This is a genomic window from Kitasatospora sp. NPDC032121, from assembly GCF_055580145.1.
Genome location: NZ_JBVILX010000005.1, coordinates 21,776 through 79,446, shown reverse-complemented (window position 1 = coordinate 79,446; position 57,671 = coordinate 21,776). Strand labels below are relative to the sequence as shown.

The following is a 57,671-nucleotide window of genomic DNA, read 5'->3' as shown; positions in this document are numbered from 1 at the left end:
AGGGGAGCCATCCCCGCGAGCGCGGGGCCGAGTCCAGGTAGCCGAGGCAGGGGTGTGACCAGCCGGAGCCATCCCCGCGAGCGCGGGGCCGAGCGCGGCTACCTGCCGACCACCGACGGCATGAGGGAGCCATCCCCGCGAGCGCGGGGCCGAGGCTGGGCAGGTACTCCCAGCTCCATGTCACGCGGAGCCATCCCCGCGAGCGCGGGGCCGAGCGGGGAGGCCTGTCCCTCGTCGGCGGGCATCAGGAGCCATCCCCGCGAGCGCGGGGCCGAGGGGGCGGAACCACCCCGCCGGCCCCGGAACACGGAGCCATCCCCGCGAGCGCGGGGCCGAGCCCGGTCTGCTCCGGCCGAAGGGCGCGCTGCCGGAGCCATCCCCGCGAGCGCGGGGCCGAGGGCCCAACCCGAGCCCGGCCCCGAACACCTGCGGAGCCATCCCCGCGAGCGCGGGGCCGAGGTCGTGGTCGACGACGGCAGCTTCGATCGGGAGGAGCCATCCCCGCGAGCGCGGGGCCGAGCTTCAAGAGTGCGCGTGCTCGGCTGTTTGGATGGAGCCATCCCCGCGAGCGCGGGGCCGAGAGCGTGATGCGGAGCTTCCACGTGCTCGCGGCGGAGCCATCCCCGCGAGCGCGGGGCCGAGGCTTCGTGACCTGCACCGATTCTCCTCAGAGGGTGCCGATTGATTCAGTTCGAATCGGTAGACGGTCCATGGCAGCACTCATGTGGTGTCGTCACCTCTTCTCACGGCCAGGCCATTGTCAATGCTGCGGCTCCCGAAGGGTACTCGCTCGTGGAGGGCGGGATGAGTGGTATTGCCTGAGGTCACGGGCGGGCTGGGTTGTGAGCGAAGTCGGCTGGGCGGGGCCGGGGTTCTGCTGATGTGCCATTGGCTCGCTGCTGCCGGTCCGTCCGGGATCTGTGTCGGCCGGGACGGCGTCGAGGGTGAGCATTCGGTCGGTCTGCAGGACGCACGCTTCGGTGTAGGCGGCCGGCCGTGCGACCGAGTTCGTGAGGAGGAGTTGGGCGCGGTCCACGTACGACCAGAAGTCGGACAGGTTCTCGTTGCGCAGGTGCCCCGCCTTGAACACCAGGCGTCCGTCTCCAAGGTCGGCGCCGACCTGGGGCGGCGCATCGAGGACGCGTTGATGGACGGCCACGGGCACGCGTCGGACGGCGCGGGCGGCCGTCGCCGCATCGAGGCAGGCGCACACAGCGCGGCGCGCGCCCCAACCGTCGTCGTGCCCGCCCCCCTGCCGCCGGTCGGCGCGTCGGCGGGAGGAGTGGGGCGGACGGGGTGTCAGAATCGGCGGGTTCATGCCCATGGCGGGGATGCGTCGGGAGTGCGGCGCCACGTCCGAAGGAGCGAGCGATGAGTGGCGGCGGGGAGCAGCCGGAGCTGGGGCAGGTGCCGGAGACGGCATTGTGGACGCTGTGGCACCGGGCGGTGGAGGCGCGGCGGCCGGACACACTGTTGCCGGATCCGGTGGCGGTGGATTTGGTGGAGCGGATCGACTATCCGTTCGCGGCGCGGTTCGGGGAGAACGCGCTGCTGAGCCAGCTCCAGGCGCTGCGGGCGGCCTGTTTCGACCGGGAGGTGGCGGACTTCCTGACCCGCTGTCCGCGTGGCACGGTGGTCGGGCTCGGGGACGGGCTGGAGACCCAGGCCTGGCGGGTCGACAACGGGCGGGCGAGCTGGCTGTCGGTGGACCTGCCGGAGGTCGCCGAGTTGCGGCGCCGGCTGCTGCCGCCGGACGAGCGGCGCCGGATCGTCGCCCGCTCGGCCACCGACCCGGGCTGGATGGACGAGGTGGATCCGGCGAACGGGGTGCTGATCAGTGCCGAGGGGCTGCTGATGTACCTGCGGCCGCAGGAGGTGCGCGCCCTGATCGCGGCCTGCGCCGAGCGCTTCCCCGGTGGGGCGATGGTGCTGGACGCGGTGCCGCGCTGGTTCAGTCGGCGGGCCGTCGAGGGCAAGCTGCGGGACCGGTACTACCAGGCGCCGCCGATGCCGTTCGGGATGGACGCGGACGAGCGTGGCCGGCTGGCTTCCGCGCACCCGCGGGTCACGGACATCCGCGAGGTCTATCCGGAGGGCGGGCGTCTGCCGCTGAGCGCCCTGCTGCCGCTCGTGCGCTGGATCAAGCAGCGCCCGTCCGTCGTCGCGCTGCGTTTTGCCGAATCTTGAAGAAACGCAGGTCAACCTGGAACCATGGTGTGGGGGCGTACGTCGTAACCACGGGTGATCGGCCGGGGGGACAGGCCGCCCGGCACGTTAGGCTCGCTCCGGGGGAGCGGCCTGGTGCCGCCATCGGATGAACTGCCGGGACGGGCACGCTGCTCCAGGGGGAGCGCGGCCGGTCCCGTCCTGCCACGGAGGGACTGGCCTTGCACATCGACGCCTGGATCGAGGGGATTCCGCCGACGGCGGTGTACGCCGTAATCGGTCTGATCATCGGGCTGGAGTCGCTGGGTATCCCCTTGCCCGGCGAGATCGCTCTGGTCACGGCGTCCCTGATGGCGGTCAAGGGTGTGGTGAGCCCGTGGGGCGTCGCGATCTGCGCGATCGCCGGCGCGATCATCGGTGACTCGATCGGTTACTCGATCGGGCGCAAGGGCGGCAAGCCGCTCTTCGAGAAGCTGGGACGCAAGTTCCCCAAGCACTTCGGGCCCTCCCACCTGGCCACCGCCGAGCGCTCCTTCCAGAAGTGGGGCATGTGGGCGGTCTTCTTCGGCCGCTTCATCGCCCTGCTGCGCATCTTCGCCGGTCCGCTCGCGGGCGCGCTGAAGATGCCGTACTGGAAGTTCCTGATCGCCAACGTGCTGGGCGGTGTCGTCTGGGCCGGTGGCACGACGCTGCTGGTCTACAAGGTCGGCAAGAGCATCGAGCCCTGGCTGGCCCGGTTCTCCTGGGCGGGCCTGGGGGCGGCCCTGCTGATCGGCCTGCTCTCGGCGTGGATCATGAAGCGCCGCACCGCCAAGACGCATGCCAAGATCGAGGCGGAAGAGGCGGCCAAGGCCGCCGCCGCGGCCAAGGAGCCGGTCGCCGACTGACCACCCCCTCCGGCCGGTCTCCCGATCGGTCGTCCGTCCGGTCTCCTGGCCGGTCCTTGCGGAGGACCGGTCACGGACGGGTCCTCCTCCGCAGCCACCGTCGTGGTGCCTCGGGCCCTCGGAGTAGCATCGGCCGGGTACTGCCGATCTTGCACTCCGGAGGGCCCGATGTCTTCGCAGCCGACCTGGGACGCCGTGGACGCTTACTTCTCCGAGCAGCTGGTCGGGCACGATCCGGTGCTGGAGGGCGCCACGGCCGCCGCCGACGAGGCCGGGCTGCCGAGGATCGCGGTGGCCCCCAACCAGGGCAAGCTGCTGCACCTGCTGGCACTGACCCAGGGCGCGAAGCGGATCCTCGAGGTCGGCACGCTCGGCGGCTACAGCGCGATCTGGCTGGCCCGGGCGCTGCCCGAGGACGGAACCCTGCTCACCCTGGAGCTGGACCCCCGGCACGCCGAGGTCGCCCGGCGCAACCTGGCGGCCGCCGGGCTGACCGGGACCGCCGAGGTGCGGGTGGGCCGGGCCGCGGACTCGCTGGCCGAGCTGGTGGAGCAGGGCGTGGACCCCTTCGACCTGGTCTTCATCGACGCCGACAAGCCGAGCAACCCGGAGTACTTCCGGCGGGCGCTCCAGCTGACCAGGCCCGGCTCGCTGATCATCGTCGACAACGTGGTGCGCGGTGGCGCGGTCGCCGACGCGGCCAGCACCGACCCGGCGGTGGTCGGCACCCGAGCGCTGCACGACCTGATCGCGGCCGAGCCGAGGGTCGACGCGACCTCGGTGCAGACGGTCGGCAGCAAGGGCTACGACGGCTTCACCCTGGCCCGCGTCCGGGGCTGACCGCGGGCCGGGTGCCGGCTTACCGCGGACCTGGCGTCGGCTGACCGCGGGCCGGGTGCCGGCTTACCGCGGGCCTGGCACCCACTCGCTCGCCTGCCACCGACTTGCCACTCACTTGCTTATCTGCGACTGACCCGCGCGCCCGCGCGTCACTCGCCCACCGGAGAACGGAGACATCGTGCGGATCGGACTGCTGGGAACCGGCCCCTGGGCGGAACGGGTGCACGCGCCCGTCCTGGCCGAGCACCCCGGGCTGGAGTTCACCGGCGTCTGGGGCCGCCGACCGGAGGCGGCCGAGGCGCTGGGCGCCGCGCACGGCGTGCCCGGGTACGCGGACCTCGACCGGCTGCTGGCCGAGGTGGACGCGGTCTCCATCGCGCTGCCCCCGACCGTGCAGTCGGGCCTCGCGGTGCGGGCCGCCGAGGCCGGGTGCCACCTGCTGCTGGACAAGCCGGTCGCGCTGACCGTGCCGGACGCCGAGGCCGTGGTCGAGGCGGTGCGCGAGCACAAGGTCGCGTCGGTGGTCTTCTTCACCGTGCGCTTCGGCGGCGAGCAGATGCCGTGGATCGAGCGGCAGGCGGAGCTCGGCGGCTGGTTCACCGGCCGCTCGGACTGGCTCGGGTCGGTGTTCGCACCCGGCAGCACCAGCCCGTACGCCGCCTCACCGTGGCGGGTGGAGAAGGGGGCGCTGTGGGACGTCGGCCCGCACGCGCTGTCCGTACTGCTGCCGGTGCTGGGTGACGCGACGCAGGTGACGGCGATGGCCGGTCCGCTGGACACCGTGCACCTGGTGGTGCGGCACGCCGGGGGAGCCTCCAGCACGCTCGCGCTCAGCCTGACCGCGCCGCTCGCGGCCGGCGGGACGGGCATGGAGCTGCGTGGCGAGCACGGCGTGGTGCAGCTGCCCCCGCGCGGCGAGGGCCCGGTCGCGGCGCTGCACCGGGCGCTGGACGCCCTGCAGGCCTCGGCGGCCTCCGGCGAGCCGCACCCCTGCGGGGCGGACTTCGGCCTGCGGGTGGTGGAGATCCTGGCCGCCGCCGAGCGCTCGCTGGCGGGCGGCGGACCGGTGGAGGTCTGAGCACCGGCGGACGCCTGAGCAGGTGACACGGCGGGGCCGGGTGCGGAGGGAGATCCGTACCCGGCCCTGCCGCGTCACCCGGCCCCGCCGTTCCACCCGCCCCACCGCGTCACCCGCCCCGCCGCGTCGCACGTGGGCGTCACCCGCGCGTCAGTCCGGTGGCAGCGGCAGCGGCGGAGGGGTGGCGGATGGACGGCGGTCGACGGGGCGGGCCGGCGGGATGACCGGGGCGCGGAAGTCGCGCGGGCCGGTCCACAGCGCCGGGACGGCGTCGCCGCGGCGGGCCAGCTCGTACGCCAGCGCCTCGTAGTTGACCCGCCAGCCGTGGAAGTGCACCCAGGCCTCCTCGACCGGGCGCTCGCGCGGGAAGCCGGCCGCGGTGATCATCGCGACGGCGCCCAGGTACTCGGCGTAGGTCAGCCGGATCGGGACGTCCGGGTCCGGGTCCGCGTCGAAGTCGAACCGCAGTGAGCGGGCGATGTCGCGCAGGGCGGTGAAGCCGGCCCGGAGCACCAGCCGGGCCTCGGGCGGGGCCGAGCGCGGGCAGAGCGCCAGGTGCAGGGCGGCGGCGTCCATCACGGCGATCAGCCCGACCACCCAGCTGCGGTTGGGCTGGGGGGAGCGGAAGGAGAGCAGCACCGGGTAGTTGGAGTGGCTCTCGCCGATGTCGGCGGCCAGCCGCTCCCAGTCCCGGTAGAGCTGGGGGAGCGCGGTCTCGGTGTCCACCAGGGACTGGCGGGCGAGCAGCTCGGGGCCCCAGGCGGGCTCGCCGGCCCGGGACTGCAGCAGCGTCACCTCGGTCTCGCGGCGCTGGTAGGCGGCGTAGAGGGTCGGCAGGTAGGAGATCTGGAGGGCGATCACCAGCGGGCCGCTGGCGGCCGCCAGGAAGTCGATCGCGGACAGGTGCAGCCGCTCGCCGCTGGCGAAGCCGAGGGTGAAGAGGCTGGACCCGGCCTCGCGCACGGCCACCGACCAGCTGAGTTCGGAGGTGCCGTGCAGCAGCAGGGTGTAGGCGATCAGCATGCAGCTGAGCCAGACGCCGAGCATGCCCAGCAGCACCAGCGGCGCCAGCCAGGTGAGCGCCCGGTCCTGCGCGTGGTAGCCGCGGGACGGCCCGGCGAACAGCCGCAGCAGCTTGCGCAGCACCCGCCAGAGCCGCATCACCAGTGCCGAGTAGAGCCCGCGCGGAACGACCAGGGTGCGCAGGATGCTGCCGACGACCAGCAGGAGCAGCAGCGCGCCGAGCGCGGTCTGGATCATCCTCATGGCGCCATTCTGGCGGTACGCCGGGACTGCCGTGGCACGCTCCGGGGCGGGTCGGCCGACCGGCGGCGGCCCGGCAGCCGGTGGCCGCACGTCCGCTGCTCGTCCGCCGTGGGCCCGCCGCCCGTCCGCCGTAGGCCTGCCGCGCGTCCGCTGCCCGTCCGCCGTGGGCCCGCTGCCCGTCCGCCGTGGGCCCGCTACCCGTCCGCCGTGGGCCCGCTACCCGTCCGCCGTGGGCCCGCCGCCCGTCCGCCGTGGGCCCGCCGCCCGTCCGCCGAGCGTCCGCTGAGTGCCCGTCCCGGGTCCGTCGCACGAAGTATGACCATGATCACACCGAATCGAGGCTTACGTACTGGCGTTCCCATCGCGTCTACGTGGACGGAGGAATCAGTCCCACGAGCGAATCGGAGACCGGACTGTGCGTGCTCAGCAAGACGGCGCCGCCGAGGAGGAGAAGCCCGGGTGCCGACGGCTCCGGAAGCGTCGCCCGTCCCCGCGGATCGACTACCCGCGCCGAGGCCGGCGCGGGGTCCGCCGCTGGCTCCCGTCCTGGCGGCAGCTGCTGTTCGTGGTCGGGACGGGGGTGACGGCGCTGACGGGCTGGCTGGTCTGGTTCTACGTCACCACCGCCGTCCCGGAGGACCTGAACGCCTTCGCCACCCAGCAGAACAACGTCTACTACTGGGCGGACGGCACCGAGATGGCGCGGATCGGCCCGACCAACCGGCAGGACGTGCCGCTCGACCAGGTTCCGGAGCCGGTGCGGTGGGCGGTGCTGGCGGCCGAGAACGAGACCTTCTACACCGACCCGGGCATCTCCGTGACCGGCATCGGCCGCGCCGTCATCCAGATGGTCAAGGGCGGCGACACCCAGGGCGGTTCCACCATCACCCAGCAGTACGTCAAGAACATCTACCTGAACCAGCGCCAGGACATGTCCCGCAAACTCAGCGAGATCGTCATCGCGATCAAGCTGGACGACCGGATGAGCAAGCAGGACATCCTGGCCGGCTACCTGAACACCAGCTGGTTCGGGCGCGGCAGTTACGGCATCGAGCGCGCCGCGGCGGCGTACTACGGCAAGGACGTCTCCCAGCTCGACCCGAGCGAAGGCGCCTTCCTGGCCGCCCTGTTGAAGGGCGCCGGGCAGTACGACCCGGCGGTCGGCCCGGAGAACCGCAAGCGGGCCGAGGAGCGCTGGTCCTGGATCCTGGACCGGATGGTGGAGGTGGGCAAGCTGTCCGCCGCCGAGCGCGCCCGGTACACGGTCTTTCCCGAGCCGAGGCCGCAGCCGAAGTCGGCGGGTCTGAGCGGCCAGATCGGCTACCTGGTCGACATGGCCCGCGCCTACGTGGAGAGTCACAGCGACATCACCCCGGCCCAGTTCGACCTCGGCGGCCACCAGATCCGCACCACCTTCGAGAAGCCGAAGGTCGACGCCCTGGTCGCCGCCGTCCAGGAGGGCAGCGCGGGGATCGACCCGGACAACCGGGAGTCCGACAAGCTCCTGAAGGTCGGCGCCGCCTCGGTCGCCCGGGACGGCCGGATCGTCGCCCTCTACGGCGGCCCCGACTACCTGAAGCAGGGCTTCAACAACGCCAACACCACGACCGTGCCGATCGGTTCGGCCTTCACCCCGGTGGTGTACGCGGCCGGGCTCGGCCAGGGAGCGCAGCGCCAGCGGGGCGGCAACCGCACCCCGGTGACGCCCGCCACCACCTACAACGGCGACGACGGGGTGAACGTGATGACCCCGGAAGGGCCGTACTGGGGGCGGGACGGGAAGATCGTCAAGACCGCCAACGACGGCAAGCGGAACTGGGGCAACGTCACCCTGCGGAATGCCGTCGAGCAGTCCGTCAACGGGCCGCTGATGCAACTCGGCATGGACGTCGGCCTGGACCGGGTGCAGAACACCGCCACCGACCTCGGCCTGCTCCCCACCAGCCTGGGCGAACTCGTCCCGGCCCTCGCCGTCGGCAACTCCACCCCCAGTGCCGTCCGCACCGCCGACGCGTACGCCACCTTCGCCGCCGGCGGCACCCACACCGACCCCTACTCGGTGCTCGGCGTCTCCCGCAACGGCGTCCAACTCCCGCTGCGCCTGCCGGCCGCCGCCCAGGCGCTCACCCCGGCGGTCGCGGGCGAGGTGGACGCGGCACTCAAGGGCTCCGTCCGCGACGGGGCCGCCAAGTCGGTCGCCGAGGCGGGCCCGAACCTGGCCGGCAAGCCCGGCACCACCGCGGACCGTACGGCAGGGTGGTTCGTCGGCTACAACGGGCAGCTGTCGACGGCGGTCACCGTGTTCCGCGCGGACCTGAAGGACATGAAGCTCCTCTCCCTCGAAGGACTGGGCGGCGCCACCCCGGACACCTCCGACGCCGCCCTGCCGACCCGGATCTGGACCGCCTACATGAAGTCCCCGGCCACCCGGTAGCCCTGTCGCCGCGGGATCCCTCCCCTCTCCGAACCGGCGGGGGCCCGCGACACTAGGCTGAAGCGGATGAAGATGACGTTCGGGGTGTTGGGCCCCCTGGCGGTCGAGGTGGACTCGGTGCCGCAGGTGCTGCCGCGGGCCACCGTGCTGCGGGGGCTGCTGGGGGCGCTGCTGCTCGCGGAGGGGGAGTGGCTGCCGGTGGGGCGGCTGCTGGACCTCGTGTGGGCTGGGCAGGCGGACCGGGTCGGCCGGGGCGCGGTGCACACCGGGATGTCGCGGCTGCGGACCTGGCTCGGGGGCTTCGGGGACGAGAGCGTGGTGCTGGCGTCCGACGCGCAGGGGTACCGGCTGGTGACCGGGCCGGACGCGGTGGACCTCGGGCGGTTCCGCAGGCTGGCCGCCGGAGGGGACCCGGTCGGGGCGATCGGGCTGCGGCGCGGCCCGGTGTTGGCCGGGCTGGAGCGGGTGAACCGGGCGGACCCGCTGGTCGCGTCCGTGGTGGACGAGGTGCGCGCCACCGTCCTGGGCCTGGCCCGGGCCGGCCTCGCCGCCGGAGCGCCGCGGCCGGCCGTGCCCGCCCTGACGGCGCTCGCCGAGGAGCACCCGTTCGACGAACCCGTGCAGGCCGCCCTGCTGGAGCTGCTGGCAGCGGACGGCCGGGCGGCCGAGGCGCTGCGCCGCTTCCAGGCGCTGCGTCGGCGGCTGTCCGAGGAGCTCGGGATCGAGCCCGGCGAACAGGTGCAGAACGTCTTCCTGGCGCTGCTGGCGCAGGACCGCGAGGGCGCCCGTACGAGCCCGGGGTGCGCCCGCGTGCCCTCCCAACTGCCGTGCGACATCCCGGACTTCACCGGACGGGACGAGCAGGTGCGGCTCGTGCTGGACGCCCTGGCGGCCGGCCGGGTCCCGGTGATCGCCGGCATGGGCGGCATCGGCAAGACGGCGCTGGCCGTCCACGCCGCCCACCGCGCCGCCGTCGACTACCCGGACGGCCGGCTGTACGCCGACCTGCGAGGGGCCGACGAGTCGCCCGCCGACCCGGCCGGCGTGCTGGCCGCCTTCCTGCGCGCCCTCGGCGCCGACCCCCGGGAGATCCCGGCCTCGCTGGAGGAGCGTTCCGCGCTCTACCGCACCCTGCTCGCCGGGCGCCGCGCCCTCGTCCTCCTCGACAACGCCGCCGGGGAGCAGCAGTTGGGCCCGCTGCTCCCCGGCACGCCGGCGGAGTGGGCCTGCGACCGGTCGCAGGACCGCCCGGCGGTCCTCGTCACCAGCCGCGCCGCGCTCACGGCCCTGCCCGGCTCCCGGCTCGTCTACCTGCACGAACTCGACGCCGCCCACGCGAGGACGCTGCTGAGCCGCATCCTCGGGGAGCAGCGGGTCGCCGCCGAGCCGGTGGCCGCCGCCCGGATCGTCGAGCTGTGCGGCGGCATGCCGTTGGCGGTCCGCATCGCCGGCGCCCGCCTGGCCGCCCGGCCGCGCTGGACCCTGGCCCGGCTCGCCCACCTGCTGCACGACGAACGGCGCCGGCTCGACGAACTGGCCGCAGGGAACCTGGCCGTACGGGCCGGCTTCGCCGTCGGCTACACCCGCCTCGCCGAGCCGACCCGCCGCACCTTCCGGCTGCTCGGGCTGCTCGACGCCCCCGACTTCGCGTCGTGGGCCGCGGCGGCGACGGCCGACATCCCGCCGGAGCAGGCCGAGCGGCAGCTGGAGGAGCTGATCGACGCCCAACTCCTCCAGGAGACCGGCACGGAGCCGCACCTGCGCTACCGCTTCCACGACCTCGTCCGGCTGTACGCGCGCGAGCACGCCGAGGCCGCGGACGAACCGGCCGCCCGCGCCGCCGCGCTCGAACGGGCCTTCGGCGCCTGGCTCTGGCTGGCCGAGCAGGCGGCCGACCAGGTGCCCGGGCCGTGCTTCGCGCCGATCCACGGCGCCGCGCCGCGCCACCCGATGCCGTCCGGCGTCGCGGCGGCGCTGCTGGACGACCCGACGGCCTGGTTCGACGCCGAGCAGCCGGCCCTCAACGCGAGCGCCCGGCAGGCCGCCGCGCTGCGCATGGTGCCGATGGCGTGGGAACTCGCCGCCTGCCAGGAGAAGTACTGCGACGTGCGCGGCCTGTACGACGAGTGGCGCACCACCCACCTGGCCGCCCTCCAGGCCTGCCGGGCGGCCGGCGACGGCCTGGGGACGGCCGTGCTCACCCGCGGCCTGATCGAGGTGATGACCTGGACCACCGCGGCCGACGGCTCCGGGGCGACCGTCGACCTGCCGGACGGCACCCAGACGATGGTCGCGCTGGACGACCGGGCGCGACACCTGCGAGGCCTGTTCGAGCAGGCCGGGGAACCGCGCGGGACCGCCGACGCCCTCGTCCTGACGGCCTGGAGCCTGGTGGCCCAGGGCCGCGAGCAGGAGGCCCTGGACGCCGCCCGGCAGGCCCTGGACCTCGCCACCGCCCACGACCACCCGGGCGGCGAGGCCCGGGCCCACCAGATCATCGCCATCGCCTACGGGGAGACGGACCTCGACCGCACGATCGAGCACCTCACCGAGGCACTGCGGCTGGCGCGGCTGATCGGCAACACCCGCTTCGAGGCGACCGCGATCCAGTTCCTCGGGGCCGCCCACGGCCGGGCCGGCCAGGTGGAGCGGGGCGGCGAGCTGCTCCTGCGCTCGCTCGCCATGGCCCGCTCGCTCAAGGACCGCTACGTGGAGGCGTTCTCGCTGCTCTACCTGGCGATGCTGTACGCGGCCACCGGCGACGACCGGGCCCGTGAGACGGCCGAGGCCGCGCTGGCCATCGCCCGCCGCTTCGACCTGGGGCACCACCTCGCCCAGGCCCTCGGCATCCTGGGGGAGCTGGACCTGGCGGCGGGGGACCACGCCTCGGCGGTCGGGCACCTGGAGGAGTCGGTGCTGGTGTGGCGCGCCCGCGGCTGGCGCTCCTTCCTCGCGGAGGCGCTCCGCGCGCTCGGCCGGGCGTACGAGGCGGCCGGGCTGGCCGAGTCGGCCGCGCGGGTGCTGGAGGAGGCGCGGGAGTTGAGCGACATCCGGTAGCCCGGCCGGGGGCGTACGGCGCCGGGTCCGTACGGCGCCGGGTCCGTACGGAGTGGCCGGCCGGCGGCCGAGGGGCGCCGTCCGTGGGCCGAGCGGTGAGCGATCGGTAAGCGAACGGTAAGGCGCCCCTGCCTAGGCTCGATCCCCACGGCACAGGACAGGCGTACGCACCCGGCCCCGGCCCGGTCGACGCGCCCGTCCCGTACGCGCCGCATGGGCAGCCGGTCGGGTCCGCGCAGGGGACGGACCCGGCCGGAGGCGCGGCCGGTCGATGCTGAGCCGGCGCCAGAGCCAGAGCCAGTGCCAGCTCCAGAGCCAGTGCCAGCTCCAGAGCTAGTGCCAGTGCCAGTGCCAGTGCCAGTGCCAGAGCCAGCGCCAGAGCCGCGCCGGAACATCCGGCGCGGCCGCTCGTGTCCACCCCCTATGATCGCGCCCCGGGGGGAAGGCCGCTGACCTGGTAGGACGCCGGTCGTGTCCGCTCCCTTTCGGCGACGCGGGCCCGCGCCGCCGATCCGACGACCGGGAGACTACGACTCGGTGATACTCACTCAACGCCTGGGCCGCGGGCTGCTGGCCGGCGCCTCGGCGCTCGCGCTGGCACTGCTGCCCGCGGGCCTCGCACCCACCACGGCGGCCGCCGCCCCGACCGCCGCCCCGACCGGCACTCCGACCGCCGCCCCGGCCGCCGCCCCGGCCGGCGACGGCTCCGGGCCGACGCCGGTGGACCTCGACACCACGCGTGTCTTCGCGGACACCTTCCAGCTGGACCCGGCCAGGGACACCGACCCGCTGTACGGGCTGAACGTGGGGCTCGAAGCCCGGCAGTCGGTTCCGGCCGGGCAGCACGGGATCTCCTACACCCGGGTCTCCGGCCGCTGGGACACCTCGGTCGCGCCCGACCAGTGGTTCGTCCAGACCAGTCATCCCAACTACCCCAACAAGCTGCTGTTCGCCAAGGGCGTCTCCGCGGTCATGCTCGGTGCGCCGGCCGTCGCGGACGGCACCGGGCACTACACCGTCTCGACGGTGATCGACCCCGTCGTCGGTGACACCGGCGGCAACGACTGGGGCTCGATCGTGCTGAGCCGCAGCCACCGCAGCAACGGCTACGTCACCGGTGGCGACGTCGACCTCGGACTGACCGTCAGCTCGCGCGGCGGGCTCGCCCTCTTCCACGGCGGCGGCGGTGAGACCCCGTTCTGGACCGGCACGGTGGCGCCGACCGCGCAGTACGCCGTCTCGCTGACCGTCTCCACCGGGGCCGACCGCGCCGTCACCCTGACGGTGAACGGCACCCCGTTCACCGTCTCGGCGCCGGCCGGGGTGACCCGCTGGCCGGGCAGCGAGTTCCTCTACCTCGGCGCCTACCTCACCAACCCGGACCGGTTCACCACCTTCGGCGACGGCGCCGGCCACGGGCTGAACGTCAGCAGGGTCGACACCGGTGCCACCCGCAGCGCCAAGCCGCTCGTCGACACCTTCGACGGCGCGCCCAACGCCACCGCCGACTTCGGGCTCAACCAGGACCTCAGCGCCCGCCAGCCGAGCCTGATCTCCGCGAACTACACCGCCGTCTCGGGCGTCAAGGGCCTGGCCCTCGACCCGCCGGCGGGCTCGGTGCAGGTCAACAGCCCGGCCCAGCCGAACGTGCTCTCCTTCCCCAAGGGCACCTCGGCCGTGCGCCTGAACAAGCCGGCCACCTCGGACGTCCCGACCGGCGCCTACACGGTGCACGCCGTGCTGACCCCGGTGGTCGGCAGCACCTCCGGCCAGGACTGGGCCTCCCTCGCCGTCAGCAACGCCTCGGGCGGTACGGGTGCCGTGGACGCCGAGGACGTCGCGCTCGGCCTGCGCGTCCAGGCCGACGGCGGGCTGACGCTCTTCCAGGGCGGCCGGTCGACCGTCCTGCCCACGGCCCCGGCGGCGGGCTCCTACGAGGTGTCGGTCGCGCTCAAGACGGACGAGCAGCGGGCGACCGTCCTGGTCAACGGCGCGACGGTGTTCTCCGGCCGCACCGACGTCCAGCTGCCCCGCGACGGCTACGTCTCGCTCGGCGCCCACCACTCGGCGGCCGGCCAGGTCACCACGGTGGACGACCTGCGGATCTCCATGCTGGGCGGGCTCGGCTACTACGGGTTCTTCGACATCCGGGACCCGGACTCGCCGAACAACGGCGTCAACCACGCGCCGGAGGTGGCGCAGTGGACCAACCTCAACAACTACCTGCGTGGCCAGGACCCCCGCCTGGAGTTCCTGGACCAGTGCCTGCCGGCCTCCTGCGTGATCGACGTCAACCAGGAGACGGTGATCCCGAACTCGCCGGGCGACTGGGCGGTCCACCCGAACCCGGACGCCGCGGAGAACCTCCGCAAGCTGGTGGAGCGCATCGGGCCGAACCTCGACAAGATCGCCGCCGTGGACATGGCGGACGAGCCCTACTCGCACAGCATGGCCCCCGAGCAGGTCATGCTGCAGGCCAAGCAGATCCGGGCCGCGTTCCCGGACAAGATGCTGATCATGAGCCTCGACCACTGGAACGCCGAGCAGACCGCGCCGATCCCGCCCGAGGTCGACATCGTCGGCTTCGACTACTACTGCATGGGCCGCGGCCGGCTCCAGCCGCTGCTGGCGAACCTGAAGACGTTCCTCTCCTCGCCGGACCAGCACCTGATGCTCTTCCCGGAGTCCACCAACGAGCGGTACGTCGCCGACAACTGCTACCCCGACAGGACCGACGCGGACATCGCGGCGTACAACGCCGAGTACCGGGCGCTCGCCGCGCAGGACCCGCGCGTCGTCTACCTGCAGAACTTCCGCTGGCTGGGCCCCGACCAGCCGAACAAGGTGCCGCTGACCGTCGCGGCGCAGCAGCGGATCGGCAGGGCCGTGGTCAAGGCCACGCCCACGCCGAAGCCGGCCTCGGCGGGCGTCTACCGGCGGTCCGACGGCAGCTTCGGCGAGGCCGCCCACAACGGCCGGTACACCGGGCAGACCGTGTTCGGCGGCGGCGGCGACGACGTCGTCCCGCTGACGGGCCACTGGAACGGGCCGGGCACCGACACCATCGGCGTCTACCACCGCGACACCGCGACCTTCCAGCTGTCGAACGACAACGCCACCGTGGCCGCCACCTTCCCGTTCGGGATCCCCGGTGACATCCCGCTGGTCGGCGACTGGAGCGGGCAGGGGCGGACCACGGTCGGTGTCTACCGGCCCAGCGACCAGTACTTCTACCTCTCCGACGACAACTCCACCGTCAAGTACCGGATCAGGCTGGGCAACTCGGGCTGGAAGCCGCTGGTCGGCGACTGGGACGGCAACGGCACCACCACGGTCGCCGTCTACGACCCGCAGACCCAGATCTTCTACCTGAACGACTCCAACCAGACGGAGAACGTGCGGCCGGGCGTCAAGTTCGGCAACCCCGGCGACATCCCGGTCAAGGGCGACTGGGACGGCACCGGCAAGGAGACCATCGGTGTCTACCGGCCCGGCGACCAGACCTTCTACGGGGCCGCCGAGAATTCCGACCTGGTGATCTACCGCACGAAGTTCGGCAACCCGGGCGACGTCCCGCTGGTGGGCAACTGGGGCTGACGCCTCGTGTGACGTCCGACGGGCGCCCTCCCGACCGACCGCTCCGCGGCGTCGGGAGGGCGCCCTGCTGTTGCCGGCCCTCCAGGGGGAGCCGGCGCCGGCAGCCTCTTCGCCGCCGTCACACGGGTGTGAGCGCCGGTCCGCGTCCGCTGCTTCCCCGTCCGGGGCGATGCTCCGGACTGTCGGTCATCCCGATCGGAGACGACCGTGGGACCCCTGCCTGCGGGCCGTGCGCGGTCTCCGGATCCGGCCCGCGCCGCCCGGGCCCGTCACTTGACCAGGCGGGACCAGTCGGCCGGCTGGGCGGGGTCGAGTTGGCGGAGCTTGTCGAGGACCGCCGGGTCCTGGGCGTCGAGCCAGTCGGCGACCTGGCGGAAGGAGGCGCAGCGGACGCCCTCGCGCTTGCAGACGCTCTTCATCACGTCCTCGACGGCCTTCATGTAGATGCCGCCGTTCCAGTCCTCGAAGTGGTTGCCGATGAACAGCGGGGCACGGCTGCCGTTGTAGACGCGTTCGAAGCCGGCGAGGTAGCTGTCGCGGGTCTCCTTCTCCCAGGTGTCGTACTTCTTGGGGTCGCCCTTGGTGGTTTCCCCGGACTGGTTGGCCAGGAAGTTGAAGTCCATCGAGAGGCTCTGGGTCGACTTCCCCGAGTAGGGGAGCATCTGGAGCGGGAAGTTCCAGATGCCGTCCTTCTTGGTGGGCCAGACCTGGAACTCGCCGGGGGAGCTGGCGTCGTAGCGGAAGTTCGTGGCCTTCTCGGCCGGCAGCAGGTTCTTCTGGCCCTCCAGGCAGGGGGCGCGGCCGCCGACCAGTTCCTTGGTGTAGTCGAAGGGGAGCGGCGGGAGGTCCTTGAAGCCGGTGTTGGTCTTCCAGTTGGTGACGAAGGAGATCGCCTGGTCGAGCTCGCTCTTCCACTCCTCGGTGCTCCACTCGCCGCCGCCCTTGGCGTTGCAGAAGTGCCCGTTGAAGTGGGTGCCGATCTCGTTGCCGTCCTGCCAGGCGAGGCGCAGCTGTTCCAGGGTGTCCTTGATGTGGGGGTCGGTGGCGTAGTCGATGGAGGCGTCGCCGGGCTTGTGCTGCGGGGGCTTGTACAGCGTGCTCTTGGACTTGGGGAGGGTGTAGAGGCCGCTGAGGAAGAAGGTCATCTGGGCGTTGTTCTCCACGCCGAGCTTGCGGAAGCGGGAGAACATGCGCTCGTCGCCCTCCAGTGCCCCGTCCCAGGAGAAGACGACGAACTGCGGCGGCTTCTCGCCCGGCTTGAGCCGCTCGGGCGTGGGCTGCTTGGGCTGTGGGCCGGTGTAGGAGGTGGAGCCGTCGCCGAGCACCTTGACCTGGCCGTCCCAGGTGGCGGTGGGAACGGGCGGCGGCGGGGCCGGGGCCTCGGTGGTGCTGCTCGGGGCGGGGCCGGACGCGGTGGTGCCGGTGGCGGTCGTGGGTCTGCTCGTTGTGTCGGAGCATCCGGTCGCCAGGGCGGAGGCCCCGAGGACCCCCATCGTCAGCAGGATGGCCGAGCCGCGAGCAGTCCGCACGGGACCCCCTTTTCCCTGATGTCTGATCAGAAGTGTTCGGAAGACGATCGACGAATGCGATCATCAGAACATTTTTGAGCGCCAAGGTCGAACCGCTCGGAGGCGGTTCGGCGGTGGCCCGTCCGGCGCGACCGGCGGTGGTGACGACGTCACGGGATCGTGGGGCCCGGGGGTCCATGCCATTGACAGGGGGCCTCCCGGGTTGAATGCTAAGCAAGCGCTTAGTCAATGATCCGCCTCCCCGAGGAGCCGCCCCATGGCCGAGACCCCCGTCGACCCGCCCGGCCTGGACCTGGCCCGTCTCCGGGCCCACCTGGACCGCGAGCTGCCCGGGATCCTCCAGGGGCCGCTGCGGGCCGACCTCGTCGAAGGGGGCCGCTCGAACCTCACGTACGTGCTGAGCGACGGCACCTCCCGCGCCGTCCTGCGGCGCCCGCCGCTCGGGCACGTCCTCGCCACCGCGCACGACATGGGCCGCGAGTACCGCGTGATGACCGCGCTGCGCGACACCGGCGTCCCCGTGCCCCGCACCCTGCTGCTCGACCCGGACACCGACACCCTCGGCGCCCCCTGGTACCTCATGGAGTACGTCCCCGGCACCGCCCACCGGGACGCCGCGCCGCTGGCCGCCCTCGGCGAGCAGCGGGTGCACGCGCTCGGCACCAGGCTGGTCGACACCCTCGCCACCCTGCACCGGATCGACCCCGCCGCCGTCGGCCTCGCCGACTTCGGGCACCCCGAGGGCTACCTGGAGCGCCAGCTGCGCCGCTGGTCCAAGCAGCTCGCCGCCTCCCGCAGCCGCGAACTACCGGACCTGGACCGGCTGTACGACCTCCTCGGCCGGCGACTGCCCGTCTCGCCCGCGCCCGCTCTCGTCCACGGGGACTACCGGCTGGACAACGTCCTGGTCGACGACAACGACGACATCGCCGCCGTCCTGGACTGGGAGATGTCCACCCTCGGCGACCCGCTCACCGACATCGGCCTCCTGGTGATGTACACCGAACTCGCGGGCGTCGGCGGCGGCATCATCCCCTCCGCCATGACCGCCCCCGGCTTCCCCAAGCCCGACGAGATCGTCTCCTCCTACGCCGACGCGACCGGCCGCCGGGCGGAGGACCTCGACTGGTACGTCGCCTTCGCCTCGTTCAAACTCGCCGCCGTCGCCGAGGGCATCCACTTCCGCTTCCGGCAGGGCCGCACCCTGGGCGCCGGCTTCGAGCGCGCCGGCGAGATGGCGCCGATCCTCGCCCGGCACGGCCTGAGCACCCTCAAGGAGAACTGAGCACCGATGGACTTCGCCTACGACGCCCGGACGAACGAACTCCGCGAACAGCTGCTCGCCTTCATGGCCGAGCACGTGTACCCCGCCGAGCCCGTCCTCGCCGCCCAACTCGCCGACCGGGCCCGCGACCCGTGGGCCATCCCGCCCGTCGTCGCCGACCTCCAGGCCGAGGCCCGCAAGCAGAACCTCTGGAACCTGTTCTTCGTGGACAAGCACGGCCTGCCGGGCGGGCCGGGCGCCGGCCTCACCAACCTCCAGTACGCCCCGCTCGCCGAAATCACCGGCCGCAGCATCCAGTTGGCCCCGCCCGCGCTCAACTGCGCGGCGCCCGACACCGGCAACATGGAGCTGCTCGCCCAGTTCGGCAGCGCCGAGCAGCGCGAGCGCTGGCTGCGCCCGCTGCTGGACGGCGAGATCCGCTCCGCCTTCGCGATGACCGAGCCCGAGGTCGCCTCCTCGGACGCCACCAACATCGCCACCCGGATCGAGCGGGACGGCGGCGAGTACGTCATCAACGGCCGCAAGTGGTACATCACCGGCGCGATGAACCCCGACTGCCGGATCCTCATCGTGATGGGCAAGACCGACCCGGACGCCGAACCGCACCGCCAGCAGAGCATGGTGCTCGTCCCGCGCGACACCCCGGGCGTGACCGTGCGGCGCGGCATGACGGTCTTCGGGTACGACGACGCCGACCACGGCGGCCACGCCGAGGTGCTGTTCGAGGACGTCCGCGTCCCGGTGGAGAACCTGATCGGGGAGGAGGGCACGGGCTTCGCCATCGCGCAGGCCCGGCTCGGCCCCGGCCGCATCCACCACTGCATGCGCGCCGTCGGCATCGCCGAGCGGGCGCTGGAGCTGATGTGCCGTCGGGCCAACGAGCGGGTGGCGTTCGGGAAGCCGCTGGCCGAGCAGGGCGTGGTGCAGGACTGGATCGCCGAGTCCCGGGTGCGGATCGAGCAGCTGCGGCTGCTGGTGCTGAAGACCGCCTGGCTGATGGACACCGTCGGCAACCGCGGTGCGCACACCGAGATCCAGGCCATCAAGATCGCCACCCCGCGCACCGTGGAGTGGATCCTGGACAAGGCCGTCCAGGCCCACGGCGCGGCCGGCGTCAGCCAGGACACCCCGCTCGCCCAGCTCTGGGCCGGCAACCGCACCCTGCGGCTCGCCGACGGCCCGGACGAGGTGCACAAGCGCTCGCTGGCCCGCAGGGAGCTGCGGCAGTACCGGCCAGGGCGTGTCTGACGGTTGCCGTCGCCCGTCCGGCGCGAATCGTCGGACACGCCCTTACCCGTAGGGGTGTGACACCGGGGTATTCAGGGGACCGGTTGGCCCCCTGGTATGACGGCCGCGGCCCGTCCCCGACCGTAGTGTCCTGCGTGTTCGATCGATCGGAACACGGAGGGGAACACCATGGGCATTCCGGGACGGGCCGTGGCGGCGGTGGTACTGGCGGCGGCTGCGGCGGTGGGCACGATCGGCACGGCCGGAGCGGCCACGCCGACCGGCGGCGGCACCGGGACCGACGGCGGCATCGGGCGGCAGGCCCGGGCCTGGCTGCCGGAACCCAGCGGGCCGTACCCGATCGGGACCACCGCGCTGCACCTCACCGACGCCGGACGGGAGGACCCCTGGCACCCCGGACAGCGGCGCGAGCTGATGATCAGCCTCTGGTACCCGACCTCCCACCCGGCCGCCGGCGACGACCGCGCCCCCTACATGGAGCCCGCCGCCGGCCGCCACTTCGACGGCCCGGACGGCGTCGGCCTGCTCAACTACGGTACCGAGCCGGGCCGCACCGACTGGTCGGCCATCCGCACCCACGCCCGCAGGGACGCCCCGGCACTGGCCGGCGGCCCGCGCCCGGTCGTGCTCTACTCGCCCGGCCTCGGCGACCCGCGCACCTGGGGGACGGCGCTGGTCGAGGACCTCGCCTCACGCGGCTACGTGGTGGTCACCGTCGACCACACCTACGAGGCCTCCGAAGTCGCCTTCCCCGGCGGCGACCTGGCCCCCTCGGTGTTCCCCGGCATGCTCGAACAGCCCGGCCTGGACGTCGGCGCCGTGCTGCGCAAGGCGATGGACACCCGGGTGGCCGACACCCGCTTCGTCCTGGACCGACTCGCCGCGCTGGGCGGGCGCCCCGGCCTGCCCACTGGGCTCGCCGGGGCCCTCGACCTCGGCCGGATCGGCATGGTCGGCCAGTCGGCGGGCGGCTTCACCGCCCTGCAGACCATGCACGACGACCCGCGGATCACCGCCGGCGTCAACATGGACGGGCAACTGCACTTCCCCGGCCCCGACGGCCACACCGGCGTCTTCCTGCCCAGCGTCGCCGAGGACGGCCTGGACCGGCCGTTCCTGCTGATGGGCACCGGCAGCGGCGACTCCGGCAGCTACCGCGACCAGCCCGGCTGGAACGCCCTGTGGCAGCACAGCACCGGCTGGCGCGCCGACGTCACCCTCGCCGGTTCCCGCCACGGCTCGTACACCGACGGCCAGCCGCTGCTGCCGCAGCTCGCCCGGCAGGGCGTGCTCAGCGCCGAGCAACTGCGCAAGGACGTCGGCGACATCCGCCCCGGGCGCGCCGAACTCGCCACCCGCTCCTACGTGGCGTCCTTCTTCGACCGCTGGCTGCGCGGCCAGGACGACCACCTGCTGGACGGCCCCTCGGCGCGCTTCCCGGAGATGGCCTACGAGCGGTAGTGGGCCGGGGCGGCGGCGGGCGCAGCCGCGGCGCCGCCCCCTCCCGGACGAGCCGCGGACGAGGGGCCTGTGCGCGCGGCGGTGAATTGCCGTCAAGGCGGCCTCACCACCAGGAAACCGCGGATTCCGGAGCCCGATTTCCCCGTTCCATTCAGTGAATGGCTACACGCGTCGACAGCTTTTCATCAACACTGCTTGACCTGCTTGGAAACCGCTTGACCTGCTTGGACGCGCTTCTTAATCGTTCCTTACCCTACGCCGTTGACCGGTGTTCATCAGCTCTGCTTTCCTTCTTGCCACGCAGGCGGCAAATCGCCGACGGGCAGTCAATTCCGGTGCGCGAACGACATTCGACCGGAACCCGCCCTGACGGAATCCGCCGCCGGCCCTTCCCCACAAAGGGATCGTTCCCGGCCCCTGGGCCGCGGGACGATCGGCAGAAGAGAGGCACCCTCACCCATGGGTCACTCCCCCAGGACAGGACGCGCGAGGTACGCGGCGCTCACCGCGATCGCGTCGCTCGCGCTCGCCGCCGCCGGCTTGGCCGGCGCGGCCGCTCCGGCCTCCGCGCAGGACGTCTCCAGCTCGCAGGGCAGCTCCACCAACGAGTTCAACCCCTGGAGCCCGCAGAACGGCCACCCCTACCGGCACGGCGCGGTGCCCGGCATGTCCCAGCACGAGAACTACAAGAAGTGGCTCGCCGCCCACAACCAGGCCGCGGCGACGGGCCAGCAGACGCTGTCGTACGGCGGTGGCGTCGACGGCATCGGCGTGCAGAGCGGGCACTCCAAGGTCTACCTGGTGTTCTACGGCAACCAGTGGGGCACCCAGAGCACCGACGCCAACGGCAACGCCAAGTTCTCCAACGACTCGGCCGGTGCCGCCGGTGCCACCCAGCAGATGTTCAAGGGCATCGGCACCAACGGCGAGACCTGGTCCGCCGACCTGACCCAGTGGTGCGACGGCCCCAACGTCGCCACCGGTGCCGTGAGCTGCCCGTCCAACGCCAACTTCATCCCGTACCAGAGCGGCGGCGTCCTGTCCGGCGTCTGGTACGACAACGCGGCCGCCTCGCCGAGCCAGGCCAGCGGCAACCAGCTCGCCCAGGAGGCCGTCAAGGCCGCCGGCCACTTCGGCAACACCACCGCCGCCGCCAACCGGGACGCGTACTACATCGTCCTGTCGCCGCACGGCACCAACCCGGACGACTACCAGAACCCCACCACCGGGTACTGCGCCTGGCACGACTGGAACGGTGACACCACCCTCACCGGCGGTGCGGCGAGCTCGCCCTACGGCGACATCGCCTTCTCCAACCAGCCGTACAACATCGACGCGGGCTCCAACTGCGGCGTCGGCTTCGTCAACTCGCCCGGCACGCTGGACGGCTGGACGATGACCCTCGGCCACGAGTGGCACGAGATGATGTCCGACCAGAACCCGGCCGGCGGCTGGACCAACCACGTCTCTGGCAGCAGCTACAACGGCCAGGAGAACTCCGACGAGTGCGCCTGGATCCAGCCCGGCAGCACCGGCGGCGCCGCCAACATCTCCTTCGGCTCCTTCGGCAGCTACGCCGAGCAGGCCAGCTGGTCCAACGACACCAACTCCTGCGCGATCTCGCACGCCATCCTGACCCACGGCAACACGGTCACCGTCACCAACCCGGGCAACCAGAGCGGCACCGTCGGCACGGCGGCCAGCCTGCAGATCAACGCCACCGACTCGGCCACCGGCCAGACGCTGAGCTACTCGGCCACCGGCCTGCCCGCCGGCCTGTCGATCAACTCCTCCACCGGCCTGATCTCCGGCACCCCGACCGCCGCCGGCACCTCCAGCGTCACGGTCACCGCCACCGACGGCACCGGCGCCGCCGGCAACACCGCCTTCACCTGGACCGAGTCCACCACCGGGGGCGGCGGCAACGCCGTCACCAACGGCGGGCTGGAGAGCGGCAGCCTGACCGGCTGGACCACCGCCGGCAGCACCTCCGCCACCACCTCCGCCGCCCACAGCGGCAGCTACGGCGCGATGGTCGGCTCCACCGGCCCGACCGGGGACTCCTCGATCGCCCAGACCTTCACCGCGCCGACCGGCTCCAGCAAGCTGTCCTTCTGGTACAGCAACACGTGCAACGACACCGTCACCTACGACTGGGCCACCGCCACCCTGAAGGACAACACCACCGGCACGACCACCACGGTCCTGGCCAAGACCTGCACCACCGTCGGCACCTGGACCAACAAGACGGCGACCGTCACCCCGGGCCACAGCTACACCCTCACCCTGAGTAACCACGACGACAACTACGCGGGTGACCCGACCTACACCTACTACGACGACGTGACCGTCTCCTGACCACCGTCGCGCCGAACGCACCGGGGTGGGCCCAGCGCCCGCCCCGGTGCCGTTTGCGGCCCGGGTGCCGTCCGGCGGATCCGAACCGGCCGCCGGTGCGTCGAACCGGTGCCCCTGGAACAACGGCCGCCGGAACAACGGCCCCTGGAACAACGGCAAGAGGAACCACCGTGAATCCGAGAAGACCCGCCGCCCTGGCACTCGCCGCCGCCCTGCTCACCCTGACCGGCTGCGCCTCCACCGGAACGGGCCCATCGGCGCCCGCCACCACGTCGGCCACCCCGGGCCCGGCGACGGTCACGGTGGACGAGCACGCCGACCGCACCACCGTGCGGATCGCGGTCGGCGCGACGCTGACGCTCGCGCTCCACAGCACCTACTGGTCCGCCGCCACCAGCTCCGCCCCCGAGGTCCTCGCCCCGGACGGCGTCCCGAGCACCGCCCCGTCCCCGTCCTGCCGCCCCGGCGGCGGCTGCGGCACCGTCACCGCGGACTTCACCGCCCGCACGGCCGGCACCGCCCGCCTCACCGCCACCCGGACCTCCTGTGGGGAGGCCCTCAACTGCCCGCCCGAGCAGCGGACTTACGAGGTCACGGTGGACGTCGAGGGCTGAGCGCCGACCTTCGCCCGGCGCCGGTGCGTCCACCGGGAACGCCGTCCCCGGCAGTCGTACGCCGGTGGCTGTCGGCCCCTACACGTCCGGGCGGTCGCAGGGGCGTTCCGACGCGCCGAAGGCCACTGTCCGTCACATGAAATTCACAAACCGGGGTCTACCCGCATAGACAGTGGTAGGCCATCCTGATGCGATGCCGGTCCCCGGAGCCCGGGGGTCGAGTCGGAGGCACGCCATCCTCACCGGGAGATGCAGATGAAGCCACGCACCGCAGCCACCGTCGTCGCCCTGGCCCTGGCGGGCCTCGCCCTCTCGGCGCCCACGGCCGGCGCCAGCGGTACCAAGTTGTCGCAGTCGGCGGCCGCCAGTCAGTTGAGCGGCGCCGGCATCACGTGGAGCTCCAGCGGCGGCTGCACCACCAGGTCCAACTCCACCTGCACCTCGTTCGACCAGATCAACTCGGGCACGGTGAGCGCCATGATCACCCTGAAGCAGGCCAGCGGCTGTGCCATCAACATCACGGGCGGGACCGAGGTGGGCCACGCCGCCGGCACCTACAGCCACTACAACGGCTACAAGGTCGACGTCTCCCGCAGCTCCTGCATCGACAACTACATCCAGAACAGCTTCACCTACATCGGCTACCGGGGCGACGGCTACCCGCAGTGGAAGGCCGCGTCGGGCAACCTGTACTGCAACGAGGGCAGCCACTGGGACATCCTCGTCTACTGACGCCGAGCCGTCCTGCTTCGACGAGACCGTGAACCTCCTGCGGGCCCACGCCTTCACCGCTGGACTCCGGTGAAGGCGGACCCCGGTCGGCCCGCCCCCTCGCGAGGCCGGGCGGGCCGACCGGTTGCCGCTGCCCCGCTACGGTGGTCCTGTGCGAGGGCCCCTGCACGTGAGCGCGCGGAGGGTCAGTCGCCCAGGACGGCGATCCGGCCGGTGGTGAGTCCGGCGGCGACGCGATGGACGGCGTCCGCCGCGCCGGCCAGCGGCACGCGGGCGCTCACCAGGGGCCGGACGGCGCCCCGCTCGGCGAGCCTGGTGAGCTCGTCGTGGGCGGTGCGGACGGCGCGCGGGTCGTGGGTGTTGTAGAGGCCCCAGTGCAGGCCGAGGATCGAGTAGTTCTTCACCAGGGCGTGGTTGAGCGCCGGGGTGGGGATCCGCCCGCCGGCGAAGCCGACCACCACGATCCGGCCCTCGAAGGCGACGCACCTGGCGGAGCCGGTGTAGGCCTCGCCGCCGACCGGGTCGAAGACCACGTCGGCGCCGCGCCCGTCGGTGGCCTCCTTGACGGCGGCGACGAAGTCCCGCTCCCGGCGGTCCACCACCAGGTCGGCGCCGAGTGCCCGCGCGGCCCGCGCCTTCGACGGCCCGCCGACCACGGCGATCACCCGCGCACCGGCGGCCCGGCCGAGTTGGACCGCTGCGCTGCCGACCCCGCCGGCCGCCGCGTGCACCAGCAGGGTCTCGCCGGCCCGCAGCCGGGCCCGGCGGTGCAGCCCGAACCAGGCGGTCTGGTGGCCGATGTGCAGGGCGGCCGCCTCGGCGTCGTCCAGCGCCTCGGGCGCCGGGAACGCGGCGTCGGCGTCCAGCAGCGCGTACTCGGCGAAGGCGCCGTGCGGCAGCACCGGGTTGCCGATCAGCCGCTCGCCCCGCCGGGCGCCGTCCACCACCTCGCCGCACAGCTCCACGCCGGGCGTGAACGGCAGCGGCGGGCGGACCTGGTACTGCCCGCGCACCATCAGCGCGTCCGGGAAGTTGACGGCCGCCGCCCGCACCCGGACCAGCAGCTGCCCCGGCCCTGGCACCGGCCGCGCGACGTCCTCGGCCAGCCGCATCACCTCGGCGGGCTCGCCGAGTTCGGCCACCTGCCAGGCCCTCACAGCACTTCGCTCCTCTCCAGCCCCTGCTGGAGCCGGTTCATCCCGGCGAGCCAGCGGTCCGGCTCGGTGGCCCGGACGCGGCAGTAGTCGGCGACCTCGGGGTGCGGCAGCAGCAGGAAGCGCTCCGCGCGCATCCCGTCCAGCGCCGCCTCGGCGACATCCGCCGGGTCGAGCGCGGTGGGGGCGAGCAGCGCCTCGCCGACCGCGCCGGTGGAGGCGAGCAGGTCGGTGCGCACGCCCTGCGGGCAGAGCGCGTGCACCCGCACGCCCCGGTGGCGGTAGGTCGCGGAGAGCCACTCGGCGAAGGCCAGTGCACCGTGCTTGGTGACGGAGTACGGGGCGGAGCCCAGCATGGTGAGCAGCCCGGCGGCGGAGACGGTGGCCAGGAAGCGGCCCTCGCCGCGCTCCAGCCAGCGGGGGAGCAGCAGGTCGGCGGCCCGGACGTGGGCCATGACGTTGACCTCCCAGGCGCCCGCCCAGGCCGCGGCGGGCGCGTCGGTCCCGCCGGCCGGGGCGACGCCCGCGTTGGCGCACCACACGTCGATCTCGTCCAGTTCGGCGCGGGCTCGCCCGACCAGCTCGGCCAGGCCCTCGGCGGAGGCCGCGTCCCCGGGCAGGGCGGTGCCCGCGCACTCCTTCGCCACGGCGCGGGCGGCCTCGGCGTCCAGGTCGTTGACCACCACTCGGGCGCCGGCCGCGGCGAAGGACCGGGCCAGCGCGGCGCCGATGCCCCGGCCGCCGCCGGTCACCACCACGCCCCGGCCGGCGAACTCCTGGCCGTCCGGCGCCTGGTTGTCCGGCGCCTGGCCGTTCGGCGTCTGGCCGTTCGGCGTGGGGCCGTCGAGTGCCCCGGTGGTCACATGCCACCGCCGAGGGTGACCCCACCGTCCAGGACCAGGGTCTGGCCGGTGATCCAGTCGGCGTCCGGGGAGAGCAGGAAGGCGACGGCGCCGGCGACGTCCTCGGGGACGCCGAGGCGGCCCAGCGGGTAGGCCTTGGCGACCTTCTCCTCGCGGCCCTCGTACAGCGCTTCGGCGAACTTGGTCTTGACCACGGCGGGGGCGACGGCGTTGACCCGGACGCCCTGGGGGCCCAGCTCGGCGGCGAGTTCGGTGGTGAGCCGGATCAGTGCGGCCTTGCTGACGCCATACATGCCGATGCCGAGTGAGGCGCGGATGCCGGTGATCGAGGCGACGTTGACGATCGAGCCGCCGTGCTCGCCCATCCACGCGGCGTGCGCGCGGCGGGTCCAGGCCAGCGGGGCGAGCACGTTGACGGCGAGGATCTTCGCGGCGGCGCCCTCGTCGGTGTCCAGGATCGGCCCGAGGACAGGGTTGATGCCGGTGTTGTTGACCAGGTGGTCGAGCCGGCCGAAGGTCTCCAGGGTGCGGGTGATCGCCTCCTCCTGGTGCGCGGGGTTGTCGGCCTTGCCCGCGACGGCGATCGCGTTCTCCGGGCCGCCCAGGTCGCGGACGGCCTCGGCCAGCGGCTCGGGGTTGCGGGCGGTGAGGCAGACCTTGGCCCCGCGGTCGACCAGCTCGCGCGCGATGCCGAGGCCGATGCCCCGGCTCGATCCGGTGACGATGGCCACCCGGCCCTTGAAGGAGTGCACCACGGAGCGTCCTGCCTTTCGTGCGGGAACCTGCGGGAACGTGCGGGGATCTGCTGCGATCTGCGGGGTCTGCTGGGAATCCGCGGGGCCCCGGGGGAATCCGCCAGCTGCTGACTAAGCGCTTGCTCAGCATGCTGTCGGTGCGGGAGCCTGTCAACAGTCCGTCGGACGCCCGCTCCCGCCCGAGGGGGACGACCGGCGGGAAAGCCTGTACGAGTTCTCTGGGAGGATGGCGCCATGACCAGCACCCCGCTCGCCGACCTGTGGCCGACCCTGCCCGGTGCCGACGTCCGCCCCGAAGCGGCGTACCGGCTGCTCCAGGCCGCCGTCGAGTCGTTCGCGGAGCGCGGCTTCCACGCCACCACGACCCGGGACATCGCCACCGCGGCGGGGATGAGCCCGGCGGCGCTGTACATCCACTACCAGTCGAAGGCCGCGCTGCTGGCCGAGATCAGCCGGGCCGGCCATGCCGCCACGCTCACCCTGGTCCGGGACGCGGCGGCCGGCCCGGGCGGCCCGGCCGAGCGGATGCGGCAGCTGGTCGAGCGGTTCACCGCCTGGCACGCCCGGGGCCGGACGGTCGGCCGGGTGGTCAACTACGAGCTGCACGCGCTGCCCGAGGATGCCTACGCGGTGGTCGCCGCGCTGCGGCTGGACATCGAGCGGGAGGTCAGCGCGCTGATCGAGGCGGGCGTGGCGGCGGGGGAGTTCCAGGTGGCGGAGGTGCGGACGGCGGCCCGCGCGGTCACCTCGCTGGGCATCGACGTCTCCCGCTGGTACACCGGCAACTCCACCGAGGCGCCGGAGGAGCTCGGGCGCCGCTACGGGGAGTTGGTGCTGCGGATGCTCGGCGCCCGGGTCTGAGGGTCGGCAGCCCTGCGGGCCGCCCCGGGGCCCCGGGCCCCTTGACCCGCTCCGGCGAGGCGAGCAGACTTGTATACGAAGTATGTTTTTCCCGTACGTGTGCCTCGTAAATGTACGGACAAACCGAGGGCGCCCGCCACGACCGATCGTGGCGGGCGCCCTGGCTGTCGGGCACGGTGGCTGTCGGGCACGGTGGCTTCGGGGCCTCCTACGGAGTTTCAGGCGGTGGCCAGGCAGAACTGCACCAGCCCTGCGTCCACGTCGAGGACGATCTGCTCCATCTCCGCCCACCGGGGGTGGAACTCGGTGCCCCACTCGACGGTGAAGCCCAGTACCTTGCCCTGGTCCGGGTCGGCGAAGGCGCGGGAGTAGACGTAGTCGTCGCTGGTTCCGCTGGTCGGGTACAGGTGGAACCCGCTCATCGGCTTGTACGCCAGGCCGCGTACGCCGTTGACGCCCTTGCAGAACGCCTCGGCGAGCAGCACGGCGGCGTCCTCGTCGCCCTTGGGGATGTACTCGGCGTACGTGAGGTCGCCGGGCAGGCCGCGCTTGCCGTCGTAGTCGGAGTTGCGGAAGTTCATGTCGGGGTCGACCGACTGGTTCTCGTCGTCGCCCCAGTTGTAGAGCATGTCCTGTGAGTAGCTGTGCACGTCGACGAACCACCGGGTCAGCGGGAACTGGTCCAGCAGCCACTGGACGTTGCGGGTCTCCGGTTCGGAGAACGCGCTCGGGCCGGCGTAGACCTGCTGGTCGCACGGGTCGTTCGACACCTGGGGATTGGCACCCGGGGCGAAGGCGGTGACGAAGTCGAAGAGGAAGTCGTAGTTGCGGTTGAGGTCGACGCCCACGCAGTCCGGGGCCGGGTTGCCGCCGGCGTTCGCCGGGTTGCGGTTCTTGCGCCACATGGGCCTGACGGTCTGGCTGTAGTGCCGGCCGTCGGGGTTGACCAGCGGATAGAACACCAGGTCCAGCCGCTGGAGCAGGCCGCTGACCTGACCGGCGGTGAAGGCGGTGCCGCCGTAGCCGAGGCCGGTGCCGTCCCGGTGGGCCTCCAGCAGGTCGGCGGCGAGGTGGATGAGGATCTCGCAGCTGCCCCATTCGCGGGCGTGGACGCCCCCGATCATCATGACGCACGGTTTGGGGGCCGGCGCGGGTTCGCTGATCAGCAGGGCGTGGGCGGTGCGGCCCTCGAACGAGGGCTCGGGCAGGGTGAGGAGTTGGGTCAGGTCGGGGAAGGCGGTGGCCAGGCTGGTCACGGCGGACTCGACCTCGGTGACGTTCAGATACGGCATGGCGGGCCTCCCGGGTCAGCCGGAGAGCTTGGTGGCCAGGCCGCGCGGGACGGCGTCGGCGGGGGCGAAGCGGTCGCCGCTGCCGACCTCGGACTGGGCGGCGCGCCCGGCCTCGCTGGCGTTGCCGATCAGGGTGACCGTGACGCCCTCGCGTTCGAGGGTCGGGATCCGGTCGGCCGGGGCGTAGACGTCGATGCCGACGCGGCCGTCCTCCTCGACGCGCGGGCGTCCGCCGACGTCGGGGCGGGTGTCGCGCAGCAGTGCGCGCAGGGTCTCCGGGTCCCTGGCGGTGACGCGGAGGCGCAGGATGTCATCCGGGGGTGGTGTGTCGGGTACGGAGGACATGAGGGCTTCTTCCGGGCGCCGTCAGCGGGCTGCCGGTGGCGCCGATTCGAGCGGATATGTCCGACGTGTACCTCGTATCCTCAGGATGCGTCGCCGCCGTAGAAGCCGTCAAGGGGCGGCTCGGGCATCCCGTCGAGCAGGCTGTCCAGGCCGCTCAGCATCTCGGCCTCGTCGTCGAAGTCGGCGAACCGGGGCACCAGGGCGCGCAGCCGGGGGTAGTCCGTGGCGGACAGCCGGTGCAGGCCGAGCCGCAGCGCGGGGTCCGGCTCGCTCGGGTTGTCGACCACCTGGCGCTTGTCCACCAGCATGCAGCCGAGGTTCCAGGCGACGAAGCTGCGGTAGACGGTCAGCGAGCCGGCGTCGTCGAAGCCGGCCCGGCCGAGCACGGCCAGGATGTGCTCGGTGAGGTCCAGCACCGAGGTCGGGCGCCGCGACACCGGGACGGCCAGCGGGCGGGTCGCGACCAGCGGCAGGATCTCGGGGTGGGCGTGCGCGGTGGCGGCGAACGCCCGGGCGATCCGGCGCAGTTCGGCGCGCCAGCCGTCATGGTGGGGGCCGCGGACGGAGCCGGCCCGCAGCCGGGCGTTGATCTCGTCGAAGTAGGCCTCGACCAGGCCGTCGATCAGTGCCTCCTTGCCCGGGGTGTAGCGGTACAGGGCCATCGACTCCACGCCGAGCTCGGTCGCCAGCCTGCGCATGGTCAGCGCGCCCAGGCCCTCGCGGTCGACGAGGGCCACGGCGGCGCCCAGCACCAGCGGGCGGCTCAGCCGCCCCCGCTTCTCGGAGGCGTCCTGCTCGGCCATCTCCGCACTCCTCCGGGTCGGTGCCGGTGTCGTCGGCCCGCGCCCCGGCCGCTCGGCCGGCTCGACGGGCCAGTCGCGACGCGGGGCCCGCTTCCGGGCCGGGTTTCGGCGGATGTCACTCAGCGGATACAGAACCAGGATACAAGGTATGAATCGGACGTAAATGGTTGAGCGGACTCCGGCGGCCGATTCGCCGATCCCGCTGGTCAGCCGACCCAGGGTGGGGTGGGGGCGGGGAGTGGTTGCGGCAACGGCGGTGGCGGGGCCGGTCGCGGTGGGTGACGTGGCTGGCGCGGGGGGGCGGGTGTTCGGTCGGGTGGGAGTCGGGTGGCGAGTGCGGTGAGCGGCGGTGGGCCCGGGGTGGGGCGGGGTGCGGCTGTGGCAACGGCGGTGGCGGGGCCGGTCGCGATGTGACGCCACTACGCGTGGAGAGAGGGTGCGTTCAGTCGAGCAGCAGCCGGACGGCGAGTGCGGCGACCAGTGCGGCGGAGCCGAGCGCGGTGAGCAGCCGGCCGCGCGGGCCGGTCAGGGCGCGGCCGAGCAGGGCGCCGCCGGAGGCCAGCAGCAGCTGCCAGCAGGCGGAGGCGGCGAAGGCGCCGAGGGTGAAGGCCGCCCGGGCCGGGACGCCGCCCTGGCTGCCGCCGCCGAGGACCAGCGCGGCGAAGTAGAGCACGGTGAGCGGGTTCAGCAGGGTGATGCCCAGCAGTGTCAGGAACGCCCGGGCGGGGGAGGGCGGTTGTGCCCGCGGTCCGTCGTCGGCGGTGTCGGGGCGGCTGCGCAGTGCCGTGACGGCCGTCCGGGCGGCGAGGGCCAGCAGTACCAGGGCGGAGACGAGCCGCAGTGGCCGGGCGACCGGTTCGAGCAGCGGCGCGAGGCCGGCGCCGCCGGCTGCCGCGAGCAGCGCGTACAGCCCGTCCGCGGTGGCCACGCCGAGGGCGGCGCAGGCGCCGGTGCGCAGCGAGGTGCGTGCGGTGAGCGACACCAGGTAGGCCCCGACGGCCCCCACCGGGACGGCCACGCCGAGCCCGGCGAGCAGCCCTGCGGCCAGCGCGGCCCTCACGCGCGTGCGGCGCCGGGCCTCCGGGGACGGCGGGGCTGCTGCTGGACCGGGGCGGTGACCGGGAGCGTGGCGGGGCGGGTGGCGGCGGGTGCGGACAGCGGACGGGCGGGGGAGTCGGTCATGGGCCGATGGTGGCGGCCCGGCCGCGGGTGCGGCAAACGGTTTTCCGGGTGCCCGGGATAGCGTGGGGCCGACCCCGTGATCGCCGTTCCGAAGAGACCGGAGGAGAGCAGATGGACAGTCAGAACGACCAGGTGCGAGCGCTGTTGGTGGAGGTCTGGGCCTCGTGGGCGGAGCGGGGCGCCGCCCTGGCCGCGGAGGACTGGGAGCGGTCCACCCGGCTGCCCGGGTGGACCGTACGGGAGCTGTTCGCGCACGTGGCGCCGGTGCCGGAGATGTTCGCCGGGCTGCGCGCGGCCGTCCTGGACGCGCCGGCCGAGGTGGTGGACGGGGCCGGCATCCTGCGCGCCTACAACCGTCCTGGCGGCATCGCCCACACCGCCGCCGAGCAGGTCGCCGAGGCGGCGAAGCAGTCCGCCGAGGCGGCCGAACCCGCCGTGCTGATCGCCCGGTTGGGCGTCGAGGGCCCCGCCGCGCTGGACGGCATCGCGGACCTGTCGCCGGGCACCACGGTGGCGCACCCGCTGCTCGGCAGCGTGACGGTCGGCGCGCTCGGCGAGGTGGCGCTGATGGAGGCGACCGTCCATCTGCTCGACCTGGTCGCAGCCGTCGGCGGCCCGCTGCCCGCCGAGGAGGCGCTGGACTTCACCCGCGCGCTGCTGGCGCGGGTCGCCGACCCGGTGGCCTTCATCGAGGCGGCGACCGGCCGCGGTGCGCGGGCGGTGCTGCCGGTCGTCCGGTGAGGGTGAGGCGTACACGTCTCATGTCATGAGCCTTTCAAAGGCGCGGGCTTGCTGTCACGCTGCTGCTCCCGGCCCGCTCCCCACGAGAGGCTCCGATGAGAAGAATCCTGCCTGCCCTGACCGGCGCCGCCCTGTTCGCGGCCGTCGGCCTCGCGGCGCTCGCCACCCCCAATGTGGCGAGCGCCGCGGACTGCACACCCGCCCAGGTGGTGGCCAACGGCGGTTTCGAGTCCGGCGGTTCGTCCTGGACGGCGCCGAGCGGCGCGATCACCGCGGACAGCGGCCAGAGCGCGCACTCCGGCAGCTCCTACGCCTGGCTCGACGGCTACGGCTCCAGCCACAGCGACACCCTCTCGCAGTCCGTCACCCTCCCCGCCGGGTGCGGCACCGCGACGCTCGGGTTCTGGCTGCACGTCGACACCGCCGAGACCACCGGCAGCACCGCCTACGACAGGCTCACCGTCAAACTCGGCTCCACCACGCTGGCGACCTACTCCAACCTGGACGCCCGCAGCGGGTACGTGCACAAGACCCTCGACGTCTCCGCCTTCGCGGGCCAGAGCGCGACGCTCTCCTTCACCGGCGTCGAGGACGCCGGCCTGCAGACCAGCTTCGTGCTGGACGACGTCACCCTGGACGCCTCCGGCGGCGGCACCCCGCCCCAGCCCGGTGACCCGACCCGCACCCCGGTCTCGCCGGCGTACACCGTCGCGCTCACCAGCGATGCCTCCGGCGGCAGTTGGACCGGGCACGAGAGCGTGAGCTTCAGCAACGCCTCGTCCTCGCCGCTGAACGAGGTGTACCTGCGGCTGTGGGACAACGCCCACGGCAGCTGCCCCAGCACCCCGATCACGGTGACCAACGTGACCGGCGGCACGCCCTCCCCGCTCACGGTGAACTGCACCGCGCTCAAGATCACCCTGCCGGCGCCGCTCGCGCAGGGCCAGAGCGGCACCGTCGGCTTCGACCTCGGCATCACCGTGCCGAGCGGCGCGGACCGCTTCGGCCACGACGGCGCGTACAACTTCCTCGGCAACGCCCTGCCCGTCCTGGCGGTACGGGACGCGACCGGCTGGCACCTCGACCCGTACACCGACAACGGCGAGTCCTTCTACTCGGTGGCCTCGGACTTCACCGTCACCCTGGACCACCCGACCGGCCTGCTGGTGCCCGCGACCGGCACCTCGGTGGACACCCCCGGCGCGGCCGGACGGACCGTCACCAAGGCGACCGCGAGCAAGGTCCGCGACTTCGCCTGGGGCGCCGGACCGTTCACCAGGATCTCCGGCACTTCCGCGGCCGGGGTGAAGGTCAACGTCTACTCGGTGGCGGGGATCAGCTCCTCCGACTCCGCGTCGATGCTCTCCACCGCGACCTCGGCGGTCGACGCCCACGCCCAGCGCTTCGGCGCCTACCCGTACGGCGAACTGGACGCGGTGATCGACAACAACTTCTGGTTCGGCGGCATGGAGTACCCGGGCTTCGTCCTCGACCTGGTCAGCACCACGGCGCTGACCCACGAGATCGGCCACCAGTGGTGGTACGGCATCGTGGGCGACGACGAATACAACGGCCCCTGGCTGGACGAGGCCTTCACCGACTACGCCACCGACCTCGCCCTCGGCAAGACCGGCAACAACTGCTGGAACAGCGTCTCCTGGGCCTCCTCGGCGGAGCGGATCACCAACTCGATGGCGTACTGGGACGCCAACTCCTCGCGCTACTCCACGGTCGTCTACGGCTACGGCAAGTGCGCCCTGCACGACCTGCGCCGGACGATCGGCGACACCGCGATGACCACGCTGCTGCGGAACTACGCGCAGGCGCACTGGTACGGCGTCTCCACCACCGCGGAGTTCAAGGCCGCGGCCCAGGCCGCCACCACCGTGGACCTGACCTCCTTCTGGAGCCAGCACCGCATCGACGGCTGAGCGGCCCGCCACCCCTGGCGGCGCCCCCGGTCCCGGCCGGGGGCGCCGCCCCCTGACGCTCCCTCGGCGCCCCTTGACGCCACCCGGCCCCCCGGAGGACGCTGTACGCATACGACATAAGCGTGTGCCGTATGCGGACAGTCGAAAGCACACGACCCAGAGTCGCGAGCTCCCGGCGCGGACCCGACCGCTGGAGCGATCATGTCGACCAACCACTACGTGGCGCTGCCGGACAGCTCCCGCGTTCCGCTCGACGGAGCGCGGGCCATCGGACCGGCCCACCCCCAGACACCCCTGACCGTCACCGTCTACCTGCGCCGCGACCCCGCCGCGCAGCCGCGGCCGGACGTCTACGAGCTGGCGCTCCAGGCGCCGACCCGGCGCGTCCTGCCCACCGACGACCAGTACGCCGCCACCCACCGGTGGCTGGACACCGACCTCAAGGCGGTCGAGGCCTTCGCCGCCGAGCACGGCCTCAAGGTCGAGAACCCGAACCCGTTGGCCCGCAGCGTCCAGCTGACCGGCACCACCCGGGACGTCTCGGACGCCTTCCAGGTGACCCTGGCCCGCTACCGCTACCAGGACGCCAAGGGCAATCCCCGCACCTACCGTGGCCGGGTGGGCCAGATCTTCGTCCCCGCGGAGCTGGACGGCATCGTCAGCCACGTCTTCGGCCTGGACGACCGGCCGATCGGCAGCCGCCTGCTGATCCGCCGGCCCGCCGACGCCGCCCCGGTGGCGCACACCGCCGCGACGCTCCGGCCGGGAGCCTTCCTCCCGCCGCAGCTCCAGGCGCCGTACGCCTACCCGGCCGGCACCGACGGGAGCGGGCAGTGCATCGCCGTCCTCGCCTTCAACGGCGAGACGCCGCCCGGCGTCCCGTCCGGCGGCTACTCGCTGGACGCGCTGAGGAACTACTTCGTCAACGTCCTCCACCAGGACATGCCGGACATCACCAACGTGGTGATCCCGGGCGTCGGCAGCCCCGGCAACGACCCGGGGCAGGACTCCGACTTCGAGACGGCCGACAGCAGCGGCGAGATCATGCTCGACCTGGCGGTCGTCGGCGCCCTCGCCCCCAAGGCGAAGATCGTCGTCTACTTCAGCCGGTTCACCGAACAGGGCTGGGTCGACCTGATCACCCGGATCGTCAACGACACCGAGAACCGGCCCGGTGTGATCTCCTGCAGCTACGGCAACGCCGAGGCCAGCCCGGGCAGCCGGTGGACGGTCGGGGCGATGAAGCGGGCGGACGACGCCTTCGCGGGCGCGGCCGAGAAGAACATCAGCGTCTGCTGCGCCTCGGGTGACGACGGCTCCCGCGACCAGGTCGACGACGAGCGCGCCCACGCCGACTTCCCCGCCTCCAGCCCGCACGTGCTCGGCGTCGGCGGCACCCGCCTGGTGGTCCGCCAGGGGCAGGTCGTCAGCGAGGTCTGCTGGGACGACGGCCCGGGCAGCCGGACGGGCGGCGGCATCAGCGCGGTCTTCCCGGTGCCCGCGTACCAGTCCGGCGTCGACGTGCCGCCGTCGGCCGACCCGCCGCACGCGCGCGGGCGCGGCGTGCCCGACGTGTCCGCGCTGGCCGACCCGCAGACCGGTGTGGTCGTCCCGAGCGTCGACGGCGTGCACTTCAACCAGATCGGCGGCACCAGCGCCTCCGCCCCGATGTGGGCCGCGCTGCTCGCCCGGATCAACCAGGGCCTGCCCGGCTCCGCCCAGGTCGGCTTCCTCGACCCGCTGCTGTACACGAAGTTCGCGACGGGCGTCCTGCGGGACATCACCCAGGGCAGCAACGGCGCGTACGCCTCAGGGCCCGACTGGGACGCGTGCACCGGCCTCGGCAGCCCCGGCGGCCAGGGGCTGTTGGACGGCCTCAAGGCGCTCTGACGCCGGACCTCCCCCGGCGCCGGGCCCCCGACTTCGGACGCACCCCGGCTCCGGACGTCGCCATCCGTCGGACCCCCGCCTCGGCGGTGGGGGTCCGACGGTCGGTGGATCAGCCCAGGGCGAGGGCGCGGAGGCGGTCGGCCGCGCCGTTGAAGTAGTTCTGGTCACCGGGGAAGGTGCCGGCGTCGGCGAACTGCCAGAAGGTCTGGTAGCCCCAGCCGTTCGGCAGGATGCCGACGGAGGAGGCGTAGCGGGCTATCCAGAGCGGGTTGGTGGTGCCGAAGCCGGCGTTGTTGCCGGTGCACTGGGTCCACCAGTTGGTGGTGGTGTAGATGGTGGGGTAGCGGCCGGTGCGGGAGTGCACGGTGTTGCTGAAGTCGCGGATCCAGTTGACCATGGCGCTCTGGCTGAGGCCGTAGCAGGTGGCGCCGTAGGGGTTGTACTCGATGTCCAGCGCGGGCGGCAGGGTCTTGCCGTCGGCGGACCAGCCGCCGCCGTGGCTGACGAAGTAGTTGGCCTGGGTGGCGCCGGAGGACGCGTTCGGCAGCGCGAAGTGGTAGGCGCCGCGGATCAGGCCGGCGTTGTACGAGCCGTTGTACTGCTGGGCGAAGGAGGGGTTGGTGTAGCCGGTGCCCTCGGTCGCCTTGACGTAGGCGAACTTGGCGCCGTTGGCGGCCACCGACGACCAGTTGACGTTGCCCTGGTAGCCGGAGACGTCCAGACCGGGGGTCTGGGTGGCGGCGAGGGAGGCGAACGGCGCGGCGGCGCCGCGGCCCTCGCGGGCGGCGACGGTGGAGCCGGCGAAGTCCTGCTCGGGGTGGAAGCCGGGGCGGCCTTCGGCCACGGGGGCGACAGGGGCGGGTTCGGCCGCGTACGCGGGGGCGGCCACACCGGCGACCAGGGCGGTCGCGGCGGCGAGGGCGGCCAGCGCGGGCAGGCGGCGGCGGGCCGGTCTGTCGGTGCCGGTGGGGCGGGCGGAGCGGGAAGAGCGGGGCATGAGCACTCCTCTGGTCCGAGCGTGGGGAAGGTCGAAATGACCCGGTACGGCCGGGGTCTGACCGGCCGTACCGCAGAGTAGCCATGTACCTGGCACCACCACCAGGCATCTTTTTTCACATAGTGAACGCATGTCAGATGTGTCCGGGCCCCATGACCGGCAACCGGCGTTGCCGGTCCTGCCCGTTTCCGGCGGCCCGGAACGCGCGCGGAGGTGGTGTCGGAGGCGGTGTCAGGCGCGGTGTCGGAGGCGGTGTCGGGCGCGGTGGCCGGGCCGACGGCGGGAGGCCCCCGGGGTCCTGGGGCGCGGCCGCCGCTGTGCGACGATGCCCGCGGGCCGGCCACCACGGGCGGCCCCGCACGCGAGGAGAGGACCCGCCATGCCCGAGACCGCCGCCGACGCCGCCCGTCCCGCCGGGGAGCCCGCGTTCCGGCCCGCCACGCCCGCCGACGTCCCGGCGCTGGTCGCGCTGGTCGAGTCCGCCTACCGGGGCGAGTCCAGCCGGGCCGGCTGGACCACCGAGGCCGACCTGCTGGACGGCCGGCGGACCAACCCGGAGGCCGTCACCGAGGCCCTGAGCCACCCCGACGGTCTGGTGCTGCTGACCGAGCTGGACGGCGAGCCGGTGGCCTGCTGCCAGCTGGAACGGCGTGGCGGGCTGGCCTACTTCGGCATGTTCTCGGTGCGTCCCGGGCTCCAGGGCGGCGGCATCGGACGGGCCGTGCTGGCCGAGGCGGAGCGGCTGGCCGCCGAGGAGTGGGGCGTCGGCGCGATGGAGATGACGGTGATCGAGCAGCGCGCCGACCTGATCGCCTGGTACGAGCGGCGCGGCTTCCGGCGCACCGGCGAGTTCAGCCCGTTCCCGTACGGCGACGAGCGCTTCGGCATCCCCCGGCGGCCGGACCTCCGGTTCGCCCACCTCGTCAAGGAGTTGAAGACTGGATCGTGAGTGGATGGATGTCCGTGTACGGAAGTTGGCGGCTGCGGCGGTGGTGAACCGGTGGCCGCGAAGGGAGTTGACGGCGGTCGGAAACGGCTCCCCCTCGGGGGAGGGTTCGGTTCCGCCGGAGTGGGTTTCCGCAGGTGACGTACCGTCAAGTCGGTGAGCTGGGGCGATGCGGGGATGTCATACCTCGTTCATTATTGGTCTAGGCCAATGTGAGAGGCTGGGCGCGAACGGCCACGTTCCGCCCGCTGCCCAGGGGGGCCATTTCCGCATGCCCGCACTCCATGGCACCGCCATGCCCGCACCCGACGCCGGTCCGCGCCGGACACCCGCGGACCCCGACGACAACCGACTGCCCGGCCCGCCCGACGACGAGGAGCTCTACTGGTACTTCGGCCCGCAGCGCCGCTGGGTGCTGCTCTGCGCCACCCTCTCCTACGCGGGAGCCACCGCCACGCTCGGCCTGTTCGCCCTCAGCAAGCCGCTGCTCTGGCCGTTCCTGGCGCTCACCCTGCTCAACGCGGCCACCTGGCTGCTCTCGCTCGCCGACGGCCAGCGCGCCCGGCGCTTCACCCGCGACTCGCACGACCTGCTGCTCCGGGCCTGGAACCCCGCCCGCGCCCCGAGCGTGGACCTGCTGCTGCCGACCGCCGGTGAACCACTGGCCGTCCTGGACAACGCCTACCGGCACACCGCGGCCGTCCGGTGGCCCGGCGAACTGACCGTCCTGGTCCTCGACGACGCCGACCGACCCGAGGTCCGCGAACTCGCCGAGTCCTACGGCTTCCAGTACCGCGCCCGCCCCGACCGGGGCCGGTTCAAGAAGGCCGGCAACCTCAACCACGGCCTCGCCGAGGGCGCCGGCGAGATCGTCGCCGTCCTGGACGCCGACTTCTGCCCCCGCCCCGACTTCCTGCACCACCTGGTGCCCTACCTCGACAACCCCGGGGTCGGCATCGTGCAGAGCCCGCAGTGCTTCGACACGGACGCCGACATGTCCTGGCTCGAACGCGCCGCGGGAGCCACCCAGGAGATCTTCTACCGCTGGATCCAGCCCTCCCGGGACGCGCAGGACGGCACCGTCTGCTGCGGCACCAACGCCCTCTACCGCCGCGCCGCACTCGAGCGGATCGGCGGCTTCGCCGAGATCGACCACAGCGAGGACCTCTACACCGGCCTCGCCCTCGCCCGCGCCGGATGGGCCACCCGCTACGTCCCCGCGCTGGTCGCCAAGGGCATGTCGCCCACCGGCCTGCCCGCCTTCATCAGCCAGCAGTACCGCTGGTGCCTCGGCTCCCTGGCCCTGGTCCGCGACCCGGACTTCCGCCGGGGGCCGCTCTCCCGATCCGCCCGGCTCTGCTTCTGGAACGGCATCCTCGGCTACGTCACCAGCGCGGTGAACGTCTTCGCCGTGCCGCTGCCCGCCCTGATCATGCTGTTCTTCCGGCCCGAGGAGATCCGGCCCTGGCAGGTGCTGCCGTTCCTGCCGCCGATCTGGGTCGCCCTGGTGCTGCTGCCCGCGATGTCCCGCACCCGCTGGCGCTTCGAAGTCACCCGGGTCCAACTCCTCGGCGGGCTCTGCCACGTGGTCGCCATCGCGCACGCGCTGCGCCGCCGCTCCGCCGACTGGGTCCCCACCGGTGCCGTGTCCGGCGGCAGTTCGCTCGCCCGCGCCGTCGCCCGGATCGGGGTCGGCTGGCTCGGGCTCGTCGTCCTCGCCGGCGCCGCCGGACTGGTCCGGGCCGCGCTGCTGTACGGCTGGCGGCCGTACTGGGCGCTCGCCGGACTGCTCGCGCTCACCGCGTACACCATGGTCCCGCTGATCCGGGAGCTGTGGCCGCTGCTGAACGGGACCGGCGGCAAGGGCGCGCCCGTCGGGGAGGTCGCCGCACCCGCACCGGGCCGCTCCGACCTCCGGTTCGGACGGGCCGAGGCCGTCGCCGTCACCGCCGTGCTGCTGCTGTGCGGGCTGCTGGCCTCCGGCTGGGCCGACCCGCTGATCTTCTGACTCACCATCAGGAGCGCCGTACCGCTCGATCGTTGCGTTTCCTTGCGCGTCGCCCCACCGGCGCGGACACCGCCCGGCCGCCCCATCGGCCCGGCGGCCCGACAACCGCTGCCAGCCCTGCAAGGAGCACCGCCGTGTCAACGGCCGTACCGCCTTCGTCGTCCTCCGCCGCGTCCACCGTCTCGTCCTCGGAGGCGTCCGCCGCCGCCTCTGCCCCACCCGCCGACCTGTTGCCCGGCCCCGTCCGGGTCGACCGGGTCGACCGGGCACCCGCCGTCCCGCGGCGCGCCCCCGTCGCCGGGAGCGGACCGCACCGCCGGCGCACCGCCTTCCGCCCCGACATCGAAGGGCTGCGCGGCGTCGCCGTGCTCTCCGTCCTCGCCTTCCACTCCGCCGCCCCCGGCCTGACCGGCGGCTTCGTCGGCGTCGACGTCTTCTTCGTCATCTCCGGCTTCCTGATCACCGGCCTGCTCGTCGGCCGCCCGCTCGGCCTGTGGGACTTCGCCGCCCGCCGCGCCCGGCGCATCCTGCCCGCCGCCGCCACCGTGCTGGTCGCCACCGCCGTCGCCGGCGGCGCCCTGCTCGACCCGCTGCGCGGCACCGACCTCGCCCGCGACCTGATCGCCTCCGCCGGCCAGTTCGCCAACTGGCGCTTCGTCGGCCTGCAGACCGACTACCTGGCCGCCGAACGCGACCCCAGCCCGCTGCAGCACTTCTGGTCGCTGGGCGTGGAGAACCAGTTCTACCTGCTCTGGGGCGTCCTGCTGCTCGGCCTCGCCCGCCACCTGCACGGGCGCCGCCGCACCGTGGCGACCACCCTCGCCACGGTGGCCGTCGGCGCCGTCTCGCTGGCGCTCTGCCTGCGCTGGACGGACAGCTCCGCGCCGCTCGCCTACTTCTCCACCGGCAGCCGGCTCTGGGAGTTCGCGGCCGGAGCCTGCGCGGCGCTGGCGGGCCCGGCGCTGGCCGCCCGCACCGAGCGGCGTCCGGTGCGATGGTCGACGCGGTGGTCGCTGCGGACGTTCGGGTGGCTGGGCCTCGCGGCCGTGCTCGCGCCGGTGGTCCTGTACGACCGCGACACCCCGTTCCCCGGCACCGCCGCGCTGCTGCCCGTCCTCGGCACCGCCGCCGTCCTGCTCGCGGGGCACGGCGCCCCCGGCACCCTCCGTACGGCCGACGTCGGACGGCTGCTCGCCACCCGCCCGCTGCGGGCCGCCGGACGCCTCTCCTACGCCTGGTACCTGTGGCGCTGGCCGGTACTGACCATCGCCCAGGCCCGGTACGGCGCGCTGCCCTGGACCACCCTGCTCGCCCTCACCGCCGCCGCCGCGCTGCCCGCCTGGCTCACCCTTCGCCTGGTCGAGCAGCCGCTGCGGTACGGCAGCAGCCCGGCACCCCGGCGCGGGCTCGCGGTCGGCGCCAGCGCCCTGGTCATCCCGCTGATCGCCGCGCTCACCCTCGGCGGCGGCACCGTGCGCGCGCTCGGCGACCCCTCCTCCGGGCCCGTGACGGCCCCCGCCGGAGCCACCGACGGCCCGCTGCTGCTCGCCCCCGGCACCAGGGTGCTCGCCCTGACACCCCCACTGGCCCGGGCCCGGGAGGACTTCCCGCCCGGCAAGGGCTGCGAGATCCCGCTCAACGCCGACAGCAGCCCGCGCTGCCTCTTCGGCGCCGAGGACAGCCCCGACCGGATCGTGCTGCTCGGCGACTCCCACGCCGGGCAGTGGATCTCCGCCGGCCTCGCCCTGGCCGAGCAGCGGCACTGGGCCCTGGAGGTCCTGGTCAAGCCCGGCTGCCCGCTGGCCACCCTCACCGTGCGCAACAACGTGCTCGGCCGCACCTTCGAGGAGTGCGACCGCTGGCGCGAGAACACCCTCACCCGACTGGCCTCCGGACCCAGGCCACGCCTCGTCCTGATGGCCGGCCTCAACCGCTACGGCACCCAGGCCGAGCGCACCGAGGGCTGGACCCGCACCCTGGACCGGCTCACCGCGCTCGGCGCCCCGCTCGCCTACCTCGGCGACACCCCGATGCCCGGCAAGGACGTCCCCACCTGCCTGGCCGCCTCCGACGGGCGCTCGGACGCCTGCTTCTTCCCGCGCGACACCGCCTTCGAGCCCGACCCGGTGCTGGACGGCGGCCTCGCGGACCGGTACGGGGTGCGGACCCTCGACCTCGGCCCGCTGCTCTGCCCCGGCACCGGGCCCTCCTGCCCGGCCGTGCTGGAGGGCGTGGTGCTGTACCGGGACACCGGGCACATCACCGACACCCTGGCGCGGGTGCTGGCACCCCGGCTGGACAGGGGGCTGCTCGGGGCGGCTGGGACCCCGGTCGCTCCGACCGGCCCGGCCGGTCTGACCGCTCCGATCGCTCCGACCGGTCCGATCGCTCCGACCGGTCAGGCCGCTCCGGCCGGCCCGACCGGTCAGGCCGCGTCCGTGGCCCCGGGGCCGCCGTCGGCCCAGCCGTGGACTCAGCCGTAGATGTTGCGGCAGAGCCGGGCCGAGTCCGACCCGACCGGCCAGTGGCCCGCCCGCTCGGCCTGATCGCAGATGGTGCCCCGGCCGCCGCCCGAACCCGCCCCGGCACTCGCCGGGGCGGCAGTGCCCGACGGGCCACGGGCCGGAGCCGACGCGTGCGGACTGTGCCCCGGCCGGGGATGCGCGCTCGCCGAGGCGTGCTGGGCGTCGGGCGTCGCGGCGGCCCCCACACCGGCCCCCGCACCGGCCGCGGGCGCGGCCACGCTCGGCCCGTCCACCGGCACCGCCGTCCCCGGGGTGGGCGGCGGCGGCAGCGGGGACGGCGCCGGCGTGGCCGGGGAGGGGGAGGCCGGCAGCAACTGCGCCGTCGGGTCCGCGGCGGAGGGCGAGGCCTCCGGCAGCGCAGCCGCGCCGGTCTCGTCGCCCGGCCCCGGCCCGCACATCACCAGGACGGAGGCCAGCACGGCTCCCGTCCCGACCATCGCGGCCGTCCAGGCCTTGCGCGACAGACGCCTCGGCGGCTCGGGAGTGGACCACGGCGGTAGCGGATTCGTCGGGACCGGTGGCGGCTGCCAAGCGTTCTGCGGCCACTGCCACTGCCCTCCGGTGGGCTGCCCAGTCATGTGCTCGTCCTTCCAGCGGCCCCCCTCGAACGTTTCCGTGCTCAACGAGCGCACCGACGCCGGGATATGACCCGGAAGAGGGGTTTGGACGGGCGTTGATTGTCAGCGCGCCACATGCTGGGGGCATGGAGACCAACAGCACGTCCAAACCGCTGGTCGAGGTGGCCGAGCTCCGGGCCGACAACCGCTACCGCCTCGTCCGCTTCGAGGGCCACGGCTGGGAACCGCTCGAACGGGAAGAGTTCGAGCCGCGCGTCCACCAGCTCTTCCCCGACCTCGACCCACGCGACCCCCAGCGGGTCCACTGGGTCGACCACCCCTGGGAATGGCCCCGCTGGCACCCCGGCGAGGCCTGAACTCCGAGCGGGGGTTGCCGACCCCGCTACGCTGAGCGGGTGAGTGTGGATCACTTCTGGTGTCGCTTGCCGGGTCAGGCCGTGGACGCCTGCTCGCCGGAGGAACTCGGCGAACTCGTGCCCCGCGACCGCGACGTCCGCTACGACCGGCTGGCCGCCGCGGGCCTCGCCCTCGGCGTGCGGCGCACCGCCGTCCTGATGGAACTCGCGCTCACCGAGAACGGTCTGCACCCCGACCCGGCCGCCCGGCTGCCCGTCTACGGCGGCCGATGTCACCGGCCGAACGGGGCACTGCCCGGCGGGGCACCGCGGGGCGGCGCCATGCCGGTGCTGCGCCCCGAACAGGTCGCGACGGCCGCCGCCTTCCTGCGCGGCTCGGCGCTCGGCGAACTCGTCCGCCAGCAGGACAGCGTGCTCGCCCGTACGGTCGCCCACCTCGGCTACCCGACGCCCTGGTCCGAGGCCTGGGCGGCGCTCGTCGTCCACGACCTGCGCGAGCTGCGGGACTTCTTCGCCGGAGCGGCCGCCGCCGGCGACGCGGTGGCCGTCCGGGAGGCGCAGTGAACGGGCCGGAGCGGGTGGACCAGCCGGCCGGGACGCGAGGATACGGCGAGGCGGCGGAGCAACTCGCCGTCCAGTACGAGGACGTGACCTTCGCCGAGGTGCACCGCGACCTGCACCACCTGTACCCGGCGCCACCCCGCTCCGTCCTCGACATCGGCGCCGGCACCGGCCGGGACGCCGCCGCCCTCGCCGCCCTGGGCCACCGGGTGGTCGCTGCCGAGCCCACCCCCGAACTCCGTGCCGTCGGCGAGCGGTTGCACGCCGGCTCGGGTGTCCGCTGGGTCGCCGACGCGCTGCCCGAACTGCCGCTGCTCGTCGCCGAGGGCCGGCGCTACGACCTCGTCCTGCTCACCGCCGTCTGGATGCACCTCGCCCCCGCCGAGCGTCCGCCCGCGATGGCCGCCCTCAGCCGCCTCCTCGCCCCCGCCGGCCGTCTCGCCCTCACCCTGCGCCACGGCCCCGTCCCGCCCGGCCGCCGGATGTTCGACCTCCCGCCCGAGCCCACCGTCGCCCTCGCCGCCGACCACGGCCTGCGCCTCCTCCACCGCGCTGCTCGCCCCGACCTGCACGGCCGGGACGGGGTCCACTGGACGGCGCTGCTCTTCGAGCGGGAGGGGTAGCCGCTCAGCCGCGGCGCGGGCGGACGGTCTCGATCGACAGTGGCGGGCAGACGACCTCCTCCTGCTCCTCCTCGGTGAGACCGGCCAACTCCTCGGGCGGCCTGGCCCGGCCCCGTCCCGTACGGCCGGCAGGTACGCCCTGGCCTGCCGGGAGGTTCCTCTATGCCCTTCGTCAAGGTTGCGTGGGTCAGACGGGCACGGGGCCCCGAGACCAGGAGCCCCGTTTCAGGGCCACGAAGAAGGCAACGGGGCTGCGCCGGGGCGGTAGGCCACCCGGGCGGATCGCCCTCACCCCGATCGCTGTCCTGGTCCCGATCTGGCGAAGCGCTGGGCTGTCGAGCGCTTGTCCGGGACGGATCACGGTGCGCTGACCGCCACTCAGAACCGCGCGCCGCTTTCCAAGGGGCCGTGGTCCACCAGGCCACAGATCTTTGATCGGTATGCGAAACGTGCCGCAATTCCACCTGGCTGGCCCCATGGCGTCACACCTTGGACACGTCCGAAATGCCAGCCATGAGAGCTCTCATTACGTTCATCGCAGATCGGGCGCCTGGTCGGCGTCCGCGCGACAGAGAGAAGTGACATGTTCACGCGCACACTGACTTTGACCGCTGCCGGAATAGGCACGACGGTCCTTGCAGCCACCGGCATCACCTACGCCTCGTCCCCCGCATCCAACCCAGCGCCCCCGCCCGTCCAGCCGGCGGCCCAGCCTGCGGCCCCGCCTGTCCAACAAGCCGCCCCGGCCGCGGCCGCCCCTGGCGGCGGTAACGCAGGTGGAGAGAAGGCGGTTGCCCCTGGCGGCGGTAGCGCAGGCGGAGAGAAGGCGGTCGCCTCTGGTGGCGGCAACGCAGGCGGAGAGAAGAACGACAACCGCGGACACGAGGGCGGCGAAAACGGCGGACGCGGCCACGAAGGTGGCGAACGCGGCCACGAGGGCGGCGGCCACGAGGGCGGCGGCCACGAGGGCGGCGAACGCGGCCACGAAGGTGGCGGACACGGCCACGAGGGTGGCGGCCACGAGGGCGGCGGACGCGGCCACGAAGGTGGCGGACACGGCCACGAGGGTGGCGGCCACGAGGGCGGCGGACGCGGCCATGAGGGTGGCGGACGCGGCCACGAGGGTGGCGGACGCGGCCACCGCCACGAGGAGGGAAGGATCTTCTTCAACGAACGAACGTTCTCCGCCCACACCGAGGGCTGCATCACCACGGCCAGCGGCCTGGGTGCCACCAGTTTCAACGTTTTCAACGACAGCTGGAAGACCATCGAGGTCTTCCGCGGCTTCAACTGCGACCACGGTGGTCCGGTCGCCATCGTGGGCCCCCACAGCTCCACCAACGGCGTGGCGGCCCGCCACTTCGACGAGGACGAGTCCCATTTCGGTGGCGCCTTCGATTGCGAGGGCGTCGTGGGCAGCTTCCGGGTGATCGGCCACCGCGGCGAGTGGTGACGGCACCGTCCGGAGCACGGGAGCGATCCCGGCCCGCCGGAAGCGGGCGCGACACGGCTTCGAGGCCGCCGCCCACGTGCATCAGCACCTGCTGTCGGCGTACAGGTGAAAGTGGCTCTGGCAAGGTTTTCGTAGGCAGAGATCATCCCGGAGCGGCGGTCTGCTGGTTCGCCAGTGGGCAACCTCTGACCGTGTCATGTTGAACTGACAGCGCTGTTACCGCGCCTGGCCGATGTGCTGGTTGTCCCGGTCGAGGTCTTCGGTACTGTCGTAGCGATCCGCGCCCGCACCCGGTCCGGTGGTCCGGCGGCGTGTACGGGCTGTGGAGCGTTGAGCGAGTGGGGCCAGCGCCGCTACGTGCGGCTGCTGGCCGACGCCACGGTCGGCGGTCGGCCGGTTCAGGTCGACCTGACTGTACGACGTCTGTACTGCGAACACCTGGCCTGTCCGAAGTGACCTTCGCCGACCGGGTACCTGGACTGACGGTGCGGTACCAGCGACGGACCCCGCTGCTGCAGCACCTGGTCGAGGCGGTCGGCGTCGTGTTGGCGGTCGGCGTCGTGTCGGCGGGCCGGGGCGGGGCCCGGATGCTGCGCATCCTCGACATCGTGCTCTCGCGGTGCGCCTGCGCTTGCACCCCGCAGTCTCAGCCGCGGGACCTGCTTCCGCAGGTGGCTCATCGCGGCCACGATCCCGGCGGAGGGAATCAGTGCGCGAACCCTGCCGCGCACCACCACCGGCCGCCGCCCCGCCCTCGACGGCATCGGCGTGCTCGCGGTCTCCGGCTCGCTCGCCCTGGCCCTCGTCCCGCTCGTCCTCGGCCGGGAGGCCGGCCGGCCGCTCTGGGCCTGGGCGATGCTCGCCGCCGCCGTCCCCGCCTTCCTCGCCGCCCTGCGCTGGGAGGGCCGGCTCGCCGCCCGAGGCGGACAGCCGCTGCTCGACCCGGAACTGCTCCGCGGTCGGGTCTTCCGCACCGGGCCGGCCGTCAACGCCGCCTTCATGGCCTTCTTCGCCGGCTTCGTCTTCGTCATCAGCCTCACCGTGCAGACCGGCTTCGGCTACAGCCCGCTGCACTCCGGCCTGGTCTTCACCCTCACGGCTCTCCTCGCCGTACCGCCAGTGGATCGTCGGTGACTGGTGCCGCCGGTCAGGGCCTCGAAGTCCCGGCCGGTCGGGGCATGAAACTGCTGCGGCTGAGTGACAAGGGTGCGGCTTCCCGAGAATGTTCACGGTGTGACGAGCCGAGCCCTCTTAACTTCTTCTGACACTCGACTGTATTGCCCGGCCGGCGGTTGCCCGCGTCCGTCACCGCTGGAGGTCATCTGATGATTCTTCGACCCTGGGTTGCAGCGTCCCTGGCCGGTGTGGCCATCGCTCTTGCTCCTGCGTCTGCAGGCGTCGCCGCGCAGGCGTCCACACTGCACGCGTCCGACTCCTCATGGCCCTGGGAAGAGGACGGGGAAGGGGCAGGAGAAGGGAATGGGGAGGGGCACCGTCATCACTACAGTCCCTGGCGCCACTGCTTCAGCGCCCGCCGGGTCGTGCTCATCGACCCAACCCTCAGGGCGATTCTGACCAATAGCCGGCGTGGGCCGGAGGCTCTCGTTCTCCAGGGGAGTTCGTCGTCTTCGCCCTCGTCGCCGGAGGCACCGTGGGACAATTTTTCCGTTTCAACGTATTTGAACGTGAATTATCCCGCCCAGACCAGCGGCCAGTATGAGTTTCAGATCCGTGGCTTCTTCAGGGAACACCCCGTCTTCGTGGTGAAGACCTTCGACCGCCACGAGCAGGTCTTCCCCTTCGCAGCCGCCCGCTGCGTCGACGACTTCTACGACGACGACCACGGTCACCACGACGACGGTGACCGCGATGACCACGCCCGTCCGCACGATGGTGTGGCTGCCGAGGGGGGTGGCCCGTCCGGCGCCCCGTCGCCCCAGGGAGGGGACCAGGGGACCAACGGCCAGCCCGCGCCGGATGCTCCCGCCCCCGGCGGCACCAGCCTGGCTCCTCCGCCCGATGGCGCGGCCGGCGGTGGGCGCGTTGGCCGCCTGGGCGCGAAGCGCATCGGGATCGCGGCCGGCGGCTTGCTGGTGGTTCTGGGAGCGCTGACTGCGGCCTGGCTCAACCGCCGCCGCCGACAGCGTGCCACTCGGCCGGAACAGGGACCGGCAGCACCTTCGGCCCCTGACGGCACATCGGATCAGGAGCCCGATGTGCCGCCGACCCGGCCGTAGCGACACCGAACGGCCGCCCTCCCGGCGGAACCGGTCAGGAGGGATTGCTGTTTGCGGAGGGCTCCGACGTGGCCGAGGAACTCGGGCGGGGGTCGTGGGGGCAGATCACGTTGGGGTTCTTGATTCCGAAGCTCAGTCCCCACTCCCGGTCACAGCCGCCCCAGTATTTTCCCACCCAAACGCAGTAGGGGCCGCCGTAGCTCTGACAGGGGCGCACTGATTCCTGTGGGCCCGGATTCGTGGAGAGTGGCCAGGACGATTCGGCCCTGCTCAGCGACGTGCCGGAGGTTCCCACCATGCGGACCCGCGTGGCATCGGAACCGTGGGACGTCCGGTTCATGAGGAAGAGGGGCAGGCCGAAGGCCGAGACGGAAGCCGCCACCGATGCGGTAGCGAGAGCGCAGCGGGTCAGGCGCATGACTGTTCCTCCTGGCTTCGTGGTCTGTGGCAGGTGCGGACGAACTCTGCGCACGAGTGCCGCCGCCGTGAGCGCCGGAGTTGAACGTATGGTCTGGAAAACTCCCCGGCAGCCAGCGAACCGCCAATCAGGCGGCCTTGCCCCGGTTCTTCACTCGAAGGGTCTCCTCCCCGCCCGGAGATCGACCGGGACGGCTCGGCCGCACCCGACGAGCCGAAAGCGTTTCGACCGGAAGAACCGGGTCAGGGCGCTGAGTCGCGGGTCAACGGAGGTGAGAACGCCTCCGGGGGGGGGCGGGGGGGCTCGGCCGGGGCGCTTCCCGGCGCAGATGGGCCATCGCGGCGACGGCCCCGTCCTGCGCCGCCAAGGGGTCGGGCGGCCGGATCCCCTTGACCTGCCGGAGGTAGAACGTGGTGGTGGGAGCCTGGTGGACGCGCCCGTCCTGCCGGTCCACCCGACAGGACTCGCCGCCCATGAGCGCGTCCCGCCGACCACGGGTCCGGGCGCCCTCGGCGCTGTTCGCGGAGACGATCCACCCGAGGGCGTGCTCCTCGCCCCTGCGGGCCACCAACGCGCGCCCTCCTGCGGGGTGTTGGGCCAGCGCTGACTCGACGGGTTCGACGGCTGGCGCTTCGGCGATGCCCATGCCGTGGCAAGGGGATTTCGGGTGGTGCGCAGAGGAGGCCCCGATTGTCCGTGATTCGGGTGACGCCGAAGGAGGGCGACACCGGCCGGGGGTCGTCGGCACGATGGTCGGACCGACGGGGGGAGCCCGCGGTCGGAGAACGCCGGGGATGGCCTCCGTTCGCTGCCCGTCAGGTGCTTGCCCGGCCCCGCCTGTGCGGGGCCGGGCCTCAGCCGTGTCATCGCCGCCCAGCATGTTCCTGTTCGACGGGCCCGGCGGGTGCCGCCGATCGGCCCTCCACCCTTTGTCAGCGCCGGAGTTGGGGCGGGTAGCCGGTCCAGTGCAGCTCCTCCGGGAGGTGGCCCTGGTCGTTGAGGAGCAGCACGGCGGGCGGTCGACCGGGCGTGTAGCGCAGGACGGTCAGTGCCGCGTTGGCGGCGTTGACGCCGAGCCAGCGCCAGGCCGGGGCGTCCAGGGCGTGCCGGACCAGCCAGCCGACCAGGAAGGCGTGGGTGACGACCAGTTGGTGGCTCGCCTCGCCGCCCGGCACCGGCCCGGTGAACCGCTCGACGGCCCGCCGGGCCAGCAGGGCACCCTCCTTCCGTTCCTCCGCCGTGGTGGCCGAGAGACGGTCCAGCACGAACTCGGCGCTGTCCTCGGGGAGTTCCTCCCGCTCGGGAACGTACGGCACGAAGTCGCCGGCCTCCTCGCACTGCCGCGGCCGCACGGCGGTCAGCTGTTCCGCGACCAGCCGCGCGGTCTCCGCCGCCCGGGGCAGCGGGCCGTGGTGCAGCACCGAGATCGGGCGGCCGGCCAGCCGTCGGCCCAGCAGGGCGGCCTGCCGTCGCCCGGCGGCGGTGAGGCCGCTGCCGTCGCCTTCGGAGGCGGCCTCACCGTGGCGGGCCAGGTAGAGGTAGCGGGTGGCAAGGTCGGTCATGTTGGGGGACTCCTCGTGGTGGACGAAGATCGACTTTCCCCGGGGCGACGCGCGGCGGGCGGCGCCCGGTTCCGCCCCAGCCCGTGAGCCCGTGAGCCCGTGAGCCCGTGAGCCTGTCAGCCTGTCAGCCCGTCAGCCCGAGCCCGTAAGCCCTCAGCCCGCGTGGGCCTCGTCCAGCAGCGCCAGCTCCTGCGCCGACAGCCGCAGCGCCCCGGCGGCGATGTTGTCCTCCAGGTGCGCCACGTCCCCGGTGCCCGGGATGGCCAGCACGTGCGGGCCGCGGTGCAGCGTCCAGGCCAGCCGTACCTGTGCGGTGCTCACCCCGCGGGCCTCGGCCACCGCCAGGACCTGGGCGGGCTCGCTCCCGCCGGCGCCGTCCTGCCGTCCGGCTCCGGCGATCGCGTAGAAGGGGACGAAGGCGATGCCCTGCTCCCCGCAGATCCGCAGCAGTTCGTCCTGCTCCGGAGTGGCGCCGATGCCGTACGGGTTCTGCACGCAGACCACCGGCGCGATGGTCTGTGCCTCGGCGAGCTGGTGCGGGTGGACGTTGGAGAGGCCGAGTTGCCGGATCAGCCCGGCCTGGCGCAACTCGGCCAGCGCGCCGAAGCGTTCGGCGACCGAGTCGGTGCCGAGGATCCGCAGGTTCACCAGGTCGAGGTGGTCGCGGCCGAGCTGGCGCAGGTTCTGCTCGACCTGGGCGCGCAGCCGCTCGGGGGTGCGGGCGTGCTCGACCCACTCGCCGTCGAGGCCGCGGCCGGGGCCGACCTTGGTGGCGATCACCAGGTCGTCGGAGTACGGCGCGAGCGCCCGGTTGATCAGCTCGTTGGCGGAGCGCAGCGGGGAGAAGTAGAAGGCGGCGGTGTCGATGTGGTCGACGCCCAGCTCGACGGCGCGGCGCAGCACCCGCAGTGCCTGCTCGCGGTCGCGCGGGACGGCGTGCGGGACGAGCGCCGGGCCGGTCTGCGGCAGGCGCATCGCGCCGAAGCCGATCCGGTGGACGGTGCGGTCGCCGAGCTTCCAGGTGCCGGAGGCGGCGGCGGTGACAGGGGCAGTACCGGCGGTGGCGGTGGCGGGGGTGTGCACGACGGCGTTCGAAGTCATGCCCATGATGATCTCCACTGCACTAGCCTGACCGCCAACGATTCGAACATGTGTAAATCCACGGGGGTGGGGCGGTGGCGGCCGAGCTGCTGTTCACGGTGGGCGACCTGGCGCGGATGCGCTTCGCGGTCTCGCCGATGTGGGAGGTCGGGCCGAGCCTGCGGCTGCTGCGCTCGGGGCTCGCCCACCCCGTCCACCGGCCCTGGACGGAGCAGGTGCGACCCCGGCTGGCGGCGCTCGGCCCGGCGTACGCCCTGCTCGCCGAGCTCGTCCGGCCCGCCGGGTACGTGCCGGACTTCCTCAACCCGGCCCCCGCCGGGCCCGCCCCCACGCTGGCAGACGAACTGGCCGCGATCCGGGCCACCCCGGCCGAGCAGGTCCGCCGCGACCTCGACCGGCTCGGGGCCGGCGACGGCGGGCTCGGCCCCCGGCTGCGGGCGCTGCACGCCGACCCGGAGGCCGGACTGGCGCGGCTGACCGGCGCGGTCGAGACGTACTGGGAGCTGGCGCTGGCGCCGTACTGGGCGAGGATCCGGGCCGTCCTGGACGCCGATGTGCTGCACCGGGCCCGGCAGGCCGCCGAGCACGGCACCGCGCGGGTGCTGAACGACCTGCACGCGGAGCTGCGCTGGACGGAGGACACCCTCCGGCTGCGCCACCGGTCCCGGCCGCTGCCCGGGCGCAGGCCCGGATCGGGCCTGCTGCTGATCCCGTCGGCCTTCACCGGCCCGCGCCCGTACACCCGCCTCGCCGCGGAGGACCCTCCTCAACTCGCCTATCCGGCGCGGGGGATCGGCGGACTGTGGGAGACGGCGCCGGTCCCGGTCGCCGGGGCGCTCGCCGCGGTGCTCGGCCGCTCCCGGGCCCTGCTGCTCTCGGAGCTCGGCGCCCCGGCGTCGACCACCGAACTCGCCCGGCGCACCGGGCTCTCGCCCTCGGCCGTCTCGCAGTACCTGACAGCCCTGCGGGAGGCCCGGCTGGTCAGCGCCCACCGGGCGGGGAGGTGGGTGCTCTATGCCCGGACGGCCTCGGCGGAGGCGCTGCTGGCGCCGCCGGCACCGCTGGGGGAGGGGTGATCGGGGTGCTCCTCCCGCCCGGTCGGAACGCGGTCTGGTCGGCGTCGGCGCGGCCGGTTAGGCTGCCCGGCGTGGTGGAGGAGAACGCGGCGCGGGCCGCCCGGCCGGCGGACGACCGGGTCGTGGCGGAGTGGGTCCGCGAGCGTTTCGGTGTGGTGCCGGAGTCGCGGGGCTCGCTGACCGCCTTCGACGGGCGCCTCGTCGTCGACCTGGACACCCGCCTCGTCACCGTGGACGGCCGCGAGGCGCGGCTGAACCGCTCCGACGTCAAACTGCTGTGCGGCCTGATCGAGTTGGGCGAGGGCGTGCACGAGCCGGAGGCGATCATGTGGAAGGTCTACGGCACGCCGTTCCACACCCACGAGCTGAGGTACCTGACGGCGGTGCTGAGGGTGAAGCTCGGCGAGCCCTCCTGGATCGTGCGGACCGAGGAGGGCTACGGCCTGCTGCGCCCGGAACGGCAATAGCCCGCTCGCAGCGCCGGGCCGCCCGGAGCCGCATACTGACGGCATGACGGGTGGAGACGGCGGCCGGGGCCCGGGGCGACGCGGGATCCTGCGGGCGGGCGCGGCGGCGCTGGTGCTGGGCACCGCGGGGTGTTCGGGAGGCACCAGGCCGCAGCCGACGGCCACGAGCCCGACCACGAGCCCGACCACGAGTCCGGCCACGAGCCCGGCCGGGACTCCCACCGAACGGCCCACCGAGACGCCGACACCGGCACCCACACCCACCCCGCTGCCCCAGCCGCCCCTCTGGCAGCCCGGCCCCGGCGAGATCCAGCCCGACGTCAAGCGCCGCGCCGTCGAACTGGTCGCCGCGCTCGGCGCCTGGCCGCCCGGCGGGCAGGGCGTGGAGGCGGCCCGCGCCCGGGTGGCGGCGCTCGGCCTGCCGCCCGCGCTGGCCGACCGGGCGGGCCCGCTGGCCCCGGCGGCGACCGAGGCCAGCCTGGAGGTGATCGTCGCCCAGTACGGCGGGATCCTCGACGACTCGGCGAGCGTGCTGGTGGTCTGTCGTCAGTGGCGGCGCGGCCCGGACGGTTCGGTGGTCGAGGGCGGCACCACGGTGGACGTCCGGCTCGGCCGGGCCGAGCCGCGCTGGACCGTCACCGACCTGCGTCCGGGGGACGCCGGGCCGCCCGCCGCCGCGCCGCCGCCAGCGGTGGCCCGGGTGCTGGCCGAGCCCCGGATCGAGCTGCCGCCGGAGGCCGCCGCCGACCTGCGCAGCGGCACCGTCCACGACAGCGTGCTGGAGGCGATGCTGCGTTTGGCCGGCCCGTACACGCTCTCGGTGAGCGTGGTGCGGACCGGCCACCCGTTGGACGTCTTCGGGACGACCCGGCCCAGCGACCATCCGCTGGGCCGGGCCTTCGACGTCTGGCGGATCGACGGGCTGGCCGTGGTCGACCCGGGGACGTCCCGGCAGTTGATCGCGTCCTTCATGCGGGACGCGGCCGCTGCCGGCTCGTACAACGTGGGCGGTCCGGTGGCGCTCCAGGGCGCCGGGAACCAGTTCTTCACCGACGACACCCACCACGACCACTGCCACGTGGGGTTCGACCACTAAAACCCTGCAGCACGTCGAACGCACCGTCATTCGACGGCCGCGAGTGGGGGAGGTCGACGGGGGTGAGATCGGCGGCGCTGCCGTTCAGGTCGTCCAGGCAGGAGCCGGGCAGGCCGGGCACCGGGCCGGGCCGTTGCCGTTGCCGCTGCCGAAGCTGGTGGAGCCCCTCACGCGGGATCGCGGGGGAGTCGGGGTCGGGCGGGGTGGGGTTCGGCGGCTTCGGCCGGGCGGGCCCAGGCGGTGCGGCGGTGGGATTCGTGTTCCTGGGCGAGGCGCCGTAGGACGGCGAGGACCGGTTCGAGGAGCAGGACGACGATGGCGGCGTGTTCGGCGAGCTGGAGACGGTCCTTGATGTCCTCAAGCTGGTCGAGGTCGAGCCGGGCGGCGGTGGCGGCGACCTCGGCGTAGGGCAGGAGGTCTTCGGTGCGGTAGTTGACGCCGAGGCGGTCGAGGTCCATCAGGCTGGCGGCGAGGGCTCTGCGGTGCGGTGAGTCCTGGGAGACGTCCCAGTCCATGGCGTCGAGCAGCTCGTCGATCCGGTGTGCTTGCTCGTCGACGGCGTCCGTCTCGGCGGCGTCGACGGGGGTGGGTAGGGCGTAGTGGACGACTCCGAGGGTGGCGAGCGGGTCGAGGGGCTGGTCGAGTGCGGCGAGGACGTCGCGGGTGGCGGCGATGGACAGGCCGCCGCGGGCGGTGAGGGCGCGGATGAGCCGCAGGCGCTGGACGTGCTCGTCGCCGTAGAGCGTGAGGGTGGCGCCGAGGGGCCGACCCGGGGGCAGCAGGCCTTCACGTACGTAGTACTTGATGGTGGCGACCGGGGTCCCGGACTGTCGGCTCAGGTCGGAGATCTTCATGCGCACTCTCGCTCGGACTCGGTGTCTGTGATCAGTCTCGCAGGCCGGCGAATGGACTCCGCTTAGTGATAGTGACACTATCGGGCTAGATAGTGGAGCTATCAGTTAGGTGGACGGCCAGCTGAAACGCTGGAAATCCACGTCCTTTCGTCACTCGGAGCGCCACGACGGCGCGATATCGCAACCGGAGCACTGTTGATGTCTGAGCCACCCCGCGTCCTGAGCGTGAGCGCCCGCGGACTGCTGCGCAGGAAGAGTCTGTGGCTGTCGTCCGCGGTGATCCTCGGCCTCCTGTCGTTCGTCCTGTCGCTGCTCTACCTGGGCGCCAACAACGACCCGGCCGGTTCGGCGAAGGACATGCCGATCGCGCTGGTCAACGCTGACCGCGGCGTTCAGGTGGCCGGTCAGCGGATCGACCTCGGCGCGCAGATCGCCGCGCAGATCACCGGAGCCGACGACCTGAAGGGCAAGGTCTCCTGGAAAGAGGTCGACCGGGCCACCGCCGACGACCTGCTGGGCAAGGACAAGGTGTTCGGGGCGCTCGTCATCCCGGATGACTTCTCCGCCACGGTCGCCGCCCTCGCCGGGCCGGCCCAGCACGATCCGCACCCCCCGACCATCACGGTGCTGACCAATCCCGCGGCCGGCAGCTTCGGCTCCTCGATGGCGACCGAGATCAACCGCAAGGTCGTCCAGGCCACCTCCGCCCAGGTCGGCCACCAGCTCGCCGAACAGCTCGCGAAGCAGCAGGCCGCGCAGCAGACCGGGCGCCAGGCCGCCCCGGGCGCCGCGGCCCAGCTGATGATCACCGACCCCGTCAAGGCCGTGATCCAGGAGGGCCACCCGCTCGGCCGGCACAGCGGCCTCGGGCTGAGTGCGTTCTTCTACACCCTCGTCCTCGTCCTGGGCGGCATGCTCGGCGCGAACGTGATCCACACCCAGGTGGACGCGGCGCTCGGCTACGTCGCCAGTGAGAAGGGCCCGTTCCGCAGCACCGCGCCCGCCCAGCACATCAGCCGCACCCGTCACTTCGCGGTCGCCTCCGTGGTCATGGTCGCCCTCTCCGCGCTGACCTCCGCCCTCGCGATGGTCGCGGCCTTCGGCATCGTCGGCATCGACGCCTCCCACCTGCCGATGCTGTGGCTCTTCGGGACCTGCGCCACGGCGGCGATGGGCATCACGGCGCTGGCCCTGCTCGCCGCCTTCGGCACCCCGGGCCCGCTGGTGTCCATGCTGGTGCTGGTCGGCCTGGCGATCCCCTCCGCGGGCGGCACCATCCCGCTGCAGGCGCTCCCCGGCTTCTACCGGTTCCTGGCCGGCTTCGAGCCCTTCCGCCAGGTGGTCGACGGAGTCCGCTCCATCCTCTACTTCGGCGCACAGGCCGAAGCCGGACTCGGCCGCGCCTGGACCATGGTCGGCATCGGCTTCGCGATCTCGCTCGCCCTGGGGTTCGCCGTCACCCGCCTCTACGACCGCAAGGGCCTGCACCGCAGCCCGGCCCACGCGCCGCAGCCGGCCCCGGCAGCCGCCTGACCGGCACCGACGCCCGTCCGGTGCCGGCCTGCCTCAGGTCGGCACCGGGCCTGCCTCAGGACCGCGAGTCCGCCTGGGCGCGGTCACGGTGCCCGCCGACGAATCAGCGAAGTGAAAGAACGGTCATGATCCAGGACGAGCCCGCGCCCGCGCTTCCGCCGGCCTCACCGCTACGGCCGCTCGACCGCCTGTACCGCGTCATCGCGCTCTGGAAGGAACAGCTGACCCCCGTGCTCAAGCAGCACGGACTCACCCTCGCCACCTTCCATGTGCTCGCCGTCCTACGCCAGGCCGGACCTTCCCACCGCCTGACCACCGGACAACTGGCCGCCGGCGAGAAGGTCACCTGCTCCGGCATGACCGGCCGCGCGGACCAACTCGAACGCAAGGGCCTGATCGCCCGCGAACGCGACGAACACGACCGCCGCATCATCCACCTCAGGCTCACCGAACCCGGACTGCGCCTCGTCGACCAGGTCCTCACCCACCACCGCCTGATGGAACAACAGCTGATGACGGGACTCGACGGCGACGAACGTCAGGCCTTCGCTGAACTGCTCGTCAAACTGGAACACTTCCTCGAAAGAGGTGGGCAAGCTTGATCCCCCAGCGCCGGCCTCTGCGAACTCCTCGACGGTAACAGCGAGTTGTCGGGCCGGATGTGCTCGCGCTGCGCGCAGTGGGGCGTCCGGGCGCGACCGGAAGCCGGCCTGGGAATCCTCCTGCGGGCGCTCGGCGGCGTCGGGCCGCTGTACCGACTGCATCGCCGACCGGCTCCTCGCCCCGTCCTTCCCCTGCCTTGCGAAATCCACGACGGCAGGCCGACCGCCGCCTCGGGGGGGGGGGGGGGGGGGGGGGGGGGGGGGGGGTGTTCGGTCCGGCCCCCCCCCCCCCTCTCTTGCTGTGGTGTT

General features: G+C 73.3%; 46 protein-coding genes and 1 CRISPR repeat array (1 of these 47 cut by a window edge). Of the genes, 31 read left to right on the top strand and 15 right to left on the bottom strand.

What is annotated here, in order from left to right:
• Positions 1–642: direct repeats of the CRISPR family, unit length 29 nt; unit sequence GGAGCCATCCCCGCGAGCGCGGGGCCGAG; it reaches 790 nt to the left of the window's first position.
• A 729-nt stretch (positions 643–1,371) separates the two neighbouring features.
• The 4 genes from ACZ5OX_RS16470 (at position 1,372) to ACZ5OX_RS16455 (ending at position 4,971) form a co-directional block, all read left to right on the top strand.
• A complete protein-coding gene (locus ACZ5OX_RS16470; RefSeq protein ID WP_465630458.1) occupies positions 1,372–2,187 on the top strand; it encodes a class I SAM-dependent methyltransferase in 816 nt (271 codons plus the stop codon).
• A 200-nt stretch (positions 2,188–2,387) separates the two neighbouring features.
• Positions 2,388–3,053 (top strand): DedA family protein, encoded by a 666-nt coding sequence (locus tag ACZ5OX_RS16465; protein WP_449792137.1) that lies wholly within the window; start codon positions 2,388–2,390, stop codon positions 3,051–3,053.
• A gap of 168 nt (positions 3,054–3,221) precedes the next feature.
• Positions 3,222–3,893: an O-methyltransferase gene (locus tag ACZ5OX_RS16460; RefSeq protein WP_465630457.1), complete on the top strand. Its 672-nt coding sequence runs from the start codon at positions 3,222–3,224 to the stop codon at positions 3,891–3,893.
• A gap of 178 nt (positions 3,894–4,071) precedes the next feature.
• Entirely contained in the window at positions 4,072–4,971 is a 900-nt protein-coding gene (locus ACZ5OX_RS16455; protein ID WP_465630456.1) for a Gfo/Idh/MocA family protein, read from the top strand.
• A gap of 150 nt (positions 4,972–5,121) precedes the next feature.
• Here the strand turns inward: ACZ5OX_RS16455 and ACZ5OX_RS16450 are convergent, their stop codons facing one another.
• Positions 5,122–6,237 carry a hypothetical protein gene (locus ACZ5OX_RS16450; RefSeq protein ID WP_465630455.1) on the bottom strand — a complete coding sequence of 372 codons (1,116 nt, stop codon included), beginning with the start codon at positions 6,235–6,237 and terminating at the stop codon, positions 5,122–5,124.
• Positions 6,238–6,652: 415 nt separating this feature from the next.
• Between ACZ5OX_RS16450 and ACZ5OX_RS16445 the strand changes: the two genes are divergently transcribed.
• From ACZ5OX_RS16445 to ACZ5OX_RS16435, 3 genes are all read left to right on the top strand, one after another.
• Positions 6,653–8,671: a transglycosylase domain-containing protein gene (locus ACZ5OX_RS16445; RefSeq protein ID WP_465630454.1), complete on the top strand. Its 2,019-nt coding sequence runs from the start codon at positions 6,653–6,655 to the stop codon at positions 8,669–8,671.
• 66 nt (positions 8,672–8,737) lie between these two features.
• The gene (locus ACZ5OX_RS16440) at positions 8,738–11,728 is read left to right on the top strand and encodes an ATP-binding protein (RefSeq protein ID WP_465630453.1); all 2,991 of its coding nucleotides are present in this window, start codon (positions 8,738–8,740) and stop codon (positions 11,726–11,728) included.
• A 537-nt stretch (positions 11,729–12,265) separates the two neighbouring features.
• Positions 12,266–15,325, top strand: a complete 3,060-nt coding sequence (locus tag ACZ5OX_RS16435; RefSeq protein WP_465630452.1) for a hypothetical protein — start codon at positions 12,266–12,268, stop codon at positions 15,323–15,325.
• 269 nt (positions 15,326–15,594) lie between these two features.
• Here the strand turns inward: ACZ5OX_RS16435 and ACZ5OX_RS16430 are convergent, their stop codons facing one another.
• Positions 15,595–16,818 carry a polysaccharide deacetylase family protein gene (locus ACZ5OX_RS16430; protein WP_465630875.1) on the bottom strand — a complete coding sequence of 408 codons (1,224 nt, stop codon included), beginning with the start codon at positions 16,816–16,818 and terminating at the stop codon, positions 15,595–15,597.
• Positions 16,819–17,110: 292 nt separating this feature from the next.
• Here ACZ5OX_RS16430 and ACZ5OX_RS16425 point away from each other — a divergent pair, with 292 nt between their 5' ends.
• The 6 genes from ACZ5OX_RS16425 (at position 17,111) to ACZ5OX_RS16400 (ending at position 24,552) form a co-directional block, all read left to right on the top strand.
• Entirely contained in the window at positions 17,111–18,139 is a 1,029-nt protein-coding gene (locus ACZ5OX_RS16425; protein ID WP_465630451.1) for a phosphotransferase family protein, read from the top strand.
• Between the two features lie 6 nt (positions 18,140–18,145).
• Positions 18,146–19,387: an acyl-CoA dehydrogenase family protein gene (locus tag ACZ5OX_RS16420; protein ID WP_465630450.1), complete on the top strand. Its 1,242-nt coding sequence runs from the start codon at positions 18,146–18,148 to the stop codon at positions 19,385–19,387.
• A gap of 168 nt (positions 19,388–19,555) precedes the next feature.
• A complete protein-coding gene (locus ACZ5OX_RS16415; RefSeq protein ID WP_465630449.1) occupies positions 19,556–20,848 on the top strand; it encodes an alpha/beta hydrolase family protein in 1,293 nt (430 codons plus the stop codon).
• Positions 20,849–21,307: 459 nt separating this feature from the next.
• Positions 21,308–23,206: an Ig domain-containing protein gene (locus ACZ5OX_RS16410; protein WP_465630448.1), complete on the top strand. Its 1,899-nt coding sequence runs from the start codon at positions 21,308–21,310 to the stop codon at positions 23,204–23,206.
• A gap of 170 nt (positions 23,207–23,376) precedes the next feature.
• Positions 23,377–23,820, top strand: a complete 444-nt coding sequence (locus tag ACZ5OX_RS16405) for a hypothetical protein (RefSeq protein ID WP_465630447.1) — start codon at positions 23,377–23,379, stop codon at positions 23,818–23,820.
• 255 nt (positions 23,821–24,075) lie between these two features.
• A complete protein-coding gene (locus ACZ5OX_RS16400; RefSeq protein WP_449792151.1) occupies positions 24,076–24,552 on the top strand; it encodes a hypothetical protein in 477 nt (158 codons plus the stop codon).
• A 185-nt stretch (positions 24,553–24,737) separates the two neighbouring features.
• Here the strand turns inward: ACZ5OX_RS16400 and ACZ5OX_RS16395 are convergent, their stop codons facing one another.
• The 3 genes from ACZ5OX_RS16395 to ACZ5OX_RS16385 all read right to left on the bottom strand — a co-directional run bounded on the left by ACZ5OX_RS16395 (position 24,738) and on the right by ACZ5OX_RS16385 (position 27,324).
• Complete coding sequence (locus ACZ5OX_RS16395) at positions 24,738–25,709, bottom strand: NADPH:quinone oxidoreductase family protein (RefSeq protein ID WP_465630446.1); 972 nt, start codon at positions 25,707–25,709, stop codon at positions 24,738–24,740.
• Positions 25,706–26,464 carry an SDR family oxidoreductase gene (locus ACZ5OX_RS16390; RefSeq protein WP_465630873.1) on the bottom strand — a complete coding sequence of 253 codons (759 nt, stop codon included), beginning with the start codon at positions 26,462–26,464 and terminating at the stop codon, positions 25,706–25,708. The genes ACZ5OX_RS16395 and ACZ5OX_RS16390 overlap by 4 nt, the downstream gene beginning before the upstream one ends.
• Positions 26,465–26,565: 101 nt before the next feature.
• Positions 26,566–27,324: an SDR family oxidoreductase gene (locus ACZ5OX_RS16385; protein ID WP_465630445.1), complete on the bottom strand. Its 759-nt coding sequence runs from the start codon at positions 27,322–27,324 to the stop codon at positions 26,566–26,568.
• A 234-nt stretch (positions 27,325–27,558) separates the two neighbouring features.
• On the opposite strand from ACZ5OX_RS16385, the gene ACZ5OX_RS16380 reads away from it, so the two are divergent.
• Positions 27,559–28,185, top strand: coding sequence for a TetR/AcrR family transcriptional regulator (locus ACZ5OX_RS16380; RefSeq protein ID WP_465630444.1), 627 nt, complete (start codon positions 27,559–27,561; stop codon positions 28,183–28,185).
• Between the two features lie 218 nt (positions 28,186–28,403).
• Here ACZ5OX_RS16380 and ACZ5OX_RS16375 read toward each other — a convergent pair whose 3' ends face one another.
• From ACZ5OX_RS16375 to ACZ5OX_RS16355, 5 genes are all read right to left on the bottom strand, one after another.
• Positions 28,404–29,477, bottom strand: coding sequence for a M14 family metallopeptidase (locus ACZ5OX_RS16375; protein WP_465630443.1), 1,074 nt, complete (start codon positions 29,475–29,477; stop codon positions 28,404–28,406).
• Positions 29,478–29,492: 15 nt separating this feature from the next.
• Positions 29,493–29,822 carry a hypothetical protein gene (locus ACZ5OX_RS16370; protein WP_465630442.1) on the bottom strand — a complete coding sequence of 110 codons (330 nt, stop codon included), beginning with the start codon at positions 29,820–29,822 and terminating at the stop codon, positions 29,493–29,495.
• Between the two features lie 80 nt (positions 29,823–29,902).
• Complete coding sequence (locus tag ACZ5OX_RS16365; protein ID WP_465630441.1) at positions 29,903–30,625, bottom strand: TetR/AcrR family transcriptional regulator; 723 nt, start codon at positions 30,623–30,625, stop codon at positions 29,903–29,905.
• 442 nt (positions 30,626–31,067) lie between these two features.
• On the bottom strand, positions 31,068–31,685 hold the full coding sequence (locus ACZ5OX_RS16360) for a LysE family transporter (protein WP_465630440.1): 618 nt from the start codon (positions 31,683–31,685) through the stop codon (positions 31,068–31,070).
• Positions 31,682–31,807, bottom strand: a complete 126-nt coding sequence (locus tag ACZ5OX_RS16355) for a hypothetical protein (RefSeq protein ID WP_465630439.1) — start codon at positions 31,805–31,807, stop codon at positions 31,682–31,684. The genes ACZ5OX_RS16360 and ACZ5OX_RS16355 overlap by 4 nt, the downstream gene beginning before the upstream one ends.
• A 111-nt stretch (positions 31,808–31,918) precedes the next feature.
• Here ACZ5OX_RS16355 and ACZ5OX_RS16350 point away from each other — a divergent pair, with 111 nt between their 5' ends.
• The 3 genes from ACZ5OX_RS16350 (at position 31,919) to ACZ5OX_RS16340 (ending at position 36,369) form a co-directional block, all read left to right on the top strand.
• Entirely contained in the window at positions 31,919–32,548 is a 630-nt protein-coding gene (locus ACZ5OX_RS16350) for a maleylpyruvate isomerase N-terminal domain-containing protein (RefSeq protein ID WP_465630438.1), read from the top strand.
• 95 nt (positions 32,549–32,643) lie between these two features.
• Positions 32,644–34,479, top strand: coding sequence for a M1 family metallopeptidase (locus ACZ5OX_RS16345; protein ID WP_465630437.1), 1,836 nt, complete (start codon positions 32,644–32,646; stop codon positions 34,477–34,479).
• Between the two features lie 201 nt (positions 34,480–34,680).
• Entirely contained in the window at positions 34,681–36,369 is a 1,689-nt protein-coding gene (locus tag ACZ5OX_RS16340; protein WP_465630436.1) for a S53 family peptidase, read from the top strand.
• A 109-nt stretch (positions 36,370–36,478) separates the two neighbouring features.
• Here ACZ5OX_RS16340 and ACZ5OX_RS16335 read toward each other — a convergent pair whose 3' ends face one another.
• The gene (locus ACZ5OX_RS16335; RefSeq protein WP_465630435.1) at positions 36,479–37,366 is read right to left on the bottom strand and encodes a lysozyme; all 888 of its coding nucleotides are present in this window, start codon (positions 37,364–37,366) and stop codon (positions 36,479–36,481) included.
• A gap of 379 nt (positions 37,367–37,745) precedes the next feature.
• Here ACZ5OX_RS16335 and ACZ5OX_RS16330 point away from each other — a divergent pair, with 379 nt between their 5' ends.
• From ACZ5OX_RS16330 to ACZ5OX_RS16320, 3 genes are all read left to right on the top strand, one after another.
• Complete coding sequence (locus ACZ5OX_RS16330; protein WP_465630434.1) at positions 37,746–38,315, top strand: GNAT family N-acetyltransferase; 570 nt, start codon at positions 37,746–37,748, stop codon at positions 38,313–38,315.
• 268 nt (positions 38,316–38,583) lie between these two features.
• Positions 38,584–40,320, top strand: a complete 1,737-nt coding sequence (locus tag ACZ5OX_RS16325; protein WP_465630433.1) for a glycosyltransferase family 2 protein — start codon at positions 38,584–38,586, stop codon at positions 40,318–40,320.
• A 134-nt stretch (positions 40,321–40,454) separates the two neighbouring features.
• On the top strand, positions 40,455–42,803 hold the full coding sequence (locus ACZ5OX_RS16320; RefSeq protein WP_465630432.1) for an acyltransferase family protein: 2,349 nt from the start codon (positions 40,455–40,457) through the stop codon (positions 42,801–42,803).
• Here ACZ5OX_RS16320 and ACZ5OX_RS16315 read toward each other — a convergent pair.
• Positions 42,794–43,423 carry a hypothetical protein gene (locus tag ACZ5OX_RS16315; protein ID WP_465630431.1) on the bottom strand — a complete coding sequence of 210 codons (630 nt, stop codon included), beginning with the start codon at positions 43,421–43,423 and terminating at the stop codon, positions 42,794–42,796. The two genes, ACZ5OX_RS16320 and ACZ5OX_RS16315, sit on opposite strands and share 10 nt — an antisense overlap.
• Before the next feature lie 125 nt (positions 43,424–43,548).
• Between ACZ5OX_RS16315 and ACZ5OX_RS16310 the strand changes: the two genes are divergently transcribed.
• The 6 genes from ACZ5OX_RS16310 to ACZ5OX_RS16285 all read left to right on the top strand — a co-directional run bounded on the left by ACZ5OX_RS16310 (position 43,549) and on the right by ACZ5OX_RS16285 (position 48,653).
• On the top strand, positions 43,549–43,779 hold the full coding sequence (locus ACZ5OX_RS16310) for a hypothetical protein (RefSeq protein ID WP_402413853.1): 231 nt from the start codon (positions 43,549–43,551) through the stop codon (positions 43,777–43,779).
• A 39-nt stretch (positions 43,780–43,818) separates the two neighbouring features.
• A complete protein-coding gene (locus tag ACZ5OX_RS16305) occupies positions 43,819–44,343 on the top strand; it encodes a hypothetical protein (protein WP_465630430.1) in 525 nt (174 codons plus the stop codon).
• A complete protein-coding gene (locus tag ACZ5OX_RS16300; protein WP_465630429.1) occupies positions 44,340–44,963 on the top strand; it encodes a class I SAM-dependent methyltransferase in 624 nt (207 codons plus the stop codon). The genes ACZ5OX_RS16305 and ACZ5OX_RS16300 overlap by 4 nt, the downstream gene beginning before the upstream one ends.
• Positions 44,964–45,546: 583 nt before the next feature.
• On the top strand, positions 45,547–46,416 hold the full coding sequence (locus tag ACZ5OX_RS16295; protein ID WP_465630428.1) for a hypothetical protein: 870 nt from the start codon (positions 45,547–45,549) through the stop codon (positions 46,414–46,416).
• Between the two features lie 768 nt (positions 46,417–47,184).
• Entirely contained in the window at positions 47,185–47,550 is a 366-nt protein-coding gene (locus ACZ5OX_RS16290; protein ID WP_465630427.1) for a hypothetical protein, read from the top strand.
• 551 nt (positions 47,551–48,101) lie between these two features.
• Positions 48,102–48,653 carry a hypothetical protein gene (locus ACZ5OX_RS16285; protein ID WP_465630426.1) on the top strand — a complete coding sequence of 184 codons (552 nt, stop codon included), beginning with the start codon at positions 48,102–48,104 and terminating at the stop codon, positions 48,651–48,653.
• A gap of 1,350 nt (positions 48,654–50,003) precedes the next feature.
• Here the strand turns inward: ACZ5OX_RS16285 and ACZ5OX_RS16280 are convergent.
• The gene (locus ACZ5OX_RS16280) at positions 50,004–50,633 is read right to left on the bottom strand and encodes a histidine phosphatase family protein (RefSeq protein ID WP_465630425.1); all 630 of its coding nucleotides are present in this window, start codon (positions 50,631–50,633) and stop codon (positions 50,004–50,006) included.
• 153 nt (positions 50,634–50,786) lie between these two features.
• The gene (locus ACZ5OX_RS16275) at positions 50,787–51,734 is read right to left on the bottom strand and encodes an oxidoreductase (protein WP_465630424.1); all 948 of its coding nucleotides are present in this window, start codon (positions 51,732–51,734) and stop codon (positions 50,787–50,789) included.
• Positions 51,735–51,808: 74 nt separating this feature from the next.
• Here ACZ5OX_RS16275 and ACZ5OX_RS16270 point away from each other — a divergent pair, with 74 nt between their 5' ends.
• The 3 genes from ACZ5OX_RS16270 to ACZ5OX_RS16260 all read left to right on the top strand — a co-directional run bounded on the left by ACZ5OX_RS16270 (position 51,809) and on the right by ACZ5OX_RS16260 (position 54,373).
• Positions 51,809–52,810: an ArsR/SmtB family transcription factor gene (locus ACZ5OX_RS16270; RefSeq protein ID WP_465630423.1), complete on the top strand. Its 1,002-nt coding sequence runs from the start codon at positions 51,809–51,811 to the stop codon at positions 52,808–52,810.
• A 71-nt stretch (positions 52,811–52,881) separates the two neighbouring features.
• Positions 52,882–53,277, top strand: a complete 396-nt coding sequence (locus ACZ5OX_RS16265) for a hypothetical protein (protein WP_465630422.1) — start codon at positions 52,882–52,884, stop codon at positions 53,275–53,277.
• Positions 53,278–53,320: 43 nt separating this feature from the next.
• Positions 53,321–54,373, top strand: a complete 1,053-nt coding sequence (locus ACZ5OX_RS16260; RefSeq protein WP_465630421.1) for a hypothetical protein — start codon at positions 53,321–53,323, stop codon at positions 54,371–54,373.
• A gap of 167 nt (positions 54,374–54,540) precedes the next feature.
• Here the strand turns inward: ACZ5OX_RS16260 and ACZ5OX_RS16255 are convergent, their stop codons facing one another.
• Positions 54,541–55,227 (bottom strand): MerR family transcriptional regulator, encoded by a 687-nt coding sequence (locus ACZ5OX_RS16255; protein WP_392871562.1) that lies wholly within the window; start codon positions 55,225–55,227, stop codon positions 54,541–54,543.
• A gap of 198 nt (positions 55,228–55,425) precedes the next feature.
• Here ACZ5OX_RS16255 and ACZ5OX_RS16250 point away from each other — a divergent pair, with 198 nt between their 5' ends.
• Both ACZ5OX_RS16250 and ACZ5OX_RS16245 read left to right on the top strand, forming a co-directional pair.
• The gene (locus ACZ5OX_RS16250) at positions 55,426–56,760 is read left to right on the top strand and encodes a YhgE/Pip domain-containing protein (protein WP_465630420.1); all 1,335 of its coding nucleotides are present in this window, start codon (positions 55,426–55,428) and stop codon (positions 56,758–56,760) included.
• 125 nt (positions 56,761–56,885) lie between these two features.
• Positions 56,886–57,362: a MarR family winged helix-turn-helix transcriptional regulator gene (locus ACZ5OX_RS16245; RefSeq protein ID WP_465630419.1), complete on the top strand. Its 477-nt coding sequence runs from the start codon at positions 56,886–56,888 to the stop codon at positions 57,360–57,362.
• Positions 57,363–57,671 lie beyond the last annotated feature (309 nt).

Coding starts and splice junctions, on each gene's coding strand:
- ACZ5OX_RS16470 (WP_465630458.1), top strand. CDS start 1,372: ATGAGTGGCGGCGGGGAGCAGCCGGAGCTGGGGCAGGTGCCGGAGACG.
- ACZ5OX_RS16460 (WP_465630457.1), top strand. CDS start 3,222: ATGTCTTCGCAGCCGACCTGGGACGCCGTGGACGCTTACTTCTCCGAG.
- ACZ5OX_RS16450 (WP_465630455.1), bottom strand. CDS start 6,237: ATGAGGATGATCCAGACCGCGCTCGGCGCGCTGCTGCTCCTGCTGGTC.
- ACZ5OX_RS16440 (WP_465630453.1), top strand. CDS start 8,738: ATGAAGATGACGTTCGGGGTGTTGGGCCCCCTGGCGGTCGAGGTGGAC.
- ACZ5OX_RS16430 (WP_465630875.1), bottom strand. CDS start 16,818: ATGGGGGTCCTCGGGGCCTCCGCCCTGGCGACCGGATGCTCCGACACA.
- ACZ5OX_RS16425 (WP_465630451.1), top strand. CDS start 17,111: ATGGCCGAGACCCCCGTCGACCCGCCCGGCCTGGACCTGGCCCGTCTC.
- ACZ5OX_RS16420 (WP_465630450.1), top strand. CDS start 18,146: ATGGACTTCGCCTACGACGCCCGGACGAACGAACTCCGCGAACAGCTG.
- ACZ5OX_RS16415 (WP_465630449.1), top strand. CDS start 19,556: ATGGGCATTCCGGGACGGGCCGTGGCGGCGGTGGTACTGGCGGCGGCT.
- ACZ5OX_RS16410 (WP_465630448.1), top strand. CDS start 21,308: ATGGGTCACTCCCCCAGGACAGGACGCGCGAGGTACGCGGCGCTCACC.
- ACZ5OX_RS16400 (WP_449792151.1), top strand. CDS start 24,076: ATGAAGCCACGCACCGCAGCCACCGTCGTCGCCCTGGCCCTGGCGGGC.
- ACZ5OX_RS16380 (WP_465630444.1), top strand. CDS start 27,559: ATGACCAGCACCCCGCTCGCCGACCTGTGGCCGACCCTGCCCGGTGCC.
- ACZ5OX_RS16375 (WP_465630443.1), bottom strand. CDS start 29,477: ATGCCGTATCTGAACGTCACCGAGGTCGAGTCCGCCGTGACCAGCCTG.
- ACZ5OX_RS16370 (WP_465630442.1), bottom strand. CDS start 29,822: ATGTCCTCCGTACCCGACACACCACCCCCGGATGACATCCTGCGCCTC.
- ACZ5OX_RS16365 (WP_465630441.1), bottom strand. CDS start 30,625: ATGGCCGAGCAGGACGCCTCCGAGAAGCGGGGGCGGCTGAGCCGCCCG.
- ACZ5OX_RS16355 (WP_465630439.1), bottom strand. CDS start 31,807: ATGACCGACTCCCCCGCCCGTCCGCTGTCCGCACCCGCCGCCACCCGC.
- ACZ5OX_RS16350 (WP_465630438.1), top strand. CDS start 31,919: ATGGACAGTCAGAACGACCAGGTGCGAGCGCTGTTGGTGGAGGTCTGG.
- ACZ5OX_RS16345 (WP_465630437.1), top strand. CDS start 32,644: ATGAGAAGAATCCTGCCTGCCCTGACCGGCGCCGCCCTGTTCGCGGCC.
- ACZ5OX_RS16340 (WP_465630436.1), top strand. CDS start 34,681: ATGTCGACCAACCACTACGTGGCGCTGCCGGACAGCTCCCGCGTTCCG.
- ACZ5OX_RS16335 (WP_465630435.1), bottom strand. CDS start 37,366: ATGCCCCGCTCTTCCCGCTCCGCCCGCCCCACCGGCACCGACAGACCG.
- ACZ5OX_RS16330 (WP_465630434.1), top strand. CDS start 37,746: ATGCCCGAGACCGCCGCCGACGCCGCCCGTCCCGCCGGGGAGCCCGCG.
- ACZ5OX_RS16325 (WP_465630433.1), top strand. CDS start 38,584: ATGCCCGCACTCCATGGCACCGCCATGCCCGCACCCGACGCCGGTCCG.
- ACZ5OX_RS16315 (WP_465630431.1), bottom strand. CDS start 43,423: ATGACTGGGCAGCCCACCGGAGGGCAGTGGCAGTGGCCGCAGAACGCT.
- ACZ5OX_RS16310 (WP_402413853.1), top strand. CDS start 43,549: ATGGAGACCAACAGCACGTCCAAACCGCTGGTCGAGGTGGCCGAGCTC.
- ACZ5OX_RS16295 (WP_465630428.1), top strand. CDS start 45,547: ATGTTCACGCGCACACTGACTTTGACCGCTGCCGGAATAGGCACGACG.
- ACZ5OX_RS16280 (WP_465630425.1), bottom strand. CDS start 50,633: ATGACCGACCTTGCCACCCGCTACCTCTACCTGGCCCGCCACGGTGAG.
- ACZ5OX_RS16275 (WP_465630424.1), bottom strand. CDS start 51,734: ATGACTTCGAACGCCGTCGTGCACACCCCCGCCACCGCCACCGCCGGT.
- ACZ5OX_RS16260 (WP_465630421.1), top strand. CDS start 53,321: ATGACGGGTGGAGACGGCGGCCGGGGCCCGGGGCGACGCGGGATCCTG.
- ACZ5OX_RS16255 (WP_392871562.1), bottom strand. CDS start 55,227: ATGAAGATCTCCGACCTGAGCCGACAGTCCGGGACCCCGGTCGCCACC.
- ACZ5OX_RS16250 (WP_465630420.1), top strand. CDS start 55,426: ATGTCTGAGCCACCCCGCGTCCTGAGCGTGAGCGCCCGCGGACTGCTG.
- ACZ5OX_RS16245 (WP_465630419.1), top strand. CDS start 56,886: ATGATCCAGGACGAGCCCGCGCCCGCGCTTCCGCCGGCCTCACCGCTA.